The 48,910-nt window shown below is 56.6% G+C and carries 43 protein-coding genes (1 of these 43 only partly in view); 19 read left to right on the top strand and 24 right to left on the bottom strand.

All coding sequences use genetic code 11. From position 1 onward, the window contains the following. Positions 1-151: 151 nt before the first annotated feature. The 9 genes from WEB54_RS07810 to gyrA form a co-directional block, all read right to left on the bottom strand. Positions 152-1,267, bottom strand: a complete 1,116-nt coding sequence (locus WEB54_RS07810; RefSeq protein ID WP_368054782.1) for a hypothetical protein — start codon at positions 1,265-1,267, stop codon at positions 152-154. Between the two features lie 2 nt (positions 1,268-1,269). Continuing rightward, a complete protein-coding gene (locus WEB54_RS07805) occupies positions 1,270-1,488 on the bottom strand; it encodes a hypothetical protein (RefSeq protein ID WP_368054780.1) in 219 nt (72 codons plus the stop codon). 46 nt (positions 1,489-1,534) lie between these two features. Then, on the bottom strand, positions 1,535-1,828 hold the full coding sequence (gene ihfB, locus WEB54_RS07800; RefSeq protein ID WP_368054778.1) for an integration host factor subunit beta: 294 nt from the start codon (positions 1,826-1,828) through the stop codon (positions 1,535-1,537). 232 nt (positions 1,829-2,060) lie between these two features. Further along, entirely contained in the window at positions 2,061-3,740 is a 1,680-nt protein-coding gene (gene rpsA, locus WEB54_RS07795; protein WP_127555207.1) for a 30S ribosomal protein S1, read from the bottom strand. Positions 3,741-4,067: 327 nt separating this feature from the next. Continuing rightward, positions 4,068-4,757, bottom strand: coding sequence for a (d)CMP kinase (gene cmk / locus WEB54_RS07790; protein ID WP_368054776.1), 690 nt, complete (start codon positions 4,755-4,757; stop codon positions 4,068-4,070). A 2-nt stretch (positions 4,758-4,759) separates the two neighbouring features. Further along, complete coding sequence (gene aroA, locus WEB54_RS07785) at positions 4,760-6,976, bottom strand: 3-phosphoshikimate 1-carboxyvinyltransferase (RefSeq protein ID WP_368054774.1); 2,217 nt, start codon at positions 6,974-6,976, stop codon at positions 4,760-4,762. Positions 6,977-7,112: 136 nt separating this feature from the next. Continuing rightward, positions 7,113-8,234 (bottom strand): prephenate dehydratase, encoded by a 1,122-nt coding sequence (gene pheA / locus WEB54_RS07780; protein WP_368054772.1) that lies wholly within the window; start codon positions 8,232-8,234, stop codon positions 7,113-7,115. After that, positions 8,227-9,309, bottom strand: coding sequence for a 3-phosphoserine/phosphohydroxythreonine transaminase (gene serC, locus WEB54_RS07775; RefSeq protein ID WP_368054771.1), 1,083 nt, complete (start codon positions 9,307-9,309; stop codon positions 8,227-8,229). The genes pheA and serC overlap by 8 nt, the downstream gene beginning before the upstream one ends. A gap of 63 nt (positions 9,310-9,372) precedes the next feature. Continuing rightward, complete coding sequence (gene gyrA / locus WEB54_RS07770; protein ID WP_368054769.1) at positions 9,373-12,042, bottom strand: DNA gyrase subunit A; 2,670 nt, start codon at positions 12,040-12,042, stop codon at positions 9,373-9,375. A 343-nt stretch (positions 12,043-12,385) separates the two neighbouring features. Here gyrA and WEB54_RS07765 point away from each other — a divergent pair, with 343 nt between their 5' ends. The 4 genes from WEB54_RS07765 (at position 12,386) to WEB54_RS07750 (ending at position 15,988) form a co-directional block, all read left to right on the top strand. After that, the gene (locus tag WEB54_RS07765; RefSeq protein ID WP_368054767.1) at positions 12,386-13,705 is read left to right on the top strand and encodes a TRZ/ATZ family hydrolase; all 1,320 of its coding nucleotides are present in this window, start codon (positions 12,386-12,388) and stop codon (positions 13,703-13,705) included. Positions 13,706-13,803: 98 nt separating this feature from the next. After that, positions 13,804-14,514 carry a bifunctional 2-polyprenyl-6-hydroxyphenol methylase/3-demethylubiquinol 3-O-methyltransferase UbiG gene (gene ubiG, locus WEB54_RS07760; protein WP_368054765.1) on the top strand — a complete coding sequence of 237 codons (711 nt, stop codon included), beginning with the start codon at positions 13,804-13,806 and terminating at the stop codon, positions 14,512-14,514. Continuing rightward, positions 14,511-15,182: an HAD family hydrolase gene (locus WEB54_RS07755; RefSeq protein WP_368054764.1), complete on the top strand. Its 672-nt coding sequence runs from the start codon at positions 14,511-14,513 to the stop codon at positions 15,180-15,182. The genes ubiG and WEB54_RS07755 overlap by 4 nt, the downstream gene beginning before the upstream one ends. Then, complete coding sequence (locus tag WEB54_RS07750) at positions 15,179-15,988, top strand: YciK family oxidoreductase (RefSeq protein ID WP_368054762.1); 810 nt, start codon at positions 15,179-15,181, stop codon at positions 15,986-15,988. Before WEB54_RS07755 ends, WEB54_RS07750 begins: the two co-directional genes overlap by 4 nt. Positions 15,989-16,126: 138 nt before the next feature. Here the strand turns inward: WEB54_RS07750 and rluB are convergent, their stop codons facing one another. The 5 genes from rluB to WEB54_RS07725 form a co-directional block, all read right to left on the bottom strand. Then, positions 16,127-16,990: a 23S rRNA pseudouridine(2605) synthase RluB gene (rluB, locus tag WEB54_RS07745; protein WP_368054760.1), complete on the bottom strand. Its 864-nt coding sequence runs from the start codon at positions 16,988-16,990 to the stop codon at positions 16,127-16,129. Continuing rightward, complete coding sequence (scpB, locus tag WEB54_RS07740; RefSeq protein ID WP_368054758.1) at positions 16,974-18,293, bottom strand: SMC-Scp complex subunit ScpB; 1,320 nt, start codon at positions 18,291-18,293, stop codon at positions 16,974-16,976. Before scpB ends, rluB begins: the two co-directional genes overlap by 17 nt. Next, positions 18,290-19,231, bottom strand: a complete 942-nt coding sequence (locus WEB54_RS07735; RefSeq protein WP_368054756.1) for a ScpA family protein — start codon at positions 19,229-19,231, stop codon at positions 18,290-18,292. Before WEB54_RS07735 ends, scpB begins: the two co-directional genes overlap by 4 nt. A 45-nt stretch (positions 19,232-19,276) precedes the next feature. Next, the gene (locus WEB54_RS07730; protein ID WP_368054754.1) at positions 19,277-19,900 is read right to left on the bottom strand and encodes an L-threonylcarbamoyladenylate synthase; all 624 of its coding nucleotides are present in this window, start codon (positions 19,898-19,900) and stop codon (positions 19,277-19,279) included. A gap of 95 nt (positions 19,901-19,995) precedes the next feature. Continuing rightward, on the bottom strand, positions 19,996-20,859 hold the full coding sequence (locus WEB54_RS07725) for a PHP domain-containing protein (protein WP_368054752.1): 864 nt from the start codon (positions 20,857-20,859) through the stop codon (positions 19,996-19,998). A gap of 94 nt (positions 20,860-20,953) precedes the next feature. On the opposite strand from WEB54_RS07725, the gene WEB54_RS07720 reads away from it, so the two are divergent. The 5 genes from WEB54_RS07720 to greB all read left to right on the top strand — a co-directional run bounded on the left by WEB54_RS07720 (position 20,954) and on the right by greB (position 24,961). Beyond that, the gene (locus WEB54_RS07720; RefSeq protein ID WP_368054750.1) at positions 20,954-21,253 is read left to right on the top strand and encodes a YciI family protein; all 300 of its coding nucleotides are present in this window, start codon (positions 20,954-20,956) and stop codon (positions 21,251-21,253) included. A 115-nt stretch (positions 21,254-21,368) separates the two neighbouring features. After that, the gene (locus WEB54_RS07715; RefSeq protein WP_368054748.1) at positions 21,369-22,046 is read left to right on the top strand and encodes a TIGR04211 family SH3 domain-containing protein; all 678 of its coding nucleotides are present in this window, start codon (positions 21,369-21,371) and stop codon (positions 22,044-22,046) included. A 6-nt stretch (positions 22,047-22,052) separates the two neighbouring features. Further along, positions 22,053-22,403, top strand: a complete 351-nt coding sequence (locus WEB54_RS07710; RefSeq protein WP_368054746.1) for a hypothetical protein — start codon at positions 22,053-22,055, stop codon at positions 22,401-22,403. Between the two features lie 18 nt (positions 22,404-22,421). Further along, positions 22,422-24,452 (top strand): bifunctional tRNA (5-methylaminomethyl-2-thiouridine)(34)-methyltransferase MnmD/FAD-dependent 5-carboxymethylaminomethyl-2-thiouridine(34) oxidoreductase MnmC, encoded by a 2,031-nt coding sequence (mnmC, locus tag WEB54_RS07705; protein WP_368054744.1) that lies wholly within the window; start codon positions 22,422-22,424, stop codon positions 24,450-24,452. Beyond that, positions 24,449-24,961 (top strand): transcription elongation factor GreB, encoded by a 513-nt coding sequence (gene greB, locus WEB54_RS07700; protein ID WP_368054742.1) that lies wholly within the window; start codon positions 24,449-24,451, stop codon positions 24,959-24,961. The genes mnmC and greB overlap by 4 nt, the downstream gene beginning before the upstream one ends. Here the strand turns inward: greB and WEB54_RS07695 are convergent. Beyond that, positions 24,933-25,121: a hypothetical protein gene (locus WEB54_RS07695; protein WP_368054740.1), complete on the bottom strand. Its 189-nt coding sequence runs from the start codon at positions 25,119-25,121 to the stop codon at positions 24,933-24,935. The genes greB and WEB54_RS07695 overlap by 29 nt on opposite strands. 315 nt (positions 25,122-25,436) lie before the next feature. On the opposite strand from WEB54_RS07695, the gene WEB54_RS07690 reads away from it, so the two are divergent. The 4 genes from WEB54_RS07690 to WEB54_RS07675 all read left to right on the top strand — a co-directional run bounded on the left by WEB54_RS07690 (position 25,437) and on the right by WEB54_RS07675 (position 28,319). Continuing rightward, positions 25,437-26,300 carry a 6-pyruvoyl tetrahydropterin synthase family protein gene (locus WEB54_RS07690; protein WP_368054738.1) on the top strand — a complete coding sequence of 288 codons (864 nt, stop codon included), beginning with the start codon at positions 25,437-25,439 and terminating at the stop codon, positions 26,298-26,300. A gap of 79 nt (positions 26,301-26,379) precedes the next feature. Continuing rightward, complete coding sequence (gene cysS / locus WEB54_RS07685; RefSeq protein WP_368054736.1) at positions 26,380-27,765, top strand: cysteine--tRNA ligase; 1,386 nt, start codon at positions 26,380-26,382, stop codon at positions 27,763-27,765. A gap of 31 nt (positions 27,766-27,796) precedes the next feature. Continuing rightward, positions 27,797-28,117 carry a membrane protein insertion efficiency factor YidD gene (yidD, locus tag WEB54_RS07680; protein WP_368054788.1) on the top strand — a complete coding sequence of 107 codons (321 nt, stop codon included), beginning with the start codon at positions 27,797-27,799 and terminating at the stop codon, positions 28,115-28,117. Beyond that, positions 28,110-28,319 carry a Trm112 family protein gene (locus WEB54_RS07675; protein WP_368054786.1) on the top strand — a complete coding sequence of 70 codons (210 nt, stop codon included), beginning with the start codon at positions 28,110-28,112 and terminating at the stop codon, positions 28,317-28,319. The genes yidD and WEB54_RS07675 overlap by 8 nt, the downstream gene beginning before the upstream one ends. A 319-nt stretch (positions 28,320-28,638) precedes the next feature. Here the strand turns inward: WEB54_RS07675 and WEB54_RS07670 are convergent, their stop codons facing one another. Then, on the bottom strand, positions 28,639-30,090 hold the full coding sequence (locus WEB54_RS07670) for a sigma-54 dependent transcriptional regulator (RefSeq protein WP_368054734.1): 1,452 nt from the start codon (positions 30,088-30,090) through the stop codon (positions 28,639-28,641). 213 nt (positions 30,091-30,303) lie between these two features. Here WEB54_RS07670 and WEB54_RS07665 point away from each other — a divergent pair, with 213 nt between their 5' ends. Beyond that, entirely contained in the window at positions 30,304-30,480 is a 177-nt protein-coding gene (locus WEB54_RS07665) for a hypothetical protein (RefSeq protein WP_368054732.1), read from the top strand. Between the two features lie 48 nt (positions 30,481-30,528). Here WEB54_RS07665 and WEB54_RS07660 read toward each other — a convergent pair whose 3' ends face one another. Both WEB54_RS07660 and WEB54_RS07655 read right to left on the bottom strand, forming a co-directional pair. Next, positions 30,529-31,662 (bottom strand): mechanosensitive ion channel family protein, encoded by a 1,134-nt coding sequence (locus WEB54_RS07660; protein ID WP_368054730.1) that lies wholly within the window; start codon positions 31,660-31,662, stop codon positions 30,529-30,531. Positions 31,663-31,784: 122 nt separating this feature from the next. Further along, positions 31,785-32,069, bottom strand: a complete 285-nt coding sequence (locus WEB54_RS07655; RefSeq protein ID WP_368054728.1) for a hypothetical protein — start codon at positions 32,067-32,069, stop codon at positions 31,785-31,787. Between the two features lie 335 nt (positions 32,070-32,404). Here WEB54_RS07655 and WEB54_RS07650 point away from each other — a divergent pair, with 335 nt between their 5' ends. Both WEB54_RS07650 and WEB54_RS07645 read left to right on the top strand, forming a co-directional pair. Then, a complete protein-coding gene (locus WEB54_RS07650) occupies positions 32,405-33,847 on the top strand; it encodes an adenylate/guanylate cyclase domain-containing protein (protein WP_368054726.1) in 1,443 nt (480 codons plus the stop codon). Then, positions 33,844-34,878, top strand: a complete 1,035-nt coding sequence (locus tag WEB54_RS07645; protein WP_368054724.1) for a hypothetical protein — start codon at positions 33,844-33,846, stop codon at positions 34,876-34,878. Before WEB54_RS07650 ends, WEB54_RS07645 begins: the two co-directional genes overlap by 4 nt. A gap of 9 nt (positions 34,879-34,887) precedes the next feature. On the opposite strand, the gene WEB54_RS07640 is transcribed toward WEB54_RS07645, so the two are convergent. Further along, positions 34,888-35,082, bottom strand: a complete 195-nt coding sequence (locus WEB54_RS07640; protein ID WP_368054722.1) for a hypothetical protein — start codon at positions 35,080-35,082, stop codon at positions 34,888-34,890. Positions 35,083-35,183: 101 nt separating this feature from the next. Between WEB54_RS07640 and WEB54_RS07635 the strand changes: the two genes are divergently transcribed. The 3 genes from WEB54_RS07635 to WEB54_RS07625 all read left to right on the top strand — a co-directional run bounded on the left by WEB54_RS07635 (position 35,184) and on the right by WEB54_RS07625 (position 40,819). Continuing rightward, positions 35,184-37,145 (top strand): ribonuclease R family protein, encoded by a 1,962-nt coding sequence (locus WEB54_RS07635; protein WP_368054720.1) that lies wholly within the window; start codon positions 35,184-35,186, stop codon positions 37,143-37,145. A 171-nt stretch (positions 37,146-37,316) separates the two neighbouring features. Beyond that, on the top strand, positions 37,317-39,908 hold the full coding sequence (gene acnB, locus WEB54_RS07630) for a bifunctional aconitate hydratase 2/2-methylisocitrate dehydratase (RefSeq protein ID WP_368054718.1): 2,592 nt from the start codon (positions 37,317-37,319) through the stop codon (positions 39,906-39,908). A gap of 269 nt (positions 39,909-40,177) precedes the next feature. Further along, positions 40,178-40,819: a response regulator gene (locus WEB54_RS07625; protein WP_368054716.1), complete on the top strand. Its 642-nt coding sequence runs from the start codon at positions 40,178-40,180 to the stop codon at positions 40,817-40,819. Between the two features lie 47 nt (positions 40,820-40,866). Here the strand turns inward: WEB54_RS07625 and WEB54_RS07620 are convergent, their stop codons facing one another. The 5 genes from WEB54_RS07620 to WEB54_RS07600 all read right to left on the bottom strand — a co-directional run. After that, positions 40,867-44,319 (bottom strand): NahK/ErcS family hybrid sensor histidine kinase/response regulator, encoded by a 3,453-nt coding sequence (locus WEB54_RS07620; protein ID WP_368054714.1) that lies wholly within the window; start codon positions 44,317-44,319, stop codon positions 40,867-40,869. 232 nt (positions 44,320-44,551) lie between these two features. Next, positions 44,552-46,183, bottom strand: coding sequence for a long-chain fatty acid--CoA ligase (locus tag WEB54_RS07615; RefSeq protein ID WP_368054712.1), 1,632 nt, complete (start codon positions 46,181-46,183; stop codon positions 44,552-44,554). A 132-nt stretch (positions 46,184-46,315) separates the two neighbouring features. Beyond that, positions 46,316-47,152 carry an alpha/beta fold hydrolase gene (locus WEB54_RS07610; RefSeq protein ID WP_368054710.1) on the bottom strand — a complete coding sequence of 279 codons (837 nt, stop codon included), beginning with the start codon at positions 47,150-47,152 and terminating at the stop codon, positions 46,316-46,318. Next, entirely contained in the window at positions 47,149-48,228 is a 1,080-nt protein-coding gene (locus WEB54_RS07605) for a branched-chain amino acid ABC transporter permease (protein WP_368054708.1), read from the bottom strand. The genes WEB54_RS07610 and WEB54_RS07605 overlap by 4 nt, the downstream gene beginning before the upstream one ends. 1 nt (position 48,229) lies before the next feature. Next, positions 48,230-48,910, bottom strand: the 3' portion of a protein-coding gene (locus WEB54_RS07600; protein ID WP_368054706.1) for a branched-chain amino acid ABC transporter permease. It continues 375 nt past the right edge of the window; the window shows 681 of its 1,056 coding nt (coding positions 376-1,056); the start codon falls outside the window, past its right edge; the stop codon is at positions 48,230-48,232.

The raw sequence follows: 48,910 nt of genomic DNA, 5'->3' as shown, positions 1-48,910 counted from the left end.
CCCTGTTACCGCCGTGAAAGGGCGGTGTCCTAGGCCACTAGACGAACGGGACACAGGCACTCAGCTGGTTGCTGAAAGCGGGGCAAATAATACCAACTCAGATACTGAAATCAAGGATTTTCAGTTATAAATCAACGCCCTACCTTAGTATTCAGGTATTGCTAGCTTCGAAGGTCCGCTGTTCATGGCGCGAATAGAGCGTCTCCCAGCGTTCGCACTGGGGGCAGTACCACAACAGCGTGGTTGATTCGAAACCGCAGTGTGTACACTGGTACTGGTCGGATAGCCGCAGTTTAATCCGTTTCAGCGATTCAATCAGTACAGAGCGGGCTCGGTCGCCTATGTCCTGACGCTGCTCAATCCAGCGCTGCATCAGCTCAAATGACGCACCCGAATGCACAATTTGTTCAAATTCATTTTGCCATTGCAGTGCTCTGGGGTCGTGCAGGCCGACCAGGTTGAGCAATTCACTGAGAATGCGATGACTGGGATGACGCTGGTACAGGGTTTCCAGATACTTGCGGAAGGTCGCCTCCCCTCCGGTTAACCGGCTGAGGCGTTTCAGGGCCGGTAGCATGACATCAATACGTCGCACGTCCCGGTCCAGGCCATCGCGCAGCCATCGAATAGCTCGATGATAATTACCCTGAGTCGTATCCAGTTCGGCACTAACCCAATAGGTTCGGGCGCTGTCAGAGACCCGACGTGCCTCCTTGAGCGCCAGACGTGCCTCGGTTGTCTGGCCTTCATGGCTCAGCTTGATCGCCAGTTCGCAATAAAAGTTCGCCAGTCTGATACTGCCCGACCCCGCCTGGCCGTATTTACGCACCAGTTCAATCGCGCGCTCCCACTCTTGCTCACGCTCCAGCACCGCAAGCCACAATCGAAACGCCCGGGCGGAGTCCAGCATGCCATCACCGACGATCATCGTTTCGAGAATGGATTCGGCGTGACCGAGAAAGCCTCCTGAAAAGAAATCCTGAGCCAATTCTACGCGTACCCTGCTGATATCCGCTTCGGCCAGGTCTGCCTCCAGCAAGGCTTCATGCACGCGAATGGCCCGGTCGATCTGACCGCGCTTGCGAAACAATTCACCCAGTGCCAGGTGAATCTCCAGGGTATCGTCATCAACAACCAGTCGCTCCAGCAGCACATCCAACTCACGATCGGGCTGTGCCGACAGTGGCTCAAACGGATCGAGCTGGAACCGTGGACCGGACATGGGAGTAACCAGGCGTTGAAAGGCCTGTTTCAACATGGATATCATGGTTACTTCCTGACTGCCTTACGGCCTGCAAGACGTCCAAATACCAAGCCAATCAGTATTCCCAGGAAGACCGCCAGCACCAGCCACACAAACAGCGGCAACGCTGGCGTCATCCAACCCAGAAATGTCAGGGTTATGGCTTGATTGTTGCCAAAGGCCAGAAGCCAGGACAACACAACCAGTATCAGCAGAATAAGCAGTCGGAGTGATCGGGCGATCATGGTTAACGCAAGCCTCCCGGCTTAGGGATGGGTACAGAGTGCATCGCTATTCGTCTTCGATGGCGATATTAACCGATTCGCGCAATTCCTTACCCGGCTTGAAATGGGGCACATACTTACCTTCCAGGGTAACGGATTCCCCGGTTTTGGGGTTACGCCCTACTCGCGGTGACCGGTAATGCAGCGAAAAACTTCCAAACCCGCGAATTTCAATACGCTCGCCGTCAGCCAGACTTTCAGCCATGTGATCCAGCATTGTCTTGATTGCGAGCTCTACGTCTTTGACTGACAGTTGATTCTGACGATCGACGATGCGTTCGATTAACTCGGATTTGGTCATCTTCGAACCTCCCGGTCGGGTGTTCCTTTACGGTCAATATTTAGACTAATTCACCCTTTGAGATAACACAAGTGTTTATTTTTTAACGTTTTTTTACGCACCAGGGGATTCGTCGGAACAATCGGCAACCAAGCTACCCGGCCAAATACTCTCACTTCAGCCAGATTCTCTTTTTCACAGACACAAAAAAACCGGCACAAGGCCGGTTTTCTCATTCTGGATGAGTGAGCAATTAGTCGCCCTGCTCCATTTTTTGCTTGATCAGATCACCGATGGTGGTCGGACCAGAGGCTTCAACAGTCTTCTCTTTCAGGTCACGAACCGCGACTTTCTCGTCCTGGACGTCTTTCGACTTCACAGACAGAGTGATCGCACGGTTCTTACGGTCAACGCTAATGATCTTGGCTTCAACCGAGTCGCCTTCTTTCAACACGTTGCGCGCGTCTTCAACCTTATCACGCGAGATTTCAGAAGCTTTCAGAGTGCCTTCGACTTCGCCAGACAGGGTGATAATAGCGGCCTTGGCATCAACTTCCTTGACTGTACCGGTCACGATGGCGCCCTTGTCGTTTTCGCTGACGTATTCGGCAAACGGATCGCTGTCCAGTTGCTTGATGCCCAGTGAAATGCGCTCGCGCTCAGGGTCGATCGACAGAATGGTGGTTTCCAGCTCGTCACCTTTCTTGTACTTGCGTACCGCATCTTCACCGGATTCGTTCCAGCTGATGTCAGACAGGTGAACCAGGCCGTCAATGCCGCCTTCCAGACCAATGAAGATACCGAAATCGGTGATCGACTTGATCTTGCCGGAGACTTTGTCGCCCTTGTTGTAGTTATTGGAGAAGTCTTCCCATGGGTTTACAACAGTCTGTTTGATGCCCAGAGAAATACGACGACGCTCTTCATCGATGTCGAGAATCATGACTTCGATGTCGTCACCAACAGACACCACCTTGGAGGGGTGAATGTTCTTGTTGGTCCAATCCATTTCAGAAACGTGAACCAGACCTTCAACGCCTTCTTCCAGCTCGGCAAAGCAGCCGTAATCGGTCAGGTTGGTAACGCGTGCCTTAACCACAGACTCTTCCGGGTAACGGCCTTTGATGTCGACCCAGGGATCTTCACCCAGCTGCTTCAGACCCAGTGATACGCGGTTACGCTCACGGTCAAATTTCAGCACTTTAACGTCGATCTCATCACCTACCTGAACAATCTCGCTCGGGTGCTTGATGCGCTTCCACGCCATGTCGGTGATGTGCAGCAAGCCATCAACGCCGCCCAGATCTACGAAAGCGCCGTAGTCGGTCAGGTTCTTGACGATGCCCTTAACAACCTGGCCTTCCTGCAGGCTGGCCAACAGTTCTTCACGCTCGGCGCTGTTGGAAGCTTCCAGTACGGCACGACGGGAAACGACGACGTTGTTACGACGACGGTCCAGCTTGATAACCTTGAAATCCAGCTCTTTGCCTTCCAGGTGAGCGGTATCGCGCACCGGACGGATGTCGACCAGTGAACCTGGCAGGAAAGCACGTACAGAGCTGATATCGACGGTAAAGCCACCTTTGACCTTGCCGTTGATGATACCTTTGACAACTTCTTCCGCTTCGTAAGCTTTTTCCAGCTCAGACCAGGCTTCAGAACGCTTGGCTTTCTCACGCGACAGGCGTGTGTCACCAAAACCGTCTTCTACCGCTTCCAGGGCAACTTTAACTTCGTCACCCACGGCCACTTCCAGTTCACCTTCTTCGCTCAGGAACTGAGAACGAGGGATGACACCTTCAGATTTCAGGCCAGCATGTACTGTTACCCAGTCAGAGTCGATTGCAACAACAACGCCGGTAACAATGGAGCCTGGCTCCATTTCAATGGTCTTTAAGCTTTCTTCAAAAAGTTCAGCGAAAGATTCAGTCATTCGATTAAATATCCCAATGATTAACGGCCTGTGGTGTGAGGAGTGCGACTCTCTCGTAAATACAGACCTTTCCGCACGCCAGCCCGCACGGGTCAACCCAACATATCCTGGTGCCGCTTTGCTGGAACTGCGGTTCACCAGGGTCTTTGCTACTTCCAAACCGGTCCGAAAACCGGCTTAAAATAGCGGAAATTAGGAGCGCGTATTATACGGATTAAGCGCCGAGAACCAAGGGGTGAAGCCTTTTTTTTAGCTTACGCCCGGATAAATTCCGCCTAATCGCTGTAAATTCGTGATTACCACCCATTACGAGGCGTCAGCCGATCACTAGAGATTCATCAGGCCCCGGTCTGACGCCTGCTGCAAAACGCGTTCGAGTACGGATTCAATACTCAGCTCGGTAGTGTCGATGACCAGCGCATCATCGGCCGGTTTCAGTGGTGCAATGGCCCGGTTCCGGTCCCGCTCGTCACGTTCATTAATGTCTCGCAAGACTCGATCATAGTCTACGACGGAGCCGCTCTGCTCCAGCTGCAGGACTCTACGACGTGCCCGCTCGTCACTGGTGGCCGTCAGAAACACCTTCAGCGGCGCGTCGGTAAACACCACTGTACCCATATCGCGGCCATCGGCGATCAGCCCGGGCTCGGTACGAAACGCCCGCTGCCGACGCAGCAGCGCATCCCGTACCCTGGAGAATGCGGCAACACGGGAAGCATTGGAGCCCACTTCTTCGGTGCGAATCTGACGGGTAACGTCATCACCTTCCAGCAGGATAATCACACCGACATCGGCTTCCTGTCGAAAACGAATATCAAGGTGTTCGGCAATCACCGCCAGCGCCGATTCGTTATCGAAATCAACACCATGATTCATCGCCGCCAGAGCCGCAAGGCGGTACAGAGCACCGGAATCGAGGTAGTGCCAGCCCATCTGCTTGGCCAGCAAACCACTCACGGTGCCTTTTCCAACGCCACCTGGCCCATCCAGGGTGATGACGGGAGCTTTGGATAACATAGTCAATCCTCTACGGTCACCGAATAGCCGAGCGCCAGAGCATGCTCGGCAAAATCCGGGTAGGCGCCCAATACACGCCCGGAATTTCGAATAATGACAGGTCGCAGCGCCGTCTGCGCAGCGACCACAAACGCCAGTGCCACCCGGTGGTCACCGCCGCAATCAACAATACCGCCATCCAGAGGACGAGCATCTTGACCCCGAATAATGACAGCATCTCCTTTCAATTCTATGTCGGCACCCAGGGTGGTCAGTCCTTCCACCATGGTTTTCAGCCGGTCGGTTTCTTTGTAGCGCAATTCGCGAACACCACTGAAACGGGACGCACCCTTTGCCTGGGTCGCCAGTACAAAGAGCAGCGGGTACTCGTCGATAACCAGACCGGCGACATCAGCAGTACCGTCGGTCGCGACAAGCGGCGCGTAGTTTACCTGAAGATCCGCTACGGGCTCACCCCCCAGGTCACAATAATTGCTCAACTGAACACGAGCCCCCATGCGCGCCATAACATCGAGTAAGCCCAGACGAGTTGGATTAACACCTACCTGTAATACGTTCAGTTCCGACCCCGGAACCAGGCTGGCCGCCGCAATATGCACGGCAGCCAGCGAGAAATCTCCAGGAATATCGCGTTCGAACCCTGCCCATTGCCGGGCGGGCCCAAGCGTGATTACACCCTGGTCGAATTGCACCGGACAGCCCAACTCAGCCAACATTAATTCGGTATGATTCCGACTGGGACCGGCCTCCTGTAAACGCATCGAGACACCTGAACACAATCCCGCCAACAACAGCGCCGTTTTTACCTGGGCACTGGCCATCGGTAAGGAATAATCGAGCGGTTTCAGCGCCTCTGCCGGGTGAATAACAATAGGCGCGGTCTTTCGTGGTGCCAGTTCGATCCGGGCGGCCATGGCCTGCAGGGGCACCTGAATGCGGTCCATTGGCCGTTGGCTCAGGGAGGCATCCCCAATCAGCTCACTACTGAACGGCTGGGCACTGAGTACGCCTGCCATCAGACGCATAGAAGTCGCCGAATTGCCCATATAGAGCGGGCTGTCCGCTGGCTTCAGCCCTTGGCGCCCAACACCAGCGACCCGCACACAGCCTGAATCGTCAACATCAATACACACACCCAGTTTGCGCAGCGCCTCCAAAGTAGTGCGATTATCATGGCCATTACCGAAGCCCCGCAGTTCGCTCGGCCCTTCTGCAAGCGCCGCGAGAATGATTGCCCGGTGGGATATAGAACGGTCACCGGGCACCGTTACTTCGCCTTTAAGCCCGGCACGAACCGGTGCCGCGATCAGATTTTTCCGGGTATCGTCACTGTGGCGCTGGCGACTGCTCAGAATCTCGGTGAAATAGTCGCGAGCTGACTTGGCCCGCCCGAAGACCGACTTGAGCGTCGCCCCCTCCTGGTTCTCGATCGCTTCGGCCAGTACGTCCAGGTCAGCCTGGAATCGGCGTAATATGCTGAGGGTTGCGTCCCGGTTAGCCAGAAAAACATCGTGCCACATGGTCGGATCGGAGGCTGCTATACGGGTGAAATCGCGAAAACCACCGGCCGCATAGCGGAAAATCTCCCGGTTTTCGGATTCCCGGGCCAGAGTATCGACTAGCGAGAACGCTAGCAGATGCGGTAAATGGCTGGTGGCGGCAAGCACTTCGTCGTGGCGCGCCACGGACATGGTTACCACATCGGCACCAACCGATTGCCAGAGCCGGGTCAGTACTTGTACGGCCTCAGGGGACGAACTCGGTAGCGGCGTCAGAATCAATAAATGATGGTCAAACAAGTCGGACTTGGCCGCAGCCAGGCCAGACCGTTCGGCACCGGCGATGGGGTGGCCAGGTACAAACCCGGACGGCAAATCCCCCAGCACCTCACGGGCCGCTGCGACTACCGCACCTTTAACGCTACCCACATCGGAAATGACCGTATCGGCCTTGAGCCAGGGCTTTAATTGTGTCAATACCGGGCCCATGGCCAGTACCGGCACAGCCAGAATTACCACATCGAAGGGAGTAGTCAGGGTTGGAAAGGTAGCGGCTTCATCCACTATGCCCATCGACCGTGCTTTCTCGGCAACGCCCACCTGGGCGTCCAGTCCAATCACCGTGGCCACTTGCGACAGGCACAAAGCTTTGGCAAAGGAGGCGCCAATCATACCCAGGCCAACAATGAGCACTCGGGGTTTAGCAGGGGAGATTGTCACGCCTCACCCCTCCTCAACAGCATGTTGCCTGCCACTGCTGTTGCGCTATCTTTGCAGCTCATTGCGCTTCCTCTTTCTCCCTGCAGGGCGACTGAACTTTTCACCCCGAGCGCCCATTTCACACCTTGCCGACGAATTATAAAACCGCCTTGGGGTAAGACCCGAGCACCTTGACTTCAACGGCTTTTTCGCGAATTTCAGCCAGAGCGCGTTGAACATTGTCGCCGCTGATATGGCCGGAGAAGTCGATGAAGAAAACATAGGTCCAGTTGCCCGAAGGCGACGGCCGGGTCTCCAGCCTTGTCATATCGACGTTGTGATCATTGAATGGGCGCAACAGATGATACAAAGCACCCGGTTCGTTACGCATCGACACGACAATGGAGGTTTTATCTTCACCCGAGGTATCAACGTCTTCGGTTCCGATGATCAGGAACCGTGTTGAATTATCGGGTGAGTCTTCAATTTTTTGTTCGATGATGTCCAGGTCGTAAAGACTGGCTGCCATTTCACCGGCAATCGCCGCCGAATTCCACTCACCATGTACCCGGCGCGCAGCTTCAGCATTGCTGTTCACAGCAATACGTTCAGCCATGGGCATATGGGCGTCGAGCCACTTGCGGCACTGCGCCAGCGACTGCTGGTGACTGTAGATGCGTGAAATCTTGCCACGCTGGGTATTTGGTCCGACCATCAAATGGTGGTGAATGCGCAACTCGACTTCACCACAGATTTTCAGGTTCGAATTAATGAAAGTATCCAGGGTGTGATTCACCACGCCTTCGGTCGAGTTTTCGACCGGCACAACGCCATACTTGCACGCACCCGCCTCTACTTCGCGGAACACTTCATCGATAGCGGGCATCGGTTTCGACTGCACCCACTGGCCAAAATGCTTCAGGGTTGCTTGCTGGGTAAAGGTGCCTTCCGGGCCGAGGTAGGCCACTTCCAGCGGCTTTTCGAGCGCCAGGCAGGCCGACATAATTTCGCGGAACAACCGCGCCATGTCTTCATTTCCCAACGGCCCCTGGTTCCGCTCCATCACCCGGGTCAGAACCTGGGCTTCGCGCTCAGGTCGATAGAACACGGCGTTTTCCGGATCTGCCTTCAACTTCACATCGGCAACTTTTAACGCGCAATGGGCCCGGGCGGAAATGCGCTCCAGAATTTCCAGGTCGAGGCGATCAATGACCTCGCGTAACTGCGCCAGATCCAACGATTCAATTTCATCTGCCTTGGGGGGACGTTGCTCAGCCATGACGTTGCTCAAACTCCTTCATGTAAGAGACCAGTGCCTGCACACCGGCCAGCGGCATGGCATTGTAGATACTGGCACGCATACCACCGACACTGCGATGACCCTGTAAATTGTACAGACCAGCCTTATGCGCTCCGGCTAAAAACGATTCGTTCAATCGCTCATCCGCCAGAATAAAGGGCACATTCATGCGTGAACGATGCGCGATCGAAATCGGGTTCGAATAAAATGCGCTATCGTCTATCACCCGATACAGCAGGCCGGACTTCTCGGCATTTAACCGCTCAAACGCCTCAACACCGCCATTGCTCTCCAGCCATTCGAACACCAGATCCGCCAGATAAATGGCAAAGGTCGGTGGCGTATTAACCATTGAACCGTTCTCGGCCTGGGCCTGGTAGTCCAGCAGCGACGGCGTACCCGGCAAAGCGTTACCCAAGAGTGAACGACGCACAACAACCAGCGTCAGGCCCGCCGGGCCAATGTTTTTCTGGGCACCGGCATAGATCAGGTCGAAGTCGTTTACATTGATGGTTTTCGACAAAATACAGGAAGACATGTCCGCGACCAGTGGCACAGGACCCGAGTCCGGTACGTAATCAAATTCCACGCCGCCAATGGTTTCGTTGGGCGTATAATGCAGGTAGGCGGCATTAGAGCTCGCTGAAAACTCATCGGCGCGAACGGCCCGCAGGTAGTTCTCATTTTTTGTCGACGCCAACACCCGTGCTTCACCGTAACGGGCGGCTTCCTTGATTGCCTTGACCGACCAGGTGCCGGTATCAAGAAATTCAGCAGCGCCACCGCGGCCCATCAGGTTCATGGGTACACAGGAAAACTGCAACGTTGCACCACCCTGAACAAAGAGCACGGCGAAGTCGTCTGAAATACCCAGCAACCGGCGCAACCGGGATTCCGCCGACCCCAGAACACTGACGAACTCGTCGGACCGGTGCGACAGCTCCATCACCGACATACCGGTGCCCTGCCACTCCATCATTTCCTGTTGTGCCCGCTGCATAACAGCATCGGGCAACATCGCAGGCCCAGAACAAAAATTGTATCCCCGGGTCATCGCTCGTGTTCCTGGTCTGGTTGATCAAGCCGCCGTATCTTACGGCGGCGTTATTCCGTGTTGCTATTGGTTATCGGGATCCTGATCGTCTGCTTCGTCATCAGCGTCGGGATCACTGGCATCACTGCCATCCGGCTCGCCTGGCGATGCAGCAACGATTTCCGAGTCTGGTGTCTCGGCGACATCCAGTACCGACTCGTCTTCGGCAGGCTCTTCAATGCGTTCGATACTGACCAGATGTTCGTCGTCGGCCAGGCGAATCAGGGTAACCCCCTGAGTATTACGACTGAGCACAGAAATACCCTCAACAGAGGTACGGACCAGTGTCCCCTGATCACTGATCAGCATGACCTCATCGCCGTCAAAGACCTGCTTCGCGCCTACCAGAGCACCATTACGCTCACTGGTCACCATGGCGATCACGCCCTGAGTACCGCGCCCTTTGGTCGGGAATTCGCTGATGTCAGTACGCTTGCCATAACCTCGTTCAGAAGCCGTTATAATGGTGCCACCGGCCTGCGGGATAATCAGTGAAATCACCGACTGACCGGCTCCAAGACGAATACCACGAACACCGCGCGCGGTACGCCCCATGGCACGGACGTGATCTTCGCTGAACCGAACCACTTTGCCTGCGTCGGAAAGCAGCATCACTTCTTTCTTGCCGTCGGTCAGTGCCACACCGACCAGGCGGTCACCCTCGTCCAGCGACAGGGCAATCAACCCAGCTGAACGCGGACGGGAGAACGAATCCAGCGTGGTCTTTTTAACTGTACCGCTGGCCGTCGCCATAAAGATGAAGTGATCGGCATCGTAATTGCGAATCGGCAGAATGGCGGTTACTCGCTCGTCGGCCTCCAATGGCAACAAATTCACCATTGGTCGGCCACGGGCGTTGCGGCTGGCCTGCGGAATTTCGAACACACGCAGCCAGTACACCTTGCCTCTGTTGCTGAAACACAGCACCGTGTCGTGTGTGTTGGCGACCAGCAAATGCTCAATAAAGTCATCGTCTTTCAACGCCGAAGCCGAACGCCCTTTACCACCGCGACGCTGCGCTTCGTAATCGGTCAGCGGCTGTGTTTTGGCATAACCACCGTGGGAGATGGTAACCACCATGTCCTCTTCGGTGATCAGGTCTTCCATCGACAAATCGAGACGGCTGGCGATGATCTCGGATTTCCGCTCATCACCGTACTGGGCTTTCACTTCCAGCAATTCTTCGTGAATTACTTCCATCAGGCGCTCGTAGCTGTCGAGAATGCGCAGCAATTCGCCGATGGTATCGATAATCTGCTTGTACTCGCCAATGAGCTTGTCGTGTTCCAGACCGGTCAGCTTCTGCAGCCGCATGTCGAGAATTTGCTGGGCCTGTTCGGGAGACAACTGGTAGCGGTTGTCATGCACACCGAATTGCTCGTCGAGGTCTTCCGGGCGGGAAATATCGGACCCGGCCCGTTCCAGCATGGCCGATACTTCACCCAGCTCCCAGCTTTGTGAAAGCATCCGCTCTTTGGCTTCCGCGCCGGTGGCAGAACCGCGAATCAGTTCGATCATCCGGTCAATGTTGGCCAGCGCAATCGCCAGGCCTTCCAGAATATGGCCGCGCTGCCGTGCTTTGCGCAGTTCAAAAATCGTCCGGCGGGTCACCACTTCACGGCGGTGACGAATAAAGGCTTCCAGCAGCTCTTTCAGGTTCAGAATGCGCGGCTGGCCGTCGACCAGTGCCACAGTATTGATGCCGAATACCGTTTCCAGCTGCGTCTGGGCGTACAGATTGTTCAGCACTACATCGCCGGACTCACCGCGCTTCATGTCGATGGCAATGCGCAGGCCGTCTTTGTCGGACTCGTCACGCAGTTCTGAAATGCCTTCGATCTTCTTCTCTTTAACCAGGTCGGCGATCTTCTCGATCAGCCGGGCTTTGTTCACCTGGTAGGGAATTTCATGAACGATGATGCTCTCGCGGCTGGTTTTCGGATCGACCACCACCTCGGCACGCGCGCGGATATAAATGCGGCCACGGCCAGTACGGTAAGCCTCGACGATGCCTTTGCGACCGTTGATGATGGCCCCGGTCGGGAAATCCGGCCCGGTGATGTATTGCATCAGGTCATCGACCGTCAGCTCCGGGTTTTCCATCAGCGCCAGGCAGCCCGCAATCACTTCACTGATGTTATGCGGCGGGATATTGGTGGCCATACCGACCGCAATGCCCGAAGAACCGTTGATCAGCAGGTTCGGCACGCGGGTAGGCAGTACTTCCGGGATCATCTCGGTGCCGTCGTAGTTCTCAACAAAATCGACGGTTTCTTTATCCAGATCAGCCAGCAGATCGTGCGCCAGCCGCTCCATCCGGATTTCGGTGTAACGCATGGCCGCGGCTGAGTCGCCGTCGACGGAACCGAAGTTACCCTGGCCATCGACCAGGGTGTAGCGCATGGCAAAATCCTGCGCCATCCGCACGATGGTGTCGTAGACGGCCGAATCACCGTGGGGGTGATACTTACCGATGACATCACCGACCACACGGGCGGATTTTTTATAGGGTTTGTTCCAGTCATTGCCCAGCACGCTCATGGCAAAGAGCACCCGGCGGTGCACTGGTTTCAGGCCATCGCGTACATCGGGCAATGCCCGCCCGACAATCACGCTCATGGCGTAGTCGAGGTAAGACTGTTTCAGTTCCTCTTCGATATTAACGTTGAGGATTTCTTTGGCTAGCTCACCCATGCGGTACCGTATCCTTTATGTTCAGTCAGTCGCTCTGCTGCGGCCTGAAGCCGGCGCCTGAGCGGCGTAAAACAGGGCGAAATCATACCACAAATCAATGAGATAGATAGCCATCAGCCCGGCAGCGACGCCCTCTGTCAGCCCCGGCTCAAGGTCGATTGACAGGCAGCTGTCACCGAGCCACCGGGTTCGCACTGGTGATCGGACGCCCAAGCCACTAGAATGCCGGATTAATTTGACTCATCAGACAGGTCCCGGTCGCCTCGCGCACCACGCCCCAGGCAAACTCACCTGCTCATCCGAGTCGCAAACACATCGAAAACCGCTATACAGGCAGGCCTTCATGCAAACAGTCGACACGCTCATCCACGCTCGCTGGATCATTCCCGTCAACCCGGCCCGCGACGTTCTGGTCGAACACAGTCTGGCAGTAAAGGACGGTAAAATAGCCGCCATACTCCCGACCGATGAAGCAAAAGCCCAGTACCAGGCCACGGAAACTCTGGACATGGGTGAGCAAGCGCTGATCCCCGGCTTTGTAAACGCCCACGGCCACGCCGCCATGTCGCTGTTTCGGGGCCTGGGCGACGACCTGGAGCTGATGACCTGGCTTAATGACCATATCTGGCCAGCCGAAGGCGCCTGGGTGGGCGAAGACTTTGTCGGCGACGGCACTGAACTTGCCATCGCCGAGATGATTCGCTCTGGTACTACAACCTTTGCCGACAACTACTTTTTCCCGGATTCGGCCGCCCAGCGTGTCGAAAAAGCCGGTGTACGTGCCCAGTTCTCATTTTCAGTCATCGACTTCCCGACCAACTGGGCCAAGACACCCGATGAACACATTGACCTCGGCATGGAACTGGTTGCCAAGTATAAAGACAGCACTCACGTTAAAATGATGTTCGGCCCTCATGCACCTTATACCTGCTCGGACGAACCGCTGACCCGCATCCGCGATCTGGCCAAAGAACACCAGCTGATGATTCAGATGCACGTGCACGAAACACAGACTGAAGTCGACGGTGAAATCGAGAAACGCGGCAATCGCCCAGTCCGTCGCCTGCGGGAATTGGGCTTGCTGACTGATCAGTTTCAGGCCGTGCACATGACCGCCCTGAACGAAGACGACATCAACGACATCTTTGAGACCGGTGCGCACATCATTCATTGCCCGGAATCGAACCTGAAACTGGCCAGTGGTTTTTGCCCGGTGGATGCCTTGCAGAAACGCGGCGTTAATGTGGCTCTGGGCACCGACGGTGCGGCCAGCAACAACGACCTCGACATGATGAGCGAAATGCGCACCGCCGCTATTCTGGCCAAGGCGGTCAGCCAAGACGCCACCGCCCTGCCCGCCTATGAAGCCCTGGCCATGGCAACCCTGAATGGCGCCAAGGCCATGGGTTGGGATCAGCAGATCGGCAGCCTCGAAGTCGGCAAAGAAGCGGACATCAGCGCCATTCGCCTGGATGACCTGGAAAGCCAGCCAATTTACGACCCGGTGTCACACATTGTGTATGCCTCCAGCCGAGATCAGGTGACGAACGTCTGGGTCAGTGGCAAACGCCTGCTCAAAGATCGTGAGCTGACGACACTCGATAAGGCCGCTATTATGGCAAACGCCCGGCAGTGGCGTGATCGGATTGCCGCCGGCAAATAAGCCGCTTCGCCCGCACCGCATGCCACCTCATGCAGTGCGGGTGCCGCGCACGCGCTCATCCCGCCGGATGGCACCCGCAACCAGACGCAGGAATAACCGTGACACACAATGTTGACCCGTCCGAAATTGCCAAATTTGAAGCCCTTGCCAGCCGCTGGTGGGATCCGGATTCAGAGTTCAAACCACTGCATGCGATGAACCCGGTACGCGCCGGTTACATCGATAAACACCTGAACATCGCCGGCAAAACGGTACTCGATATTGGCTGTGGCGGTGGCATTCTGACCGAAGCCCTCGCCCATCGCGGTGCCCGTGTCACCGGCATCGACATGACCGATGCGCCGCTAAAGGTCGCGCGCCTGCATGCGCTCGACAGTGGCCTGGAAGGCATCGAATACCGCCAAATGACCGCCGAGGCCCTGGCCGACGAGGCACCCGGCCAGTTCGATGTGATCACCTGCATGGAAATGCTGGAACACGTACCCGACCCTACCTCAGTGATCGCTGCCATTCAGCGCCTGCTCAAACCCGGAGGTCACGCTTTCTTTTCCACCATCAACCGCAACCCCAAGGCCTGGTTGATGGCCATTGTTGGCGCAGAATATGTACTGCGCCTGCTACCCAAAGGCACTCATGACTATAAAAAGCTGATCCGGCCGTCTGAACTGAAGCGCTGGGCCGAGCAGAATGATCTGAAAACACTCGATCTGCGCGGCATTCATTACAACCCGATCAGCAACCGTTTCAGCCTGAACACTGATGTGTCGGTCAATTACCTGATGACCTGCCGTAAAACGGACGCCTCATGACCGCTGGCAAAGGTCTGCTGTTCGATCTGGACGGTACCCTGCTCGATTCGGCCCCAGCCTTTATGACCGCTATGGATGCGTATTCCGATGACGTCGGCTTGCCGCGGCTGACCGAGCACCGCGAGCATTTCGCCTCGGCCGGTGCCCGGGCAGCGATTCGCCAGATTCATCAAATGACGCCGGAGCATCCTCTGTTCCATCAGCGCAGAGCTCATTTTCTGGCCTTGTTTCTAGACACCCCGGTAACGCTGAACACCTGGTACCCCGGCATTAAAGACTGGTTGCTGGAACTGGACCAGAAAGGTGTTCCCTGGGGGATTGTCACCAACAAGCCAAGACCACATACCGAAAAAGTGCTCGCTGCCTTGTTGGATGATGTGCAGCCGCCAGCCCTGGTGTGTCAGGGCGACCTGCCGACCATCAAGCCCGACCCGGCCATGCTCTGGTCCGCCAGCGACCAGCTAGGCCTGGCACCCGAGCAATGCCTCTACGCGGGCGATCACGAACGCGATGTTCAGGCTGGCCAGGCCGCTAGAATGCATACTCTGGCCTGCACCTTCGGCTATTTGCACGATGACGACCAGCCTGACCAATGGGGTGCTCACGGCCTGGTCCGAACGCCCATCGAACTGAAACGCACAGCGACTCAATGGCTGACCCAGATATGACTCATCCCAAACCAAGCAAAGTTCTTGCCCGCACAGACCTGACGCTGGATAAGCTGCACCAGGCTCAGACCGCCGATGCGCTCGCCGGACAGGTGATCATCGTAACCGGCGCCGGTGAGGGCATTGGCAAAGCCGCCGCCCTGGATTTTGCCAGCGCGGGCGCCCATGTCGTTCTGATTGGCCGCACCCAGGAAAAACTCGAAGCGGTTTACGACCAGATCGAAGCCAATACTCAGACCGAGCCGATCATTCTGCCTCTGGATCTGAACGAACTGACCCTCGAAGCCGCTCAGGAACTGGCCCACGGTATCGAGCAAACCTACGGCCGGCTCGATGGTGTGCTGCTCAATGCATCGGTACTGGGTGATAAAATGTCCATCGCCCAATACCCGCCCAAGGTCTGGAACACGGTGCTGAACGTGAATCTGAACAGTACCTTCTATCTCACCCAGGCCTTGCTGCCGTTACTCGAAGCAAGCCCGAATGGTCGTATTGTCTACACCACCTCCAGCGTCGGTCGCGAGGGCCGCGCCTACTGGGGAGCCTATGCGGTGTCCAAATTCGCCACCGAAGGTCTGATGCAAACGCTGGCGGATGAGCTGCAAAACATTTCCCGGGTACGGGTGCATTGCATTAACCCAGGCGGTACCCGCACCGGCATGCGTGCCAAAGCCTACCCCGGCGAAGACCCGCAGACCGTACCAGCGCCAGAAGTACACATGCCGCTGTACCGGTATTTGCTCAGCCCACTCAGCCAGGGCTTTAACGGCGTATCCTGGGACGCCCGGGATTACCTGACCCAGTAGACCCGATCCGCGTCCGCCGAGCCTGAGCAAGGTGGACGCGACAAAAACCCGCCACCATGGACAATGTGCCCTCTGCAGACCAATTAAAAGACTTTCGGTTACACCTGATGATGCACCTGCAAACGTCACTGGACCGGGTTATTTGCGCCGAATTGCCCCACTTTTACGACGCGGTGCCGCTACCGACCGGCGTGTACGCTGATTAGCAACCTTGCGTCGGTTCGGATCGTTCTTACCCTGCACAATCGATTTCCAGGGTGCCGGTTCCAGCTCAACCAGGCGAGCCAGTTTATCGATTTCGCTTTTCGGCAGTTCCTTCCAGGTGCCGGCGCGGACATCGGAATCCAGAAACACCGAACCGTAGCGGACCCGTTTCAGACGAGAGACTTTAAGATCCTGACTTTCCCAGAGTCGACGTACCTCGCGGTTACGCCCTTCCATAATGACCACATGAAACCAGGTATTGGCGCCGCTGCCGCCAAACTCCTGGATGTCGGTAAAGCGCGCCGGTCCATCTTCCAGTTCAACCCCTTCGTGCATCCGCTGAACATGCTCGGGCTTAACCTCACCGAGTACCCGAACCGCGTATTCGCGATCGACCTGGCTGGACGGGTGCATCAGACGGTTGGCCAACTCACCATCATTGGTAAACACCAGCAAGCCGGAGGTATTCAGGTCGAGACGCCCGACCACGATCCAGCGCTCGCCAGGTAACTCGGGCAGGCGATCAAACACCGTAGGGCGGCCGTCCGGGTCACGCCGGGTGCACACCTCGCCCTCGGGCTTGTTGTAGACCAGGACCCGTCGGGCGCGAATATCCTCGACCTTGACCGGTCGGCCATCCAGTTCCAGGGTGTCGCTTAAACCCACCCGATCACCCAGGGTTACGGCTTCGCCATTTACCTTCACCCGGCCTTCTTCAATCGCTTTTTCCATATCACGGCGAGATCCCTTACCGGCCTTGGCCAGTACTTTCTGAATGCGTTCAGTGCTCATTATCATCGTCTCCGCCCGGCTGGTCGCTCTCACGACCGTCCAGCAAGGCTTGTTGTTGCGCCAGTTTTTCCTGAATGATACGCCATTGTTCAGCTTCGCTGAGCGCATCGTGTTCGTTACTTGATTGCTGTGGTTGATTCTGCTGATGTGGCTCTGCGGAATCCTGATCTTCCGGCGCCGCATCGCCGCTTGCCTGAGCATCGGCATCCGAATCACCGGCCTCCGACGCAGCCTCTTGCGAGACCTCGTCGGCGTCGGACAGATCCAGATCCGGGTGGTTATGCCCGGCTCTTTGTGCCTCAAAGGCCTGTTCGATGGCGTCGTTGACCGCGTCCATTTCTGTTAACTCATCGTCGAGCTGCTCATCAATAAAGGTATTGCCGGTCTTGCCGCTGCGCTCGCCTTCGCGCAATTTATCGACCATGGTGCTGAAACTGATTTCCGCCTGGTCATCCACCGCCCCGACTGACCGATCGTCGTCACCTTCCAGACTCAGTTGCGGGTTGATGTCGTCGAGATCCCGAATTTCACCCAGGCTAGGTAGCTGATCCAGACTGGTCAGCCCGAAATGGTCGAGGAACTGACGCGTAGTGGCGTACATGGCCGGGCGCCCGGGAACATCCCGATGCCCGACCACACGCACCCATTCACGCTCGAGCAGTGTCCGCACAATCTGAGTACTGACCGACACGCCGCGCACGTCTTCGATTTCACTGCGAGTAATCGGTTGGCGGTAGGCAATCAGGGCGATGGTTTCCAGCAGGGCCCGTGAATACCGCTGCGGTCGTTCGTCCCACAAACGACTGACCCAGGCTCCAATGGTTTGGCGGGTCTGAAAGCGATACCCGCTGGCCACTTCAACCAACTCAACACCACCACCCTGGTAATCTGCCAGCAGCTCCGTCATCAGCGATCGCAACGAACTGCGGTGCGGGCGCTCGTAGGTTTCAAACAGAGCCGCTATCTGCGCGATGGACAACGCAGTGCCTGCGGCAAACAACGCCCCTTCCATAATCTGTTTCACCGCTTCCGGCGAATGGCCGCCGTAGGGGTCGCCTGATTCGATGGCCGGATCGGACTCATCGTCTTCGAGTTCCAGGGTCTCCGCATCGTCGCTGGCGTGCTTTCCAAGTTGCTGATCGTCGTGAGCGGCCGGATCGGAATCCGGCTGGACGACGGCTTCTGAGGAGAGTGAGCCCTCATCGGCCTCACCTGAGTCCGAAACCGGATTCACCGACGGGTCGGCTTCACCGGGCGTGGAGTCTGGCGTTTCCGAAGGGCTGGTTTGATCGTCGTTTGCATCCATCATTCACTGCGAGCCTTGATGTGGATAGGCGCAAAGGCCTCATTCTGAACCAGGTCGATCAGGGATTCTTTGGTGAGCTCCATGATCGCCAAAAAAGTAACTACCACGCCCAGGCGCCCTTCAGAGGCGTCAAACAGCGTGATAAAGGGCACAAAGGCGGTGCCGTTTAATTTTTCCAGCACGTCGGCCATGCGCTGCCGGGTAGACAGTGTCTCCCGGTGGATTTCATGCTCTTCAAACATGTCGGCCCGCGCCAACACGTCTTTTAGCGCCAGCAGAACCTCACGCATATCAACATCGGGGTGAATGCGCGGGCGCTGGTAATCGGGTTGGTGCTCATCTGTGGTGAACAAATCGCGACCCACCCGAGGCATTTCATCCAGGTTTTCAGCCGCCGCTTTAAACTGCTCGTATTCCTGCAACCGGCGAATCAGTTCAGCCCTGGGGTCTTCCTCTTCCGCGTCCTCGGCCTCGCTGGAGCGCGGCAATAACATCCGGCTCTTGATCTCAGCCAGCATGGCGGCCATCACCAGGTATTCAGCTGCCAGCTCAAGCTGCATGCTGTGCATCAGCTCTACATACTGCATGTACTGTTCGGTGATCTGAAAGACGTTGATGTTAAGAATATCGAGATTCTGCTTTTTGATCAGATAAAGCAGCAGATCGAGCGGGCCTTCAAAGGCATCCAGAAAGACTTCCAGGGCATCGGGCGGAATGTACAGATCCATGGGAATCTGCGTCATCGCTTCGCCGTCGATGACGGCAAAGGGCATTTCCGTCTGTTCCGACTGGGCGCGCTCACGCAGGCGCTGCAAAGCCCGCTCTTTGGGCGTGACACCCACTTCCACTACTGGCGCTTCCGAGGGAGTAAACAATGCGCCGGGGGCTATTGGCCCCACCTCGGCCGTCGCCTCGCTTTCGGTGTCAGTCGGATCAGTCATAGCATGCTGCCACTCTGAGTTGGAATGTGCCCTGTCCGATCATGGTCAGACCCGAAAGGGTTCCACATCACCCGCCCCTTCGCGAACAACGGTAACGGTATCGCCCAGAAAGCTGATAATACTGGATTCCTCGAAGCCGCAAAAACCGCCATCAATCACCAGATTCAGCTCATGCTGCAAAATATCGCGGATGGTGTAAGGGTCGCTCTGGGGATCATCTTCACCGGGCAGTATCAGCGTGGTGCTCATCATCGGTTCCCCCAGCTCTTCCAGCAACGCAGCAGCAATGCGGTTGCCCAGCACGCGCAGGCCAATGGTGCGGCGTTTTGGATGCAGCATTCTGCGCGGGACTTCACGAGTGGCGTCGAGCAAAAAGGTGATCGGGCCGGGGGTGTTATTTTTGATCAGGCGAAAGGCAACGTTGTCGACCTTGGCGAAGGTCGACAATTCGGACAAATCGCGACATACCAGCGTCAAGGGGTGCGAATCATCGATACGACGAATCCGACGAATGGTATCCAGCGCCTTTTTGTCTTCCATATGGCAACCGAGGGCGTAGGCACTGTCGGTCGGGTAGGCGATTACCCCGCCATCACGAACAATGGCTGCCGCCTGCTTGATCAGGCGTGGCTGCGGGTTCTCCGGATGTATCGCAAAAAACTGGCTCATATTGGCTCCCGCCAAGAGGGTCTCTGGTTAATTGAACGGTTGGGCGCACTTTAGCATTAATCCGGTCCGCTGCGGAACCATCCGAACAGTGACGGTCAGCCACTGGCAATGGTTGCAGTCAGCCGATCAACTAACCGGGGGCCCAGTGACGGCCATTGCGGGTAATAGCCCAGCCGGGCCCAGGGCACCTCCGGCTGATGGAAATCACTGCCGCCGCCAATCAGGATATCGCGCGCGCAACAGTGCTCGACCAACCGTTGGCGCAGTGCCGGTGGCAGTGCCGGGCAACTGACTTCCACCCCCTGTCCGCCAGCGTCGGTAAAGTCGTCGAGCAGCTGCTCCAGCTTACGCCAGGTCAGCTTGTACCGGTGCGGGTGCGCCAGTACGGCCCAGCCACCGTTATCGACGATATCAGCGACGGCCTGTTCAAGGGGTGGCCAGGACTGTTTCACATCTCCCATCTTGCCGGTGCCCAACCAGCGCTTAAACGCCTGAGCGCTGTCGCGCGCCTGACCGGTATCGACCAGGTAACGTGCTATGTGCGGGCGGCCCAGAGTACCACCGGCGGCCAGTGCTCGAATCGCGGCTTCGTCCAGCGTCAGGCCTTCGCGTCGCAAAACAAACATCAGTCGCTCAAACCGGACTTCCCGGGCGTGCTTGTAGCGCGACTCAACGGCTTGCCAGGCATCCGAAAACACATCCATACCGATACCCACCACATGCACTGATCGCTTCATCCAAACCGTCGACAATTCAGCACCAGGCCAGAGCCGCAATGACTCAGACAAGGTTCCCTGCTCGCGCAGCCAACGGTACCCGGCTGCGGTGTCGTGGTCGGTTAACGCCAAATGTTCCAGTTGACGCTCAAGCGCAAGGTCATACACCGCCTGTGGTGAGAGCGTTCCGTCTGAAAACGTACTGTGGCAGTGCATTTCCCAGGTGTGGGCAATATTGGTCATAGGATACTTAATTGTCAGGATTCGGGCAGGTGCCGTATGATGCCTGATTTGTTGGCGTTTGTCGGCCATCCCCAGCCTGAGGAGACTAAATATCATGTGGTTTTCTATCGTATGTGAAGACATTCCGGACAGTCTTTCATTGCGCCAGGGTGTGCGTGGTGCACACTTGAAACGACTCGAAGCATTAAAAGACGCAGGTCGGCTCCTGGTGGCAGGTCCCAACCCCGCGGTCGAAGCCAATGACCCCGGCGACGCCGGTGTTACCGGTTCGGTGATCATCGCGGAGTTTGATTCCATAGCCGACGCCCGTACCTGGGCCGACGCCGACCCCTATGTAGACGCCGGAGTTTATTCCGAAGTGAGCATCAAACCCTTTAAAAAAGTATTACCTTAACGCGATGTACAAGGCCTGTTTTGTAGCAGGCCCCTGGGTGTAAACTGTTACACCAATATTTGCATCTGCCTTTCCACCCCAATTAACCAACTTTGACATCATGGGAACTGAATTAATGACTGTGCTCTCCAAAACCCGCCTGATCCTCGGCCTGACTCTGGCACTGATGTTCAGTGGCACTGCCAACAGCGCAACCTTGTGGCTTATCGACGAGCTTTGGGTCAACGTTCGAACGGGAGCCGGGGATCAGTATCGGATTTTAAAAACTATTCAATCAGGCACCCGCATGGAAACCCTGCAAGATGACCCGCAGAATGGTTATTACAATGTGCGGACTGAAGAAGGCATCGAAGGCTGGATTCCAGAGCGGTTTGTACAGGATGAACCAACCGCTGAATTGCAAATGGCGGCTCTGGTTACAGAGCGGGACCGTCTGCAAGAACAGGTGACGGAACTGGATGAACGCTACACCAGCCTGCTGGCGGACCGGGGCGATGTCACCGGTGAACTGGACACCCTGCGCTCGGAAAACCAGCGGCTGACCACCGAGCTGCGCGACATTACCCAGATCAGCGAAGATGCGGTCAACCTCGATCAGCGCAACCAGCAACTGTCGGAAGAAAATGCCAGCTTGCGCAACGAACTCGATGTCGCCCGGCAAAACCTCGCCAACACTCGCGAAACACGTGAAAGCCGCATGCTGATCGCTGGTGGCAGCCTGATCGTCCTCGGCCTGATCATGGGCGTACTCTTACCCAAGGTGCGCAGCAAGCGTCGCGACAGCTGGGCCTAGAATCTGATGGCCTGGTCCAGCACGCCCATATCCAAACCCCATACCCTGTCCAATCTGGCTGATTTGCTGAGCCAGGGGTTGTTGGGGTCGATGTCCCGGTTTAGCCACTTTCAGATCATTGAATGGTGTGCACGCTTTGGCGACGATTTTGACCATCAGCCCGATGATCAGATTCCGGCCAGCCCGGAGCATGCGCTGGATATCGCCGATGACGTCGTGGTTCAGTGGGAACTGCATCTGGCGACCCAGTATACTCTGGAAGACCTGCAGCGGTTTTCGATGGACGATGTCGTGCTGCCCAAGCAGTATTTTGAGAATTGGCTTAATCAATTGCTGGATTTGCCAGTTCCGCATTGATCACCGGGAGCAATCGGAATGACCAACCTCAGCGCTGACCTGGACGCTCGCTCCGAGGTTGACAAACCGGCCATGCAACGCCCCGATCTGGTCTTCACCGACACCGGCTCACCGCGCTCCACTCACTTCGACGACTTTTATTTTTCAACCGACAACGGTTACGCCGAAACTGACTACGTCTTCCTGCAAGGCAATGGGCTGGCACAGCGTTTTGCCCAACTGGCTGAACACAGCCACTTTACTGTCGCCGAGACTGGCTTCGGTACTGGCCTGAGTGCCCTGGCTACCTGGGAATTATTCGAACAAACCGCGCCTGCTACTGCTCGGCTGACCTACATCAGCACCGAACGTTACCCTCTGTCGAAAAACCAGATACAGCAGGCACTGGCGGCATGGCCTTCACTGTCCTGGCGGGTCGACCGGCTGGTTGCCGACTACCCGCCGCGCGTACCGGGCTTTCATTTTCTGGAACTGAACGACCGGGTCGATCTGTTGCTGCTGTTCGGGGACGTTAACGACACATTGAGCGATCTTAATGCTCTAGTAGACGCCTGGTTTCTCGATGGATTCACGCCCTGCCGCAACCCCGACATGTGGCAACCGCCGCTGTATCAGGCGATGGCCCGGTTAAGCCATGCAGACACCACTGTCGCTACTTTCACGTCAGCCAGTCAGGTTCGCAACGGTCTTCAGGGTGCCGGTTTCGTCATCACCCGAAAACCGGGCTTCGGCAAGAAACGCGAAATGCTGTACGGTCGCTTTGTCGGCATACAAGGACCGCCCCGACCGGGTTTGTGGCCGCAAAATGAGTGGCACTGGCCAACCCCATCATCAACCCGGCCCGAAAGCCGCGCGGCTATAGTCATTGGTGCCGGATTGGCGGGTGCGCATACCGCCTGGGAACTGGCCCGACGCGGCTGGCAAGTCACCGTACTGGAGCAAGCGGCTGACGCAGCAGCCGGGGCCTCTGGAAACCCTCAGGGCGCGATCTATGCCCGGCTGTCTCACGACGATACCCCGGTAAACCGTTTCTACACCCAGGCTTTGCACCTGGCCCAGAGGCGACTGGCAAAATTGCCAGACACGGTACCGCACCAACAATGCGGACTGCTGCAGCTAAACCAGGGCAACAAGGAGGCACGCCGCTTTGGCCACCTACATCAACACAATCCGTTCGCCGGAGAACTGGCCGACTGCCTCAACCAAGCCCAAGCCAGTGACCAGGCCGGTGTACCCCTGCCCTGTGAAGCCCTGTTTTTCCCGGGTGGCGGCTGGGTTCAGCCACCCGCTCTGGTAGCCGACCGGTTGACTCATCCCGGCATTCAACTAATGCTCAATCACCGTGCCACAGCACTCAATCGCCTCGACGACGGGCAATGGCAAGTTCAGGCAGAAACTCCCGAAGGCCTACAAACCCTCATAGCGCCTCAGGTCATACTCTGCAACGCCTGGAATGCCCGTCATCTGGCACACAGCCAGTATTTACCGCTGAAACCCATCGGTGGGCAGGTGACCCGAATCGAATCGACGCCAGCTCTGGCCAGGTTACAGGCCGTGATTTGTTCCGACCGCTACCTGGTGCCTGCCTTTGACGGCGCGCACAGTCTCGGGGCCAGCTTCCACGTCGGTCAAACCGAACCTTGCCTTAGTAAGCAAGACGATATCGACAACCTGAACAACGCCCATCAGCGCCTGCCCGACCTGCTCAGCGGATATGAAGCCGTGCGGGATGCCCGCGCTGGTCAGCGCTGTGCCTCGCCCGACTTTTTTCCGCAAGTGGGGCCCTTGCTGGATGCCGAACGCTTCATTGAGACGTATCAAACTGGCCTGACCAAACGCCTGACGGCTCGCTTGCCGCAGCCGCCCTATCAATCCGGCCTGTGGGTTAACCTGGCTCACGGCTCCAAAGGGTTGTGTTCTATCCCGCTGGCGTCGCGTGCATTAGCCGCCTGGATCAACGGCGAGCCCCTGCCCCTGGCCCAGAGCGTGGCCAATCACCTGAACCCGAACCGTTTTATCATCCGCCAACTGATTCGAGGACAACGATGAGCCGCTACCGACCACCGCGTCCACGCAGCAGCCCCTACATCACGCCGGAAGGCGAAGCCAGAATGCGCGCCGAACTGCACGAACTGTGGCATGTGGAACGCCCGCTGGTAACTCAGGAAGTGTCAGACGCTGCCAAACAGGGAGACCGATCGGAAAACGCCGAATACATTTACGGCAAAAAGCGACTGCGCCAGATCGACAGCCGGGTGCGCTTTTTAACCAAGCGGCTGGAATCACTCCAGGTAGTGGCCACCCTGCCCGATGACCAGAGCCGGGTCTTCTTTGGTGCCTGGGTACGGGTTGTCGATGAAGATGAGGTGCCCAGGGTAATGCGCCTGGTTGGTCCGGACGAATTCGACCTCGACCCGCTCTACATCAGCATCGATTCGCCCATGGCGCGAGCGTTGCTGAAAAAAACCATCGACGACGAGATTAGAGTGCAGACGCCAAAGGGTGATTGCGAGTACTGGATCACCGACGTCAGCTATCAGGCTCCTCCTCAACCGTAGGCGTAGGCAGGGTCTTGGCGCCGTCTGCTTTGGGCAAAGCCTCACGCAGAGCGCGCATGCTACGGATAATGTCATCAGCAGCCAGGTAGGAATAGCCCAGGCTTTTGCGCATTTCCCGCGCCTTAAGCCCGGCTTCAAGCCAGGGGTCGACTTTTTTCACGGCAGGTTTCCCGGAGGGTTTGGGGAAAGTCTAGCTTATGGGGAAGGGGACGCAAAACATCGAACGACGCAGGACATTGAAAGACGCAGAACATGAAGGGACGCGACACACTAAAAGACGTAAAACACTGAAAGACGCACAAGATTGGCTGTATTTAACGGTTTTAACGTCTTTTCCTGTTCGCGTCCCTTCGTGTTTCACGTCAGTTCATGTTTTGCGTCCTTTAGTGTGTTGCGTCTGTTCATGTTCCACGTCCCTTCATGTCCCACGTCTTTTACTGCTAAAATACGCGCCCTTTTCCCGACCGGACCCACAATGAGCCGCCTTTTCGTAGACAACCTGACCGTATTGGACTTCAGCTATTTTCACCCGACGCGCGGCGTGGTGGGCGAAAGTTGGATTGTCGACGTTGAGTTGGTGGGCGAACTCAATGAAGAAGGCATGGTGTTCGATTTTGGCCACGTCAAAAAGCTACTTAAAGCCGCACTCGATTCCGGGATGGATCACACCCTTGTACTGCCAGCGAAATTGCCCGGGCTCAGCTTGCAGGAGACCGACAACGGTGAACGCATTCAGGCTCAATACCACAACCCCGGGGGAACTCTTAGGTTTCAGTACCAGTCGCCCCGGGAAGCCGTGTACCTGGTCGAGACCGACGACATCAGCATCGACACCGTGCGGCCAACGCTGGAAGCCCATCTCAATACACTGGTGCCCGACAACGTTTCTCAGGTTGTGTTGCGCTTGCGCAGTGAAAGCATTGACGGCCTGTTTTACCATTATTCGCACGGCTTGAAAAAGCACCAGGGTGATTGCCAGCGAATTTGCCACGGGCACCGGTCGCGCATCGAAATTTTTCGCAATGGACAACGTGATACCGAGGTGGAACGCGATTGGGCGGAACGCTTTCAGGACATCTATCTGATCACTGAAGAAGACATCGTGACTTACCCATCCTCCAATTCTGACCTGGTCCATGTTGGTTACGACGCTGAACAGGGCCGTTTTGATGTCTGGCTGCCACAGGCACGAACCGAAACCCTCAAAACCGACACCACGGTTGAACTGATCGCCGCTCACCTGGCCAATAGTCTGGCTGCGGAGTACCCACATGACCGTTGGCGCGTGCGTGCCTTTGAAGGCGTGATGAAAGGCGCCATCGCAGAATCCGGCTCATGACCACCTGACGCTGCGGTGTTACACTGCCCGCTATCACCCTACATTCATTGAATCACTCAAGAGAGCTTCGGAACCGCAGATGACGCTGACTGTTTACAACACCCTGTCTGGCAAAAAAGAACTCTTTGTGCCGCTCGACCCGAACAGAGTGACGTTTTACGCCTGCGGCCCAACCGTCTACAACTACATTCACGTCGGCAATGGCCGCTCGGCCGTGGTGTTTGATCTGCTGTATCGGGTACTGAAAACCCAGTTTTCAAACGTCATTTTCGCCCGCAACCTGACCGATATTGACGACAAAATCAACGCCAGTGCCAAAGCCGAAGGCGTCGACATCAAGGCCTTCGCCGACACCTACGCTACCGCCTATCAGGGCGACATGGCGGCGTTGGGCAACCTGGAACCCACGCTACAGCCGCGCGCGACCGAGCACATCCCGCAGATCATCGACATCATTGAACGTCTGATCGACCGGGGCCATGCCTACGCCGCCGAGGGTCATGTGCTGTTCGCGGTCGATTCGATGAAAGACTATGGCCGCCTGTCGCGCCGCAATATAGACGACATGATGGCCGGTGCCCGGGTCGAGATCGCCGACTACAAACGCCACCCGATGGATTTCGTACTCTGGAAACCCTCCACCGAAGACCTGCCCGGCTGGGACAGCCCCTGGGGCCGGGGTCGGCCCGGCTGGCACATCGAGTGCACCGCCATGATCATGGCGCACCTGGGTGACACCATCGATATTCACGGCGGCGGCAGCGATCTGATCTTCCCGCACCATGAGAACGAAATGGCCCAGGGTCTGTGCTGCGTTCCAGACAGCCAGGGCTACGCCCGGTATTGGGTACACAACGCCATGCTGGATGTGGAAGGCGAGAAGATGTCCAAGTCGCTGGGCAATTTTACCGTCTTGCGGGATGTGCTGAACGAACAACCGGGTGAAGTAGTGCGTCTGACGCTATTGTCATCGCATTACCGCTCCAACCTGAACTGGTCGGAACAACTGTTGAGTCAGAGCCGACAGACGCTGGACCGGCTCTACACCGTGTTGCGCGATAGTCAGGATCTGGACCCGGTCATGCCAGATGACCTGTCCTCACTCGACGCCGTTCAGGCTCTGCTGGATGACCTCAATACGCCCAGAGCCATCGCCGCCCTGTACGATCTGACCGGCCGTTTTTTCAAAACGACGGATGTCGCTGAGCAAGCCCGACTCAAAGGCGAGTTACTGGCCGTTACCGGGATTCTGGGCATCGCACAGCAAAACCCGCTGACCTGGTTTCACGGCCAGCAACAGACAGGGCTGCAACCCGCCGATATTGAAGACCTGATCCAGCAACGGCTGGACGCCAAAAAAGCCAAAGACTTTGGCCGGGCCGATGAGATTAGAGATGAACTGAAACAGGCAGGTATCCTTATTCAGGACACCCGCGAAGGCACACAATGGTCTCGCGAAGCCTGAACAGGGTAAGCCAACCGGAACCGACAGCGTGCTGAAATGGCCGCTGATCGCCCTTGTAAAATTCTACCGCCTGGCCATCAGCCCGCTGCTGGGGCCGCGCTGCCGGTATTACCCGACCTGTTCGGAGTATGCATTGATCGCTTTGCAGCATCATGGCGCATTAAAAGGCAGTTGGCTGGCCATAAAACGTATCGCCCGCTGCCACCCTGGTTGTGAAGGCGGTATTGATCCGGTACCGGGCGTACCGTTACCAGACTATGATGACCCGATGACGAATGGCGACAACCCGCAGGACATTGCCAAACACAAAACGGACTGCACCCACGAGGGCCACCCCGATGATGATCGATAAACAAATGCTTAACATCCTGGTATGCCCGGTCACCAAGGCATCCTTGCAACTCGACCGGGAAAAAGAAGAATTGATTTCAACCGCGGCCAAACTCGCCTACCCAATTCGCGACGGCATTCCCGTCATGCTGGAAGATGAAGCGCGGCCCCTGAACCAGGAAGAATACGAACACTGGCTGTCGAAGAAAAGCTCGCTGGTGTAGTAGAAAAAATAGCCCCTGAGGTTGATCCAGCAGGCACCACCCTTTACTACAGTGCCAAACGGATCACCAGGCACGTCTACTGAAGGTACGCCGTGAACCCGCTCAAAGACCGCGTCCCTGCGGCCTAACGACCTTCAGTAGACGTGCCTGGCAATCCTTGTTAATCAGCGAGTTAACTAGAAAGTAAAAATTTCTTCGGCACCACTAACGAATTCCCGCAATGGCTCCATCCACATCCATACCAATTTCCCGCATGCTCGCCAGTTTGTAACGCAGGGTTCTGGCAGAAATACCGGGAGAATCGGTATGGCGTGAGTGATCAGTCCAAGGTTTCGCGCTTGTTAATTTTATATTTGCGCATTTTCTCAACCAGCGTCGTGCGCCGAATGTGGAGCTTTTCGGCGGCCCGGGCAACAACACCCTGGGCATCATCCAGCGCTTGCTGGATAAGATTGCGCTCGAGTTCGGTCAAATACTCCTTCAAATCAAGACCATTCACCGGCAACAACGCAGCCTGCTCCGAATGGGTCATGCTGAACGATTCAGACTCTGGCAGGGTCGGGAGCGACATTGAGGACTCGTCATCGTCATCTACGTGCCGGTACTTCAACGGCAGTTCCTGTACCCCGACTACACCGTAAGGGTGCATGATCGCCAGTCGCTCAACCAGATTCGCCATCTCACGAACGTTACCGGGCCAGTCGTGCCGAACCAGCGACATCACCGCTGCGGAGTTGAAGCGAATCGAGCCGCGCTTTTCGCTCTCCAATCGAGCGATCAGTTCGTTCAATAAAACCGGAACATCTTCTGAACGCTCACGCAGCGGCGGCATCTCGATCGGGAAGACATTAAGGCGATAGTAGAGGTCTTCACGAAAGGTGTTTTCCTCAATCATCTGCTCCAGATTACGATGGGTAGCCGCAATGACCCGGATATCGCAATGAAAGGCTTTATTGCCACCCACCCGTTCGAAGGTCCGCTCTTGTAATACCTGCAGCAGTTTTACCTGCATATTAAGCGGTAAATCCCCGATTTCATCGAGAAACAGAGTACCACCCTCAGCCATCTCAAACCGGCCTGCACGGGAGGTAATGGCTCCGGTAAAGGCGCCTTTCTCATGGCCAAACAACTCGCTTTCGATCAACTCAGAAGGAATGGCCCCGCAGTTAACCGGCACGAACGGCTTGTGACGCCGATGTGAGCTGTAATGGAGGTTACGCGCGACCACTTCCTTGCCGGTGCCACTCTCGCCCTGGATCATGACGGTCACTTCTTTGTCCGCCACCTGAGTCATCATCTCCCGGACTTGCTGCACTCCCCGGCTGGTACCCACCAGAGATCGGAACAGATTAACCTCCCGGCGCTGGCCCCGGCCTCGGGTCAGGTCAAATTGTTCACGGTACATCTGAGCGCGATGTAACGTATCGAGCAGCTTATTATAAGTTGGCGGCATAGAGAGTCGGGCAATTACCCGATGGCGCAGGCTATCGTCGAGCAATTCATACTCAGGGTGCTCGGATATCAGAATCACTGGCAAACCTTCATCCCAGTCGGCTACGGCCTGCACCATGCGGGCGAGCGACAACTGAGTGGCGCCTACGACCACAGCAATCAGCTCTTCGCTTCCTCCCAACTCAGCGATGGCCTGTGCCCGCCAGTTCTCACTGCCGAGACTGACATTCACTTCACCCAAAAAATCCAGAATTACCTTAATGTCCCGGCGACGCTGATCATCATCGTCAACTACCAGGAGCTTAATTTCACGCCACATTGTGAACATTCCCTCACATCAAAACGGCTGAGATGGCACCAAGCCCGACGTTCCACGTCAGGAATTTGACTGTATTGAAGCAGTGAAGACGCGGTTTATCGAGCTGTCAAACCTACGTCGGTGCCAAAGAACGCGCCACAAACCTGATAATGCCTTTATTTTCAGAGGCTTACCATATAAAAACGGGGGTTCAGAGCTCCGCAGTTTTTCAATATGGGAACCATCAGGATTCTGGTGGCTGGCTCGGGAACGGGTCGCCATGCGTTCCTGGCCAGCGTAAAGAATCAGCGCCAAGCCATGACCAACCTGAATGACTGGGAAGCCTTCGAAAGAACCCACCCGGACACCTTTGCAGGCATGCTGCGGCTTTACGTCCAGGCACAGGATTAACCACGCTTAATAGCCCGCCTGAAGGCCGGCGGCTATCAAGCAAGAATACTACTTGCCACTCTCAGGCTCAGACTCAGATTCGGACTCGGACTCGGACTCGGACTCGGCCATGTGAATGGTTTGAGTCGGGAACGCAAACTCGGCGTCATGGCTTTCGACGATGTCGATGATTTTAAGCAGAATGTCCTGTTTAATCTCATGAAACTCTTTCCACACCACCGTTTTGGTAAAGGTGTAGATGAAAAATTCAATCGATGATGCCGCGAATTTGTTCAGGTGCACCATCAACAGTTGATCCTGATCAATCGCCTCGTGCTCTCTCAGCATGGCTTCAACGTCGGTGACAATGGCGGCCACCTTCCCAGCATCGCTGTAACGCACGCCAATGTTTTCGTATATACGCCGATTGAACATGCGCGATGGGTTCTCGACCGTGATATTGGTAAAGGTCGCATTGGGCACATAAATGGGTCTTTTGTCGAAGGTTCTGATGCGCGTCAGTCGCCAGCCAATGTTTTCAACCGTGCCTTCGATATCCTGATCCGGTGAGCGAACCCAGTCGCCCACCCGAAATGGCTGATCCAGATAGATCATCAGGCCACCGAAGAAGTTGGCCAGCAAGTCTTTGGCGGCAAAACCCACCGCGATACCGCCAATACCACCAAAAGCCAGTACCCCGGAAACGCTGAAACCCAGGCTTTGCAATACCACGAGAGCCGACGTTATTAACACGGAAAGGCGCATCAGCTTGCCCAGAGCCGAAGCCGTGGTCGCATCCATGGGCTTTGATGCATGGTTCGGATCCTGAACCATTTCCTCACCCTTGCGAATAAAGCTGACCATAAACCAGGCAAACACCAGCACGAAGGTGACGGAGCGAACCGGGTCTACAAAATCGAAAATCGGTTCATTCGACACACTTCGTACTACATCGGTCGCCAGCAGCAGACCGTTTAGCCAGATGAACAGTCGTATCGGTTTGCGCGCGGCACCAATCAAGAGGTCATCCCAAAAGGTGTTCGACTTTTTGGCTGTTTGCTCCAGCTTGTCGAATACCTTCTTAACGGCAAAACTAACCAGTGTGGTCAGCAATACGATGACGAAGACCTGAATAATCCAGGTATGATCCATACCGAGATTTAAAGCGCTGGTCACCCAACTGACCAGTGTTTCCATATCCATCTGACGTCAGACCTCTAAAACGAACATTGACTAATACCGGCTCGACAAAACGAGCCCGCCACAGCCATCGCAATGTAACGGCTTACTGGTTAAATGTGTAGGCTGGAGTCGAACAAGAGGCGTTATGCGGAGGCTTTTCGGCCCGTTGGCAGCCACCCGGTCATCAGTTTGATCCAGGCATAGGCCGAGATTGACCCGAACAGGATGACAGTAGACATCTCAAAACCGGAATCCACCAGAAGGACAATCAGGCCAAACTGCACCGCATAACCGCTGAGCAGGGCGCACCAGCGGCAAAAAACAGACGAGCGTGACCATTCGTACCAACAGACCAGCGGTACAAACAGAAAGGCGACACCCCATTGGCAAGCCTGAAAGAAAGAGACTAGTGAGAAAGATTCAATCATTCGACCATTCTAACGGCTTTAGGCCCGCCATTACAGGCTTTCAGCCCACCTTTAACGTTAACTGACGCACAGTTCAGCTAATATAAGGCACTATGTAGAAGTTAACGCCTCTAGAATGTGACAAAGGTCACTATTAGCCTGCGCAACGTCTCAGCCTTCAATTAAGCGGGGTTTAATTTTGGCGACCGGCCGAGTACCGGATACCCAAACGCCGAACCGTGAGTTTGTGCGACGGTTATGGGCTCACTTGAAGCAACTGGGCATGGTAATATTTGGCGACAACATGACATAGTCGCGTTCAAACGAAAACAACCAGGATACAATGTGGAACCCTGATGAAATGGCATTTTGGACATAAACTAGCGCTGATCATGAGCATGCTGGTGCTATTAGCTTCCTGCATTCTTGGCTATACGCTGGTATTCCGGCAGTTCTCCATGATGCAGACCCAGTTTGTGGATACCGGGAACAGCCTGTCGTCGCAGCTGGCCGCCGCCTCGGTTGAACTGGTGTTCACTGAAGACCAACTCAGCCTCGCCAGTCTGGTGTTTTCACTCAGTGATCAACCGTCCGTTGTAGCCGCCAGTGTCGTTAACCGGGATGGAGAAGTTCTGGCGGAGGCAGGCGCAACCTTGCCGAACGTCAACCCGGACCGGGCATATCGCAGCCAGGGCCAGATTGAAGCTGGCAACAATACAGTCTGGTTTTACTCCCCGGTTGTGTTTCGGGGTGTCAGTGGTGGCGCTGCCTGGGTGGGGCTAGACCGTTCCGAGATGATTGCCGGGCAACGCTCCATTATTCGCTCCGGGGTGGTCGTGGTCTGCCTGTTGGTGCTGTCGATCACCCTGTTCGCTATTCGCCTTGGACAGTCTTTGGGCAAACCCGTGCGCGATCTCATTGAAGGCACCCGGGCTATTGAATCGGGCCATTATGGCTTCCGGATACGTGGTCAACACCGGGGTGAATTCAGTGATCTGACGCAGTCATTCAATCACATGTCAGCCGAGTTGGAACAGAAGCAACGAGTTGAAGTGCTGTTCTCACGCTTTGTCAGTAACCCGGTCGCAGCTCGCTACATGGTTCAGGATAACGTCGAGCTCGCGCGCGAAGGCAAACGGGTTGACGCCAGCATTCTGTTTGTCGATCTGGTCGGCTACACCGCCTTCAGCGAAGGTCGTCACCCGGAGGAAACCGCCGAAGTCCTCAACCTTTATTTCACTGAATTCGCCGATACATGCCACGAATTCCACGGCAACGTCGATAAATACATCGGCGACTGCGCGATGCTGGTGTTCGGTTGCCCGCAATCCGACCCCGAACACCGCTACCATGCCATGGAATGCGCCCTGCAGATTCGCGACCGCATCGCCGCCATGAACCATACCCGGGCTCAAAACCAGGAGCCCTGCCTCAACATACGCATCGGGGTCAGTGGCGGCACGGTGCTGGCTGGTTTGCTGGGTTCCCACGAGCGCATGCAGTATACAGTGATTGGCGAGCCCGCCAATCTGGCGTCTCGGCTGTGCGATCTGGCCGACTGTGGGCAGGTGGTTACCGATGGTAATTTCCACGCGTTGCTGAACCAACGTCATTCTCTGCTCACCCACAGGACACAGTCACAGCAAATAAAAGGGTTCCAGAGTGCCATCGACGTATTGACCGTTGACGCCTGGATTACGCCTCCCACTCCAGAGCCCAGCAATGGTGCCAGTACCGAAAAATCCGCCGCCTCCGAAGAGGCGGACACAGACCCTGCCATTCGGGAGTCGCAATCATGAAACGACTAACCACCCTTGTGGCCGCCCTCTTGCTAAGCGGCTGTGTTCAGTTCTATGCACAACAAAGCAATGTGAATGAACAGATTGACACCTGGGTCGAGAACCACCAGTACGACAAAGCGCTGGCGACCATCAATGCGATGAATCCGGAACATGAGTCCTACCCGGAGCTGCGCCAACGCAGTGGCATTATCGAAAGCAAGCGCTCAGCCTACATCGAAGAGCAACTGGACTTGGCCAGTGAGTATGAAGCAGAAGCCGACTGGGCTGCCGCGATTGCGGTTCTGGATACCGGGCTGGGCAACCTGCCGGGCGCACCGGAGTTGCAAGCCCAGCGAGGTGAATATGAGGAGCGCCGCCTCAGCAGCATCGACCGCAATGAGACCTCTATTTTGATGGCCAGAGCCCGTTATTTACTGGCAACTCGCACCAGTGAGGAAAATTTACTCAAAGCCACACCCAATAATTTCTTTGCCCAGCAACGCTATCGCGTCTTCCAACAGGATTTGAAGACCCTCTCAAGAGAGCTCTATGTCATCGGCAAGCAGGCATTGTACGAGGACGATTCATTCAGTGCGGTGCAGGCATTGTCGCTGTCCAACCGCCTGTCTCCGAATGAGTTGAGCCAGGAATTACTGAGCAGCATTCAGCAAGCCCAGCAGTCGGAACGCCAACAAGCCAGAAGCCAGAAAACTGTAGTGGCCGATCAGCAGTGGCCACAATTGGAAAACGCCTTTGCACAGAGCCTGGGCCTGAACGATCTCGCTGGAGCCAGGCGCCTGCTCAATGAAATGACCGAGCTCGACCGGGAAAAAGCCCAGCCCATGCGCGAGCAACTCGACAGCCGCCTGACCAGCGAGTCGGCCCTGCTCAAAGAACGGGGTGAGTTGCTCTACAGCCAGGGTTTTCTGGGTGAAGCACTGGCTGTCTGGGAAGAGGCACTGACCCTCACCCCTAATGACGCCGAGTTGCAGGCCAATGCCGAGCGTGCCAGAACCTTTCTGACGAACTTGGATCGCTGGTCAAACTAAACGAGCGGGTCACCGAGCCTTAACCTGAACCTCGCCACAACGACTACACCGGTACCGGGTCACCAGCTTCCCGGCTTTCACCTCGAACTGCGGCTGGTTATCGACCTCCCAGCGGTGATGGCCATGCTTGCACAGGGTAGTCGCCTTGGCTATTTTCTTCCGCGCCTGCTTGCGGGCCGCGTCCAGTGATCGAATATCCGCCATAACAGCTTCCTTGAATTTTACCCCACTAGCTTATCAAAAAGCCGACCGTTTCCGTTATACTGCGCGCCCACAATGAAATGCGAACTCGATTCAGGTCCTCTATGCTCGATGCCAATGCCCTCGCCCAGCTGCAATCTCTGAAAAGCGACATCAAGTCCACCACGCCCGAACCGCTCGTTATGCGTGGCACCGTAAAAGGCACCGGTCGCAGCTTCGGCTTCGTCATCGCCGCTGATGCCACCGAATACTTTCTACCACCCGATGCCATGGCAAAGGTGTTTCCGGGCGATGAAGTCGAGTTCACCATCGTGGAAACGGCCGAAGGCAAGGTCAACGCCGACCTGGTAAAGCTGGTGTCATCCCCTCTGACCGCCTTTATGGGCCGTTATGTCGTTCGCGGCAAAGCCCAGGGCGTCGAGCCTGAAGTGATCGGACATGCAAAGTGGCTGTTTGTACCGCCTAAAAAGACGGCGGATGCCGCCAATGGCCAATGGGTAAAAGCCAAGGTCACGCGCCACCCCTGGGAAACAGGCAAAGCGCAGGCAGAGGTTGTCGACGTGATCGGCAGCGAGGAAGAACCTGGTACCTGGCACGCTATTGCCACCGAAAAGCACCAGTTACCTCGGGATTTTTCAGCCGACACACTGGCAGCGGCCGAGGCTTTGGATGAGGCGTTAATTGAAGCGGCCAGCGCAGACCGTACCGACTTGCGCGACATCCCCTTCGTCACCATCGATAACGCCTCCACCAAAGACATGGACGACGCCCTCTACGCCGAAGTGACCGACGACGGCTGGTTGCTGCGCGTTGCCATTGCCGACCCTGCAGCCTGGTTCAATACTGATTCACCGCTCGAAACAGAAGCCCGACAGCGACTGACCACTACTTACCTGCCTGGTCGGCCTATCAGTATGCTGCCCGAACGGCTGGCCAACGAGCTGTGCTCTCTGGTACCTAATGCAGACCGGCTGGCCCTGGTGTTTCATATCCGCGTTGCCACCGACGGCAGCCTGAGCAAGCTGGCCATCACCCCCTCGGTGATTCGCAGTACCGCCAAGCTCAGCTATCAGCAAGTCAGCGAATGGCTCGACGGCGCCGAACCCATACCCGCTGCACACTGGCACCTGGAAACCCTCAAACAATGCTGCCACGCCCTGTTTGACTGGCGCAAAAACAACGCCCTGATCATGCAGGAACGGCCCGACTACCGTGTAAAAGTCGATGAGCAGTTAAACGTAACCGGTGTGGTCAAAGAAGAACGCAATATAGCGAACAGCCTGGTCGAAGAAAGCATGCTCGCCGTCAATCGCATTGCTGCCGCCTGGCTGGCCGAAGACAGTGCCTTGTTCATGACCCACGCAGGCTTCCGGCCCGATCGCGAAGAAGAGCTCAAAGGCCTGCTGCGCGAGTTCGCCACAGATGTCGCCGACACCGATGGCCATGACCCGGAAGGCTTTAAAACCATCCTTCGGGCCGCCCGTGCGATTGAAGACTTCCCCTTGCAAAACGTTCTGCTCAAGCGGCTGGAACGAGGCGCGTGGTCAACCACCGCAGCACCCCACTTCGGCCTGGGCTTCGACCAATACACCACGGTCACCAGCCCCATCCGAAAATACACCGATCTCGCGCTGCACCGCCTGATCCACGCCAAACTGGCGGGTCAGCCCTTCACCTTGCCTGTCGGGCTGACGGACGACCTCAACAACCGCCTGGGCAACAGCCGCAAAGCCGCCAACGAAGTCGAAAACCGCCTGCGCCTGGAATGGCTGAGCAAACAACCCGAGCAAACTTGGCAGGCCACTGTCGTACATATTAACTCAGGCGGCATCATCGCCCAGCTCAATGACAACGGCGCCGCCGGCTTTATCGACCTGCGCAGCCAGAAGAAAAAACTGAGTTACGATCCGCTGCGCATGATGATGAAGGGAGAGAATCAAAGCTTTATGCTGAACCAGCCGTTGGTGGTGGCCATCGCCAAAATTGAGGGTGATAAACTGGAGTTGAGCTTGGTGGAAGCCGACCAGATGGATTTCCCTGCCACCGACCCACTATTCACCCCATGAATACAGGGTATAAGGTACCATTACTTAACTTTTGAGCCGTTTTTCACTAAACTGCGCCTCGCTTATGCTCAGCCAGTCCCGGTTGTTGACGTAAACGCCCGGTGTTTCAGGCAACCCATCGCCTTGCCGGTGTCGACACGCCTCAACCCCTTCACTGTTGGAGAATTAACCGTGCTAGAAGCCTATCGTAAACATGTCGAAGAGCGCGCTGCTCTTGGCATCCCCGCCAAGCCGCTGACCGCCGATCAGGTAACCGCGCTGGTGGAACTGCTGAAGAACCCTCCTGCGGGTGAAGAAGCTTACATCAAAGACCTGATTGTCAATCGGGTGCCACCCGGCGTAGACGAAGCCGCCTATGTAAAAGCCGCTTACCTGTCGGCCGTCGCCAAAGGCGAAGCCGAGTGCCCATTGATCGATGCGGCCGAAGCGGTACAACTGCTAGGCACCATGCAGGGCGGTTACAACATCGAAACCCTGGTTGGCCTGCTGACTGACGACAAACTGGCTGCAGCCGCTGCCGAAGAACTGAAGCACACCCTGCTGGTGTTCGATGCCTTCCACGATGTTGACGAACTGGCGAAAGCTGGCAACGCCGCGGCCAAAAGCGTCATGCAATCCTGGGCCGATGCCGAATGGTTCCTGAACAAGCCCGACGTTCCGGAAAAACTGACTTTAACGGTATTCAAAGTAACCGGTGAGACCAACACCGATGATCTGTCACCCGCGCAGGACGCCTGGTCGCGCCCGGATATCCCGCTGCACGCCCTGGCCATGTACAAGTTAAGTCGCGACGGCCTCACACCAGACAAAGAACGCGAAATCGGCCCGATTCAGCAAATCGAAAAGCTGAAAGAAAAAGGCCACTCCATTGCTCTGGTGGGTGATGTAGTCGGCACCGGCTCCTCGCGTAAATCGGCCACCAACTCCGTACTGTGGCACACCGGCGAAGATATGCCATTTGTGCCGAACAAGCGCACCGGTGGTTTCGTACTGGGTAACAAAATTGCCCCCATCTTCTTTAACACCATGGAAGACTCAGGCGCCCTGCCGATCGAAGTCGACGTTAACGAACTGAACATGGGCGACGTGATCGACGTTTACCCCTTCGCCGGTAAAGTCGAGCGCGATGGCAAGGTCATTGCCGAATTCGAACTGAACACCCAGGTACTGCTCGATGAAGTACGTGCCGGTGGCCGTATCCCGCTGATCATCGGCCGTGGCCTGACTGACCGTGCTCGCGAAGCCATGGGCCTTGAACCAAGCACCGTATTCCGCCGTCCGGGCGCGGTAGCCGATAGCAAAGCAGGCTATACACTGGCGCAAAAAATGGTAGGTAAAGCCTGCGGCCTTGAAGGCGTGCGCCCGAACCAGTATTGCGAACCGAAAATGACCACCGTCGGCTCCCAGGACACCACCGGCCCGATGACCCGTGATGAACTGAAAGACCTGGCGTGTCTCGGCTTCTCAACCGACCTGGTGATGCAGTCGTTCTGTCACACAGCGGCCTACCCTAAGCCGGTCGACATCGAAACCCAGCACTCCCTGCCCGACTTCATCAAGAACCGCGGTGGCGTGTCTCTGCGCCCGGGCGATGGCATCATTCACTCCTGGCTGAACCGCATGCTGCTGCCCGATACCGTCGGTACCGGTGGCGACTCCCACACCCGTTTCCCAATGGGCATATCCTTCCCGGCCGGTTCCGGTCTGGTCGCCTTTGCCGCTGCCACCGGCGTTATGCCGCTGGACATGCCGGAATCGGTACTGGTGCGCTTCAAGGGCAAGCGTCAGCCTGGCATCACCCTGCGCGACCTGGTGCATGCGATTCCTTACGCCGCCATCAAAGAAGGCCACCTGACCGTCGAGAAGAAGGGCAAGAAGAACGTCTTCTCCGGTCGGATTCTGGAAATCGAAGGTCTGGAAGAACTGACCGTTGAGCAGGCCTTCGAGCTTTCCGATGCTTCTGCCGAGCGTTCTGCCGCCGGTTGCACCATCACCCTGGGTGAAGACTCGGTCGCCGAATACCTGCGTTCCAACGTCGTTATGCTGCGCTGGATGATCTCCAACGGTTACGGCGATGCCCGTACCCTGGAACGCCGCGCCAAAGCGATGGAAGAGTGGCTGGCCAGCCCGAACCTGATGCGTGCCGACAAAGACGCCGAGTACCACACCACCATCGAAATCGACATGGACCAGATTAAAGAGCCGATTCTCTGCGCCCCGAACGATCCGGACGATGCCCGCACCCTGTCAGACGTGGCCGGTGAGAAAATTGACGAAGTCTTCATCGGTTCGTGCATGACCAACATCGGTCACTTCCGCGCCGCCGGCAAGCTGCTCGACGCCCACAACGCGCCGATCGCCACTCGCCTGTGGGTTTCCCCACCGACGAAGATGGACCAGGCTCAGTTGATGGAAGAAGGCTACTACAACATCTTTGGCCGTGCCGGTGCCCGCACCGAAATGCCGGGTTGTTCACTGTGCATGGGTAACCAGGCACGGGTAGCGGCCAAATCGACCGTGGTATCCACCTCCACGCGGAACTTCCCCAACCGCCTGGGCGACGGCGCCAACGTCTACCTGGCCTCGGCTGAACTGGCCGCCATTGCCGCCTTGAGTGGCAAGCTGCCAACAGCCGCCGAGTACCTTGAAATCGCCAACAAGATCGACAGCATGTCAGCGGACATTTACCGCTACCTGAACTTCGACAAGATGGAAGATTTCATTAAAGCGGCCGATTCGGTTATTGCGACTTCAGCGGCTTAAACAGCTGGCTGAAACTAAAAAACCCGCTTCGGCGGGTTTTTTTATGGGAAAAATCTCGACATTCAATTCTGGCACTGACCCAACAGCCCTCTCTCCACCAGCCTCAGGCACAGACGTCTGAAGCCTTCGAGACGAAGAAGCAACCACCACCAAGGCCAGTTAACCGCCTCCTCCCTTAGGAGGAGGTTGCCCGCTCCGGCACTGAACTCCCACCTTAAAGTGCTACACTACCAGCCAATAAAAACGACAACACCAACGCTGTGAATGCCATGACAGATACCCTTCAAATACTGATCGCTGACGACCATCCGTTGTTCCGTAATGCGCTGTCCGAAGCCCTGTCCAACACCGGCACCCCGGTCACCATTGAGCAGACCGACACGTTGGATTCGACCCTGAACCATCTGGAAAACGGTGCCACTGACTTGCTGCTACTGGATCTGAAGATGCCCGGCAGCGAAGGGTTGCTCGGCCTGATCCAGATTCGCACCCGTTTTCCCGAAGTCGCCGTGGCGGTCATCACTGCCAATGAAGCCAGCAGAACCGTCGCCCATGTTAAAGCCACCGGTGCCCTGGGCTACTTGCCCAAATCACTGTCACTGGAACAATTGGTGGCAGCACTGCAGGCGCTGATCAGCGGCAAAGGTTACTTCCCGGCCAACCATCAGGCCGACAATCACAACATCGACGAAGACGTTGACGCTATCACCAAGCTCGCTAGCCTGACCCCCAAGCAGCAACACGTGCTGGCGCTGATCGCCCGCGGCTATCTGAACAAGCAAATCGCCTACGAGCTCAGCGTCAAGGAAACCACGATCAAGACCCACGTCTCCGAAATTTTCCGCAAGCTCAATCTCTACAACCGCACCCAGGCGGCCATGTATAACCAGTATTTAGAAGTGCCTGAGTAGGACGAATTAATTACATCTGAGGAACACGCTAAACCGAAGAGCGCCAGCTACCTCAACAAAGACGCCAGCAAGGCCCGCAATTGCAGAGGCCTTACCGGCTTTTTGAGCAATCGATACCCCCTTTTCTCAATCGCCTGGCGGACTTCCTCGGTGTAATCGGCGGTGATCATGATTACCGGCAGGTCAGCCAGGCCCCGGTTGTGCCAGTCCTCCAGCACACTGAGCCCGGTCAGTGTCTGATCCAGATGATAATCCATTACGATCAGATCCGGCTTTTGCTCACAGGCCAATTGCCAGGCTTGCTCTGGCTGGCTGGCTACCGAGACGCTGAAGCCCCATTCGGCCAGCAAGCTGTTCATGCCTTCAACAATCTGAATTTCGTTGTCGACACAAAGAATATGGTAACCCTGGTGCGACCCGGCGGCTGGCACGGCAGACTTGCCTGTGGTTTGGCCAGCCGCTACCAGTGGCAGTTCTATGCCAAACACACTACCCCGCCCCAGCTCACTGCGCACCGTCACCGGGTGCTCCAGCAACACCGACAGACGCCGCACGATGGCCAGGCCCAAGCCAAGACCGCGCTCTTCACTCTGAGTATCCGGTAGCCGGTGAAACTCCTCGAAGACTTCGGTTTGCTGCTTATCGGTCAAACCCGGGCCTGTATCCCAAACCTCAATGCGGCAACGAGCACCCTGGCGGCGCACACCCAGAGTAACCCGGCCACGCTGGCTGTAGCGCAAGGCATTACTGAGCAGGTTTTGCAGCATGCGCCGCAACAGGCGGGCATCACTGCGTACCCAAAGCGAGGTTCTGACAAAGGTCAGGTGAATGCCCCTTTCTTGCGCCAGTACATCAAACTCCTCGTGCAGGGACGCCAACACACTGGCCAGGGAAATGGTCTCCGGGGTGGGATGAATGATGTGCGAATCCAGCTTGGAGATTTCCAGCAACTCGCCCAGCAAGTTATCGGCCGAGTGCAGAGAGCGTTCGATCTGCTCGGCCAGACTGAGCAGCTCTGGCGTCTGCTCCAGACGTCGTAACTTGGCTTGCAGACTGGCCGCAAACAGCGCAGCGGAATTCAGCGGTTGCACCAGATCATGCCCGGCGGCAGCCAGAAAGCGGGTTTTATTGGTGTTGGCTTTTTCCAGTTCAGTATTGGTCAGTTGCAACGCCTCGGTTCGCTCGGAGACTTTTTCTTCCAGCAGGTCATTACTGCGTCGCAGTTGGTCCTCAATACGCCGCCGGTCGGTGATGTCGGAATAGACGGAAATGTAACCCCCATCCGGCATGGGGTTGCCCTGAATTTCAAGGTAACTGCCATCCGGCCGCTTGCGCTCAATCCGATACGAAGAGCCAGCTTTGAGATGACCGAGGCGTCGTTGCACCAGTTCTTCAACCTCGCCCTCGCCCAACTCGCCTTTCAAGGCGTTGTAACGCAACAGGGCCTCCACTGGCTGACCTGCCTGCAACATGCCCTCGGGGTAGCGAAACATGCGCTGGTATTCCTGATTCCAGGCGACGATGTTCAGATCCCGGTCGACAATGCTTATGCCCTGACTGATCGACTGCAGCGCCGAGTTCAGCAAATCCCGGTTGAACTTCAGTACCTGGGAAGCCTCATCCACCATGGTTGACAGGTGCCGCCACTGGCCGGTCATGGGTTGATCGAACCGTTCAAACAACAAGCGGGTGGCAGGCGCACCCAACACTGACGACAAGGACCGTTCGGCCTGATACAGCAGGTCGTCGTCAGCGGTATGGTCGGTCAGCAGTCGACCATTGAGCGGGTTGGTGTAACGCGAGAACAGCCGGTGCAGTTTGTCAGAACCGATAAACCGTCCCAGTAACAAGTGCAAATCGCCAATCGATACGGTGCGGCTGGCATTTTGCAACAGCCCCGAATCAGAGCGGTTGGCGTGCACAAACAACGACGCCTGCATCCGGTCCTTCAAGGTTTCCCGGCCAAAGGCAGAACCGAGCAACAACCCCAATACATTCAGCGCCAGACTCCAGGCGGTGCCGTGCACGACCGGGTCAAGCCCCTCCAGGCCCATCAGCGCCTGTGGGCGCAAAAAGCTCAAACCAAAGAGACCCTCCATCAGTGCTTCGGGCATCAGACCGGCGCGGATCAGCAACGGAATCAGCAAGGTATAAAACCAGACCGCCGACCCCAGCCCCAAACCCCACAAAACCCCCTTGCGGTTCATCGCCGTCCAGTACAACCCGAGAAACAGCGCCGGGACAAACTGGGCCACCGCGACAAAGGACACCAGGCCAATGGCGACCAGACCTTCAAAGGCAACGATCAGCCGGTAATAGAAAAAAGCGGACAGTACGATGATCATGATGCCCAAACGCCGCAACCAAACGACCCGACGACCCAGGTTCGGCGCATCGGTCGACCACCAGCCCAGCCGGATAAGGCCGGGAAGCAGAATCTCGTTGGAGAGCATGGTACTCAGCGCAATATTGGCCACAATGACCATGGAGGTGGCAGCCGACAAGCCACCAATAAACGCCAGCACCACCAGATCGTCCCGCCCCATCATCATCGGCAGGATCAGCGTCATGTATTCGAGATGTTCCGGGTTAGTGGAGAAGTACTGGTAACCGACCAGTACCATGGGCAGCACAAACAGATTGATCAGCACCAGATACAGCGGAAAGATCCAGCGCGCCATGCGCAAATCACGTTCATCACGATATTCAACCACAGCGACATGAAACTGACGCGGCAGCGCGATAATAGCAACCACCCCGAGCAGAACCTGGGTCATGTAGATATAAGGGCTGCTGTAATCGGTCATGATCGACCAGATTTCCGGGGTATCAACAGCTTGTTCAACCACAGCTGCAAAGCCGCCACCCACGGCATAAACCGTCCAATAACCCAACACCAGAAACGCAAACAGCTTAACCACCGACTCAAAGGCGATGGCCAGCATCATGCCGGGGTGATGCTCGGAGGTATCCAGATGGCGGGTACCAAACAGGAGGGTAAACAGCCCAAGAATCAGCGATACATAAAGCGCCGAATCGTTGTACCAGGATTCACCGGCCGTCACCGTCGGCGCCACCACACTGAAGCTCACAGAAATGGCTTTCAGTTGCAGGGCCACATACGGCACGATGCCGATCAGCGAAATCAGCGCCACCGATACCGCTACCGCCCGGCTGTGCCCGAAACGGCTGGCAATAAAATCAGCAATGGTGGTCACGTTTTCGCGCTTGGCGACCTGCACCACCTTCAACAGAAATGCATAGCCCACCAGAAACAACAGAATGGCGCCAATGTGGGAGGGCGCAAAAGCCCAGCCATACTCGGCAAACTGCCGCGTCGCGCCGTAAAAGGTCCAACTGGTGCAATAAATCGCCAGCGACAAACTGTATACCCAGGGCTGCCAGCGACGAGCGATCGGGTTCCGGTCACCGTAGAGGGCGATGACAAACAACAGAATGACATAGAGCAAGGAGATGAGGATGAAAAACGTTGGCGACATCCTGGGAAGGGTCCTGTGATCAGTCAGACAGTGGCTTCACAACGGGGTGAATCGACGATGCCCTGCTCTTCGCACTCAGTGTCGAGCCACCGGGTTGACCTGTCCGGGGTCGGCGTGAACCCATCCATGGGGCCTGGACCGCAGCATCCATGCTGCGGACCTCCCCGGACAGGTCAACCCGGCAACTCGACACGGTCAAATTATCAGCACCGAAGTAAGTTGGTTCGAGACGCTAAGCTTTATCCCGCTCCAGCAGATAATCCCGGTAGTCGTCTCGAATGTCCACCTTGCGCAGTTTGCCAGTGCCTGTGTGAGGTAGGCTTTCGACCTGAATAATGGCGTCTGGCAGCCACCATTTGGCGACCCGTTCTGCCAGTACTTTACGCAAACGCGCCTCGTCGAGTGTTTTACCGGCGCGGATGGTTACCAGCATAAGTGGTCGTTCATCCCATTTCGGATGCGTAGCGCCAATGACGCAGGCTTCATTGATAGCATCGTCGTGCAGCGCGGCGTTCTCCAGTTCTACCGAACTGATCCATTCGCCGCCGGACTTGATAACATCTTTGCTGCGATCGACCACTCGTAAATAACCCTGAGGGCTGATAACCGCCACATCGCCGGTATCGAACCAGCCGTTGATGAACTTGTCTTTGCCCTCGCCTTTGAAGTATTGCGCCAGTACCCAGGGGCCCCGGCAGCGCAGGTTACCGCGGGTACGGCCATCGTGTGGCAGGGCTCGGCCAGCTTCGTCGAAAATCTCGATTTCCACGCCCAGCATCGGGCGCCCCGCCGAGCTTTGCAGCTCATAACGCTGTTCGTCTGGCATGGAGTCCATCTGTGGTGTGCGGTTCGCAGCAGTGGCCAGCGGGCTGGTCTCGGTCATGCCCCAGATGCCCATCCAGTAAACGTTGTACAGCTTATCGTATATCTCGACCAGACTCAGCGGGGACGCGGCCCCACCCACACCGACTACTTCCAGTGAATCGATTTTCTTACCGCTCTGTTGCAGGTAATTGTGCAGATTCAGCCATACGGTGGGCACGGCAAAGGCCTGATTGACCGATTCTTCTTCAATTAAAGCCTGCAGGCTTTCGCCATCGAGATTGCCGCCTGGCAGCACCAGCTTCGCGCCATACAGCGGCGCCGAAAACGGCACGCCCCAGGCACAAACGTGATACATGGGCACAATAGGCATCGCGACCGAGCGCTCGGAAAAGTCGAGGTACTGGCTGGAGCCACTCATCATCGCATGCAATACGGTTGAGCCCTGCTCGTACATCACGCCCTTGGGGTTGCCCGTGGTCCCGCTGGTGTAGCAGAGGCCACAGGGTGCATCAGAAGGCAGGCGCGGCCAGTGAAAATCCGTCGGCATCTGGGCCAGCAGGTGTTCATAATTGTCGAGCGTTAATACCTGGGATGTGGGCATCTGGTCCTCATCACACAGCACGACAAACCGCTCGACATTGCGAATCTGGTCGGCAACCTCTTCCAGCAACGGCAAGAATTCGGGGTCGAAAAAGACCCAGCGGTCATCGGCGTGGTTGATGATGTACTGCAATTGCTCGCTGAACAACCGCGCATTGAGCGTGTGCACAACCGCACCCATACCGGAAATACCAAAATACAGCTCCAGGTGGCGGTAGTGGTTCACTGCCAGCGTGGCCACCCGGTCGCCACTTTGAATTCCGGACCGGGCCAGCAGGTGTGCAACCTGGGCTGACCGCTTTAACGCATCACGGTACTGGTAGCGGTGCCGGCTTCCATCCGACATCACTGAAATAATGCTTTGCTCCGGGTAGCGTTGCGCGGCATTGCGTAAAATATCGCTGGTGTTCAGCGGGTGAGTCATCATGTTGCCAGCCATCCCAGGTCTCCTGTTGACAGCAATGTCGGGTGTCGGGCTCGCCCGGATGGGCGGCCGCTAACAAATAGGGTAGATGCAACCAGTGTAGTGACCGGGCCCGCTCAGACCCATCGGCGAATAGTAGGAGGAGCTCTAGTGGTCCAGAAACGTCAGCAACGGATTAACATGCGCTTGCAGGTGCAACCCCGGTGCGTGGCCACAGTCTTCGAACCGGACCACCCTCAACGCCTCCACCTGGCTCTGCATTCGTTCCACAATAGCATCCGTCAGCACATCCGACTGACCACCCTGGACAACCAGCATGGGGATTTTGATGGTCGAAAATGCGGACCACAAATCCAGCGGCGGTGCCGACTCGTCAAAGGCGCCAATGATCTCCGGATCGTAATGCGGCGCAAAGCGCCCATCTGGCAGGCGTCGGCTGCCTTGCACGGCCATCTGGTGCCAGCTCTGATCGTCTCGCGGGCCAAAGGGCGCGTAAAGCACGCGGATGCGCTGCTCAAACGCAGACAGGCTGGCATGACTCTCCGGGTTGCGAACGTAATCGACAATCCGTCGCAGCGCTGCCGCAGGCAGTTCCGGGCCGATGTCGTTCAGAACCAGCCGGTCCAGACGCCCGACCAGTGCGTTACTGGCCAGCACGATCCCCAGCAAGCCGCCCATGCTGGTGCCTACCCACTGCAAACGGTCGACCTGATAGTGATCGAGCAACGCCAGTGCCTGGTCCTCATAGACCGGGAGCTGGTATTCATGGGCTGGATCTTCAGCCCACTGTGACAATCCGCGTCCTACCGTATCCGGGGCCAGCACCTGATACCCCCGCTGCGCCAGTGCCTCGCCCAGGGGTTCAAAATCGGCCCCGCTGCGGGCAAGACCGTGCCAGCACACCACGGTATTGGCCGCTCCCCGGTTCCACACCCGCACATGTAACTCACGGTGTTGCACCGTCACCAGATCCCGTTCCATCATGATTGAACTCCGGCTTCTGATGCGCGGGCACGGCTGAACCGGCCGACAATGCCCTGCGGGAAGAAATAGACACTGGCAATAAACAGCAAACCCAGCCACAGCAGCCAGCGGTTCGGGTCGAACAGGTTGGCCAGTATCGGCCACCCACCCAGGGCATCCTGGGTTGAGCCCATCAGCGTTTGCAGATACATCTGCGCCAGTAGCAATACCGTTGCGCCAATAATCGCGCCGTACAGGGTCCCCATGCCGCCAATCACTACCATCAGCAGCACATCGATCATAATGTCGAGCGACAACACCGAGTCCGGCCCGGTGTAGCGTAACCAGATTGCCATCAGCACGCCGGCCAGGGTGGCGAAAGCAGCACTCAGCAACGTGGCGGTCGTGCGATACACCAGGGTGTTGTAGCCAATGGCCTCGGCGCGAAACTCGTTCTCGCGCAGTGCCTTGAGCACCCGCCCGAACGGTGAGGCCACGATGCGCACCATCAGCAAGAACAGCAGGATGGCTACAAAGACAACGGTGTAGAAGTTAAACAGCTTGCCGGTCAGTCGCACACCGAATAAAGGTTCCTCGAAAGGCCTGAAGGCTGGCGTCAGCACACGCGGCAACCGATAAGTCAGCCCGTCTTCACCCCCGGTGAGATGGTAAAACTGCGATACCAGAACCGTCGCCGCACTGGCCACGGCCAGGGTGATCATGGCGTAGAAAATGGTTTTTACCCGCAGCGATACCAGCCCCATCACAAAGGCGACGATCAGCGATACCGACAGACCGGCGATAATGGCAATGGCCAGCACCCCAAACCCAGGCGCAAATTGATCGAAGGCGATGGCTACCGAATAGGCGCCAATGCCGAAGAACAGGGCGTGCGCAAAACTGACCACACCGGTGTAGCCAAGGAGCAAGTCGTAAGACGCCGCCAGCACAATAAAAATACTCAACCGGGCAGCAGTATCCAGCGCCCGTGTCCCTTCAAACAACCAGGGAGTGAGTACAATACCCACGACAATAATGAGCAACAGACCGCGAATCCATCGATTGGATGGCAGCGTATCCCGCAGTGCCTGAAACATATCACTTCCCTCCTTCAGAGACGGGCACCAGGCCCTGGGGCCGCCACAACAAGACAACTACCATCAGACCGATGGTCGAAACCAGCGCCAGTTTGGGTGCCAGAAAGCCGACATAGTTGCTCAGCAAACCGACTAACAAGGCCGCAATAAAGCACCCCTCGATGGACCCGAGGCCACCGATGATGGCAACAATGAACACGGTAATCATCAGGCTCTGCCCGAGGTGCGGCGTGATCACCTCATCGTAAACGCCCCACATGATGCCGCCCAGCGCCGCCAGTGCAGAGCCAGCCATAAACACCAGCACAAACAAGCGGCGAACGTTGTAGCCAAAACTCTCTACCATTTCCCGGTTTTCCACTCCGGCGCGAATCAGCAGGCCCAGCCGGGTTCTCTTGAACACCAGCAGCAGGCCAATGAACAGCAGGCCCCCGAGTGCAACCGCCAGCAGCCGGTACTTTTCGAAGACCAGTCCGCCCCATTGCACCCCGCCCTGGAAAGCCGGCGGCTTCAGCATGGGAATGTCGTGACCGCCCCAGAACACGTAGATCAGTTGCTCGGCAACGATCAGGCCGCCCATGGTGATCAGAATCTGCATCAGATGATCGCCATAGACGCGTCGCACCAGAATGCGTTCGAACAACCACGACATGACGGCGGCCACCGCCATGGCAACAATTGC

Source organism: Saccharospirillum sp. (assembly GCF_040881935.1).
Classification (GTDB): domain Bacteria; phylum Pseudomonadota; class Gammaproteobacteria; order Pseudomonadales; family Natronospirillaceae; genus Saccharospirillum.
The sequence above is the reverse complement of the archived record's forward strand: the minus strand, read 5'-3'. Positions and strand labels throughout refer to the sequence as shown.

Bases quoted from the DNA above. Each gene is read 5' to 3' on its own strand.
- WEB54_RS07810 (WP_368054782.1), bottom strand. From the start codon at position 1,267: ATGATATCCATGTTGAAACAGGCCTTTCAACGCCTGGTTACTCCCATG.
- WEB54_RS07805 (WP_368054780.1), bottom strand. From the start codon at position 1,488: ATGATCGCCCGATCACTCCGACTGCTTATTCTGCTGATACTGGTTGTG.
- ihfB (WP_368054778.1), bottom strand. From the start codon at position 1,828: ATGACCAAATCCGAGTTAATCGAACGCATCGTCGATCGTCAGAATCAA.
- rpsA (WP_127555207.1), bottom strand. From the start codon at position 3,740: ATGACTGAATCTTTCGCTGAACTTTTTGAAGAAAGCTTAAAGACCATT.
- cmk (WP_368054776.1), bottom strand. From the start codon at position 4,757: ATGTTATCCAAAGCTCCCGTCATCACCCTGGATGGGCCAGGTGGCGTT.
- pheA (WP_368054772.1), bottom strand. From the start codon at position 8,234: ATGGCTGAGCAACGTCCCCCCAAGGCAGATGAAATTGAATCGTTGGAT.
- serC (WP_368054771.1), bottom strand. From the start codon at position 9,309: ATGACCCGGGGATACAATTTTTGTTCTGGGCCTGCGATGTTGCCCGAT.
- gyrA (WP_368054769.1), bottom strand. From the start codon at position 12,042: ATGGGTGAGCTAGCCAAAGAAATCCTCAACGTTAATATCGAAGAGGAA.
- WEB54_RS07765 (WP_368054767.1), top strand. From the start codon at position 12,386: ATGCAAACAGTCGACACGCTCATCCACGCTCGCTGGATCATTCCCGTC.
- WEB54_RS07755 (WP_368054764.1), top strand. From the start codon at position 14,511: ATGACCGCTGGCAAAGGTCTGCTGTTCGATCTGGACGGTACCCTGCTC.
- WEB54_RS07750 (WP_368054762.1), top strand. From the start codon at position 15,179: ATGACTCATCCCAAACCAAGCAAAGTTCTTGCCCGCACAGACCTGACG.
- rluB (WP_368054760.1), bottom strand. From the start codon at position 16,990: ATGATAATGAGCACTGAACGCATTCAGAAAGTACTGGCCAAGGCCGGT.
- scpB (WP_368054758.1), bottom strand. From the start codon at position 18,293: ATGATGGATGCAAACGACGATCAAACCAGCCCTTCGGAAACGCCAGAC.
- WEB54_RS07735 (WP_368054756.1), bottom strand. From the start codon at position 19,231: ATGACTGATCCGACTGACACCGAAAGCGAGGCGACGGCCGAGGTGGGG.
- WEB54_RS07730 (WP_368054754.1), bottom strand. From the start codon at position 19,900: ATGAGCCAGTTTTTTGCGATACATCCGGAGAACCCGCAGCCACGCCTG.
- WEB54_RS07725 (WP_368054752.1), bottom strand. From the start codon at position 20,859: ATGACCAATATTGCCCACACCTGGGAAATGCACTGCCACAGTACGTTT.
- WEB54_RS07720 (WP_368054750.1), top strand. From the start codon at position 20,954: ATGTGGTTTTCTATCGTATGTGAAGACATTCCGGACAGTCTTTCATTG.
- WEB54_RS07715 (WP_368054748.1), top strand. From the start codon at position 21,369: ATGACTGTGCTCTCCAAAACCCGCCTGATCCTCGGCCTGACTCTGGCA.
- WEB54_RS07710 (WP_368054746.1), top strand. From the start codon at position 22,053: ATGGCCTGGTCCAGCACGCCCATATCCAAACCCCATACCCTGTCCAAT.
- mnmC (WP_368054744.1), top strand. From the start codon at position 22,422: ATGACCAACCTCAGCGCTGACCTGGACGCTCGCTCCGAGGTTGACAAA.
- greB (WP_368054742.1), top strand. From the start codon at position 24,449: ATGAGCCGCTACCGACCACCGCGTCCACGCAGCAGCCCCTACATCACG.
- WEB54_RS07690 (WP_368054738.1), top strand. From the start codon at position 25,437: ATGAGCCGCCTTTTCGTAGACAACCTGACCGTATTGGACTTCAGCTAT.
- cysS (WP_368054736.1), top strand. From the start codon at position 26,380: ATGACGCTGACTGTTTACAACACCCTGTCTGGCAAAAAAGAACTCTTT.
- WEB54_RS07670 (WP_368054734.1), bottom strand. From the start codon at position 30,090: ATGTGGCGTGAAATTAAGCTCCTGGTAGTTGACGATGATGATCAGCGT.
- WEB54_RS07665 (WP_368054732.1), top strand. From the start codon at position 30,304: ATGGGAACCATCAGGATTCTGGTGGCTGGCTCGGGAACGGGTCGCCAT.
- WEB54_RS07660 (WP_368054730.1), bottom strand. From the start codon at position 31,662: ATGGATATGGAAACACTGGTCAGTTGGGTGACCAGCGCTTTAAATCTC.
- WEB54_RS07655 (WP_368054728.1), bottom strand. From the start codon at position 32,069: ATGATTGAATCTTTCTCACTAGTCTCTTTCTTTCAGGCTTGCCAATGG.
- WEB54_RS07650 (WP_368054726.1), top strand. From the start codon at position 32,405: ATGAAATGGCATTTTGGACATAAACTAGCGCTGATCATGAGCATGCTG.
- WEB54_RS07645 (WP_368054724.1), top strand. From the start codon at position 33,844: ATGAAACGACTAACCACCCTTGTGGCCGCCCTCTTGCTAAGCGGCTGT.
- WEB54_RS07640 (WP_368054722.1), bottom strand. From the start codon at position 35,082: ATGGCGGATATTCGATCACTGGACGCGGCCCGCAAGCAGGCGCGGAAG.
- WEB54_RS07635 (WP_368054720.1), top strand. From the start codon at position 35,184: ATGCTCGATGCCAATGCCCTCGCCCAGCTGCAATCTCTGAAAAGCGAC.
- WEB54_RS07625 (WP_368054716.1), top strand. From the start codon at position 40,178: ATGACAGATACCCTTCAAATACTGATCGCTGACGACCATCCGTTGTTC.
- WEB54_RS07620 (WP_368054714.1), bottom strand. From the start codon at position 44,319: ATGTCGCCAACGTTTTTCATCCTCATCTCCTTGCTCTATGTCATTCTG.
- WEB54_RS07615 (WP_368054712.1), bottom strand. From the start codon at position 46,183: ATGGCTGGCAACATGATGACTCACCCGCTGAACACCAGCGATATTTTA.
- WEB54_RS07610 (WP_368054710.1), bottom strand. From the start codon at position 47,152: ATGATGGAACGGGATCTGGTGACGGTGCAACACCGTGAGTTACATGTG.
- WEB54_RS07605 (WP_368054708.1), bottom strand. From the start codon at position 48,228: ATGTTTCAGGCACTGCGGGATACGCTGCCATCCAATCGATGGATTCGC.